Genomic DNA, 57671 nt, shown 5'->3' with positions numbered 1-57671 from the left:
TGTCAGCTTGCGCCGATACAGGCTCCGACAACGAAAGCGCCAGGGATTTCCAGATCAACTTATCCGCAGGATTACGTCCGTTAAACACCTCTTTGAGCGATAGCTGGAATGCATGCGCTTGCCGGATCTGCAGATAGGTGTCGCGAGCAAGCGAGCGCATGTCCGTTTCCGGAAGCGTGCGAAACTCCCGCTGCGGAACCTTTTCCTCGGGCGGCGCCGGAAGAAAAAAAACTGCAAGCGGTCTCTTGAATACCTGATACGCGAGCTTCTCGAGTTGAGCGTATGTCGGCGCCCCGGCGCCCGTTTCCCAATCAGCCACTTCGCTCGGCGCTGCGCGAAGCATGGTCGCGACCTCGTCGATCGACAGTCCGACCGTTTCCCTCGCCCAACGCAACACCTCAGGCTGCACGCCTTCAACCGGTTCCCGTTTCATCCTTGTATCTCTATCGACTCAAGAGGCCCCAACCACCAGCATGATAGATGGGTGTCCCGCCCACGGCCGATGCGCTCAACGTCGGCGAAACGCAGGGGCCAGCGGCAATCCGGAGCGCCGCCATAGGCCCGTTCACGATTCCATTCTAAATCATGGAGTTACATGAATGGGGCGCAGTCGTCCAATGCCGTCGGACGGCCTCTGACCTTGGACTTTGCGTCCGAGCAAAATTCAGATTGTCGCAAATCGTGAAGTGCAGCCCAGCAGACCCCCAGTGATTTTGCGAATCGAATGACATCGCGAGTATCCTAATAACAAGCCGCACGGCGGCAGCTCGCGGTATTCGCTCCGACCACGATGTCGGCTCGCAACCTATATCAACCTCTCTCCCGTCATCGATGGATTTCGACGTCATCGTTCTCGGCGCCGGCATCGTCGGCGTCTCCGCCGCGCTGCACCTGCAGGATCGCGGGCGCAAGGTTGCGCTCGTCGATCGCGGCGCACCCGGCGAAGGCACGAGCTTCGGCAATGCCGGGCTGATCGAGCGCTCGTCGGTCGAACCGTACCCGTTCCCGCGCAGTCCGTTCACGCTGATGCGCTATGCGCTGAATCGCTCGACCGACCTCTACTGGCACAGCGCGTCGCTGCCCGCGTTCGCGCCGTGGCTCGCGCGGTTCTGGTGGGAATCGGCGCCGCTGCGTCACGCGGCGGCCTCGCGCGACATGCTGCCGCTGATCGAACGCTGCATCGTCGAACACGACGCGCTGATCGCCCGGGCCGGCGCCGGCGAACTGATTCGCGCGAACGGCTGGCTGGAAGCGTTCCGCACGCCGGCCGCATTCGAACGCGGCGTGGCCGAGGCCGGCCTCACCGCGCGCCGCCACGGGCTCGGCATCACGCCGCTCGACGCGGCCGCGCTGCTCGCGCATGAACCGAGCCTCGCGGCGGGCTTCTGCGGCGCGCTGCACTGGCTCGACCCGAAAAGCGTCGTCGATCCGTCCGCGCTCGTCAAAGCGTATGCGCAGCTGTTCGCGCAGGGCGGCGGCACGCTGCTGACGGGCGACGCCGCGAGCCTCGACGCGCTGTCACCCGGCTGGCAGGTGAAGACCGACGACGGCCCGGCGGCCGCGCCGGCCGTCGTCGTCGCGCTCGGCCCGTGGTCCGACACGGTGTTCGGCAAGTTCGGCTACAAGATTCCGCTGCGCGAGAAGCGCGGCTATCACATGCACTACGCGCCGTCCGCGCGCGGCGTGCCGTCGGCGCCGATCGTCGATCGCGAATACGGTTATGTGATCGCGCCGATGCGGCGCGGGTTGCGGCTGACGACCGGCGTCGAGATTGCGCGGCGCGGGCTTCCGCCAACGGGCGTGCAGCTCGAACGCGCGGAACGCGTCGCGCGGCCGGTGTTCGGGTTCGGCGAGCGGCTCGACCCGCATCCGTGGCTCGGCTTCCGGCCGTGCACGCCCGACATGCGCCCGGTGATCGGCCCCGCGCCCGCGCATCGCGGGCTGTGGTTCGCGTTCGGCCACAACCATCACGGCCTGACGCTCGGCCCCGTCACCGGCCGCCTGCTCGCCGAGATGATGACCGGCGAGGCGCCGTTCACCGATCCGGCGCCGTATCGCGCGGATCGCTTCTGAGCAGGCGATCCCCCGACGCGCCGCCCCGAATGGCGTCGAATCCGGCGTCGTCAGCGAAAGCGCAGCTGATCTCGCCCGAGCTGCGCAACGGACGCGCAGCCCATCAGCCGCATGTCCCGTTCGATCTCCGCCCGCATCAGTTGCAACGCGCGCTCGACGCCGGGCTGCCCGGCGGCGGCGAGCGGGAACAGGTAATAGCGTCCCAGCCCGACGGCCTTCGCCCCCAACGCCAGCGCCTTCAGTACGTGCGAACCGCGCTGCACGCCGCCATCCATCATCACGTCGATCCGGTCGCCCACCGCGTCGACGATCTCGGCAAGCTGATCGAACGCCGCGCGCGAACCGTCCAGCTGCCGTCCGCCGTGGTTCGACAACACGATGCCGGTACAGCCGATGTCCACCGCCCGGCGGGCATCGTCGACCGACATCACGCCTTTCAGGCAAAACTGCCCGTTCCACTCCCGCACCATCGCGGCGACGTCGTCCCATGACATCGACGGATCCAGCATGTCCGTGAAGTAGCGGCTGATCGACATCGCGCCGCCGCCCATGTCGACATGCCGGTCGAGTTGCGGCAAACGGAACCGCTCGTGGGTCAGATAGTTGATGGCCCAGGCCGGCTTCAACGCGAACTCGGTCAGCCCCGCGAGAGTCAGCCGGAATGGAATCGAAAAACCGGTGCGCTTGTCGCGCTCGCGATTGCCGCCGGTAATGCTGTCCACCGTCAGCATCATCACGTTCACGCCGGCGTCCCTCGAGCGGTTCATCATCTCGCGATTGAGGCCGCGATCCTTGTGAAAGTAGAACTGGTAGACCTGCGGGCCCTGGCTGATCGCACGCGCTTCTTCCAGGCTCACGGTGCCGAGCGACGACACGCCGAACATCGTGTCGAATTTCGCGGCCGCGGCGGCGACCGCGCGCTCGCCGTCATGATGAAACAGGCGTTGCAGCGCCGTCGGCGAACAATAGACCGGCATGCCGAGCTTCTGCCCCATGACCGTCACCGACAGGTCGACATCACGCACGCCGCGCAACACGTTCGGCACCAGATCGCAGCGTTCGAACGCACGCGTGTTGCGTCGATACGTGGCTTCATCGTCGGCCGCACCGTCGATGTAGTTGAAGATCGGTCCCGGCAACCGCCGCCTGGCGAGTTCGCGGAAGTCGTGGAAATTGTGGCAATCGTTCACGCGCATTCGTCACACTCCATTCGGCGCGCGAGCGGCGTGCCGGTCGACCGGCGCGCGTCGCTCGCAGCGCAGCGTTCGTTCTGTCCCGACGGCCGGTGCGCTCGCACGGTGCGGACGCCGCATCGACACCCGGAAGGGTCCGCGTCGCGTGCGCCGCTTCCCGACATGCAGGAAATCGATTCGTGCGCTCAGTCGAGCGCGCGGCCGAAGATGCGGATCACTTCGTCGAGATGCTCGGCCATCGCGCGGCGCGCGGCGTCCGGGTCGCGCGCGCGGATCGCGTCGAGGATCGCGCGATGCTCGAGCTCGGACCGGTGCGGCATGTCGTTCGGCATGTACAGCGACTGCAGCCGCTGGAACATCAGATCGTACTTGTGCGCGAGCAACTGCTTGATCATCAGCGCATACGCGGGGTTGTCGCTCGCTTCCGCGATGCGGATGTGGAACAGCCGGTCGCCCGGGTGCGTGAGCGAGCCGCTGCGGTTGTCGTCCTGGTTGCGCAGGAACGCTTCGTGAATCCCTTCGATCTGCGCGTCCGAGCCATGCTTCGCGGCCAGCGACGCGGCTTCCGGCTCGATCAGCCGGCGCGCCTGCAGCAGCGCGAACGGCGGGATTTCGGTATCGAGGTCGAGCGCGATGCCGAGTTCGGGATCGATCTCGACGATCGAGAACGGCGCGACCTTCGCGTCGGGCGCCGGCGCGGGTTCGGGCACGGCAGCCGCTTCCGGGTGGCGCACCTTCACGCCGTCGCCGACGCGCACGCTGACGAGCCCGTTCACTTCGAGCGCGATCAGTGCCTCGCGCACCGACGTGCGCGACACGCCGAAGCGTTCGGCCAGTTCGCGCTCGGGCGGCAGATAGCTGCCCGGCGGGAAATCGCCGGACTCGATCATCGCGCTGAGCTTGTCGGCGATCTGCTGGTAGAGGCGGCGGTTCTGAATCGGCTGGATGGACATACGTTGACGCTGGTAATCGGTTTCGTTCCGGACGGTCTGACGAATCGGCAGACCGCTCGCGCCTATTTTATATGCCGCGCTTCATGTCGCCCGGCACCGCGTAGCAACGCGCGGCCGTGCCGCCCCACAACGCGTCGCGCTCGGCCGCCGACAGCCGCGATTCGGCCCACCGCTCGACGAGCGACGCCACTTCGTCATACGACGCCGCGAGCAGGCACACGGGCCAGTCCGAGCCGAACATCAGCCGCTGCGGGCCGAACGCGTCGAGCGCCGCGTCGAGGCACTGTTCGACATGCCGGATATCCTGTCCGCGCAGACCGCGCCGCCAGTCGGCCTCGGTCACGAGCCCCGACAGCTTGCACACGACGTGCGGCAGCGCGCCCAGCTCGCGCAGCGCCGCACGCCAGCGCGGAAATGCCGTGTCGTCGCGCTCGAACGCGGCGAGCGCCGGCTTGCCGCAATGATCGAGCACGAGCCAGTGCGCGTCGTGCCGCGCGCAGAACGCACGCACGTCCGGCAACTGGCGCTCGAACACGAGCACGTCGTACACGTAACCGTTCGCCTGCAGCCACGCGACACCGCGATTGAAGCCGGGATCGGCGACGAACGCGCCGACGTCGGCTTCGTCCTGCACCTGGTGACGAAAGCCGCGCAGCTTCGGGCTGCGCCACTCGGCGACACGGTCGGCCAGCGCCGGCGCGCCGAGATCCTCCCAGCCGACCACCGCCGCGATGCGTGCGTCGTCGCGCGCGAGGTCGAGCAGGAATGCCGTCTCGTCGCGCCCGGCGCGCGCCTGCACCGCGATCGACGCGCCGAGCGCCTGCGCATGCATCTGCGGCCACAGCGCGTCGGGCAGGTAGTCGCGCGCGAGCACGCCCATGCCGGGGCCGATCCACGGATAGTCGGCCGCGCGATAACGCCAGAAGTGCTGATGCGAATCGATACGCACTGCGCCCATGATGCCCTCGTGTTCAATCGCCGCGGCGGCGACGGCCCGCATCGTCGCCACCATTCGCCACGTTCAGTCGTACAACACCGCCGTGATCTTCGGATCGTCGATATTGGTCTTGTCGTACCAGTAGAACCCGGTATCGATGACCTTCGGCAGCTTCTCGCCCTTGATCGCCTTCACGGCCGCCTCGACGGTCTTGTAGCCGATCCCGATCGGGTTCTGCGTGATCGCGCCGGCCATCAGCCCGCTGCGGATCGCGTCCTTCTGCTGCTTGCCGGAATCGTAGCCGATGATCACGACCTTGCGCTTCATCTCGCGCACGCCGTTGACCACGCCGATCGCCGAGCCTTCGTTGGTGCCGAACAGGCCCTTGAGCTTCGGATACGCCTGCAGGATCGACTTCGTCACCTCGGTCGACTTAAGCTGGTCGCCCTCGCCGTACTGCACGGTCACGACCTGTACCTTCGGATGCGCGGACTTCATCCGTTCGAGGAAGCCGTCGCGGCGGTCGATGCCGGTGCGGCTCGTCTGGTCGTGCGCGACCACGGCCACCTCGCCTTCGTCGCCGATCAGCGCGGCGAGCTTGTCGGCGGCGAGCGCGGCGGCCGCCTTGTTGTTGGTCGCGGCCGTCGTCACCGGAATGTCGCTGTCCACGCCCGAGTCGAACGCGATCACCGGAATCTTCTCGGCCTGCGCCTTCTTCAGGAGCGGCAGCGCGGCCTTGCTGTCGAGCGCCGCGAAGCCGAGCGCGGCCGGTTTCTTCGCGATCGCGGCCGACAGCATGTCGATCTGCTTGTCGACCATCGCCTCGGTTTCCGGCCCTTCGAACGTCACCTTCACCTTGTAGTCCTTCGCCGCCTGCATCGCGCCCGATTTCACGGCCTGCCAGAACTGATGCTGGAAGCCTTTCGAGATCAGCGGGATGTAGGTTTCCTGCGCCTGCGCGCCGGCCGTGACGCCGACGGCGAACGTCAGCCCGACGATCGCGTTCAACACCTTGCTCCTGATCACTTCGCGTCTCCTTGGTTGGTATCGACTGAAATGCCGGCCCGGCCGGCGGTGAAGCCCGTTCGTGCTTGCGCCCGTACCTGCGTCAGCGGCGCCGCCGGCGCAGGATGTCCACGTAGACGGCGAGGATGATGATCACGCCCGTCACGACCGTCTGCCATTCCTGCGCGACCGACATGATGCGCAGGCCGTTGGTCAGCACGCTCATGATGAACGCGCCGATGATGGTGCCGACGATGCTGCCCGCGCCGCCCGACAGCGACGTGCCGCCGATCACGACGGCCGCGATCGCATCGAGCTCGTAGCCCTGCCCGAGCGCCGGCTGCGCGGAGTTCAGCCGCGACGCGATCAGCAGGCCGGCGATCCCGCACACCGCGCCGCTGAACGTGTAGACGGCGATCTTCCACGCGTCGACGTTCACGCCGGACAGCCTGAGCGCCTCCTCGTTGCTGCCGAGCGCGAACGTGTAGCGGCCGAAGATGGTGCGGTTCAGCACGATCGACGCGCCGATCGCGACGAGGAACAGGATCAGCACCGCGTTCGGGATCGGCAGCGCGGGAATCAGGTTGCCGATCAGCGAATCCTGCGCGATCGACGTGAAGCCCGGCGTGTCGTTGAAGTAGATCGGCCGCGTGCCGGAGATCACGAGCGACAACCCCTTGAGCAACATCATCATGCCGAGCGTCGCGATGAACGGCGGCACCTTCATCTTCGCGATCACGATGCCCGACACGCAGCCCGACAGCGCGCCGAAGCCCAGCGCCGCCAGAATCCCGAGCGGCAGCGGCATGCCCCATTTCGTCAGCACGACGCCGGCCATCACCGCGCAGAACGTCATCAGCGTGCCGACCGACAGGTCGATGCCGGACGTGATGATCACGTACGTACAGGCGACGGCCAGCACGCCGTTCACGGCGGTGGCTTGCAGGATCGACACGAGGTTGTCGACTTCGAGGAAGTTCGACGACGCGAAGCTGAAGAACACGATCAGCAGCACGAGGCTCGCGAACGCGAGCAGCTTCTGCCGCGCGGCCGGGTTGAAGAAGCGCGATTTCAGGCTCGCTGCAGCGGCCGGCGTGTCGCCGGTGGCCAGGGACGGAACGGGATGCGTATCGTTGGACATGATCGGGTAGGCGTCTGAGCGTCTGATTCAGGACAATACGGTCGACTCGCGCTGCGTCGCGAGCTGCATGATCTTTTCCTGCGTGGCGTCGGCCGCGCGCAATTCGCCGGTCACGCGGCCTTCGCACATCACGAGGATCCGGTGGCTCATGCGCAGCACCTCGGGCAGCTCCGACGAGATCATCACGATCGCCTTGCCGTCGGCGGCCAGCGCGTCGAGCAGCTTGTAGATCTCGCTTTTCGCGCCGACGTCGATGCCGCGCGTCGGTTCGTCGAAGAACAGGATGTCGCAGTCGCGCAGCAGCCACTTCGCGATCACGATCTTCTGCTGGTTGCCGCCCGACAAGAGCCGCGCGGGCTGCGCGACCGACGGCGTGCGGATCGCGAGCTGGCGCACATACGACTGCGCGGCCTCGCGCATCCCGCGCGCATCGAGGAACATGCCGCGGCGCACGAAGCGGCGCATGCTCGACAGCGCGATGTTGTTCTGCACGTCCATCCCGACCGCGAGCCCGAAGTGCTTGCGATCCTCGGACAGGTAGCCAATGCCGAACTTCACGGCGTCGGCCGGCGTGCGGATCGTCACGGCCCTGCCGTGCACGCGGATCTCGCCCGCATCGACCGGATCCGCGCCGAACACCGCGCGCGCGACCTCGGTGCGGCCCGCGCCCATCAGCCCGGCGAAGCCGAGGATCTCGCCGCGCCGCAGCGTGAAGCCGACGTCGCGGATCGCGCGGCCGCGCGACAGCCCGCGCACTTCGAGCGCGATCTCGTTCGCGGACGTATCGGGCGGCGTGCGGGTTTGCGCATCGAGCTGGCGGCCGACCATCATCGAGATGATCGTGTCCATCGACGTGTCCGCCATCGGCACGGTCGCGACGTACTTGCCGTCGCGCATCACGGTCACGCGATCGGCGATCTGGCGCAGCTCGTCCATCTTGTGCGAGATGTAGATGATGCCGACGCCGTTCGCGCGCAGGTCGCGGATGATGCGGAACAGCTCGGCGATCTCCGCGTTGTTCAGCGCGGCGGTCGGCTCGTCCATGATCAGCACGCGCGAGTCGAACGACAGCGCCTTCGCGATCTCGACCATCTGCTGCTTCGCGACCGTCAGCCGGCCGACCGGCGTGCGCGGATCGAGATCGAGCCGCATCCGCTGGAAGATCGCGGCAGCGTCCCGGTTCAGCCTGTCTTCGTCGACGAACACGCCGAAGCGGCCGCGCGGCTCGCGGCCGATGAAGATGTTCTGTGCGACGCTCAGGTGATTCATCAGGTTCAGTTCCTGATGGATGATGCCGATGCCGAGCGCCTGCGCGGCACGCGGGTCGGCGATCTCCACCGGGCGGCCGTCCATCCGGATCTCGCCCGCGTCGCGCTGGTAGACGCCCGCGAGTATCTTCATCAGCGTCGACTTGCCGGCGCCGTTCTCGCCCATCAGCGCATGCACTTCACCCGCATGCAGGTCGAAACGGCAATCGTCGAGCGCCTGCACGCCCGGAAAGCGCTTGCCGATGCCGGTCAGCGCGATCAGCGGCGGCGGGGTGTTCGGGGTCGGGTCGGGTTGCATGGAACGCGGCCCTCAACTGATCGCACGATCGAGATGCGTGTAGCCGCCATCGACGAACAGCCACTGGCCCGTCGTGTGCGATGCGCGATCCGACAGCAGGAACACGGCCGTATCGGCGATCTCGTCGGCCGTCGTGAAGCGCCGGCCGAGCGGCACCTTGCCGGCAATTTCCGCGACTTTCGCCTCCGGATCGTCGAAACCGGCGATCCAGTTCTGGTAGAGCGGCGTCATCACCTCGGCGGGAATCACCGCGTTCACGCGCACGCCGTCGTCGCGCAACGCGACCGCCCATTCACGTGTCAGCGCGAGCTGCGCGCCCTTCGACGCGCAATAGCCGCTCGTGTTGCCCTGCCCGGTCACGGCCGTCTTCGACGAAATATTGACGATCGCGCCGCGCGCCGCCTTCAGGTGCGGCACGCAGTAGTGCGCCATCACGTAGTAATGGATCAGGTTGCGTTCGAGCGACGCGACGAACGCATCGCGTCCGGCGTCGAGCCCGATGCTGTCGTTGACGCCCGCGTTGTTGACGAGGCCGTCGAGGCGGCCGAAGCGCGCGACGGTCTGCGCGACGGCGTCGCGGCACTGCGCGTCGTCCTGCAGTTCGACGCTCATGCACGCCGCGCGCGGCTGCTTGCGCGCGAGTTCGCGCCAGAATGCGTCGTCGGGCGCGTGGCGCGCGAACACCACCGGTATCGCGCCCTCGCCGGCCAGCCGCGTCGAGATCGCGGCGCCGATACCCGACGCGCCGCCGGTCACGATCACGACCTTGTCTTGCAGATTCAAATCCACTTCGCGTCTCCGTCGTTCATGTTGTCGCCGCGCACGACGCGCGCGGCGCGCCGTCGCGCGTCGCCCCGCGTCAGCCGCGGAACCGGTATTGCTCCAGCGATTCGGGCTTCATCTCGATCGAGAAACCGGGCGCCGTCGGCGGCATGTACGCCGCGCCGCGCACCACGCACGGTTCGACGAAATGCTCGTGCAGGTGGTCGACGTACTCGGTCACGCGCCCTTCCTTCGTGCCGGAAATGCACACGTAATCGATCATCGACAGGTGCTGCACGTACTCGCACAGCCCGACGCCGCCCGCATGCGGACACACCGGCAGCCCGTACTTCGCGGCCATCAGCATCACCGCGAGAATCTCGTTCACGCCGCCGAGCCGGCACGCGTCGATCTGCACGACGTCGATCGCGCCGCGCGCGATGAACTGCTTGAACAGCACGCGGTTCTGGCACATCTCGCCGGTCGCGACCTGCACCGGCGCGATCGCCTTGCGGATCTTGCGATGCCCTTCGACGTCGTCGGGGCTCGTCGGCTCCTCGATGAACCACGGCCGCGCGAACGCGAGCTCGCGCACCCAGTCGATCGCCTCGTCGACTTCCCACACCTGGTTCGCGTCGATCATCAGCTTGCGGTCGGGGCCGATCACCTCGCGCGCGATCGTCACGCGGCGGATGTCGTCCTCGAGGTTCCCGCCGACTTTCAGCTTCACGTGGTCGAAGCCTTCTTCCACCGCCTCGCGGCACAGCCGGCGCAGCTTGTCGTCGCTGTAGCCGAGCCAGCCGGCCGACGTCGTGTAGCACGGGTAGCCGTCGCGCTCGAGCGCGGCGATCCGCGCGGCCTTGCCGGGCGCCTGCCGGCGCAGCAGCTCGAGCGCTTCGTCCGGGCTCAGGCAGTCGGTCAGGTAGCGGAAGTCGATCGCCCGCACCAGCTCCTCCGGACTCATGTCGGCGACGAGCCGCCACAGCGGCTTGCCGACGGCCTTCGCCCACAAATCCCACACCGCATTGACGACGGCGCCCGTCGCCAGGTGGATCGCGCCCTTGTCGGGGCCGATCCAGCGCAACTGGCTGTCCGACGTGACGTGCCGCCAGAAACGGCCCATGTCCTCGCGGATCCAGTCGAGGTCCAGGCCGACGACGAGGTGACGCATCGCGTCGATCGCCGCACAGCAGATTTCGTTGCCGCGCCCGATGGTGAACGTGAGCCCGTGACCTTCGAGCCCGTCGTGGTCGGTTTCGAGCACGACGTAGGCCGCCGAATAATCGGGGTCCGGATTCATCGCGTCGGAGCCGTCGAGCTGGCGCGAGGTCGGAAAGCGCACGTCGAGGACGCGCATCGATCGAATGATAGGCATGACGAACCGTCCGTTAAAGGGAATCAGGCCTGCACGGTGCGCTGGCGTTGCTCGCCGAGCCCGTCGATGCCGAGCGTGATCACTTGTCCGGCGCGCAGGTAGACGGGCGGCTTCTGCCCGAGGCCGACGCCCGGCGGCGTGCCGGTCGAGATCACGTCGCCCGGCTGCAAGCTCATGAAGCGGCTCAGGTAGCTGATCAGGTGCGGCACGCGGAACACCATCGTCGCGGTCGAGCCGTTCTGGTAGCGGTGGCCGTCCACGTCCAGCCACAGCCGCAGCGCGTGCGGATCGGGCACTTCGTCGGCCGTCACGAGCCAGGGCCCGAGCGGGCCGAACGTGTCGTTGCCCTTGCCCTTGTCCCACGTGCCGCCGCGTTCGAGCTGGTATTCGCGCTCCGACACGTCGTTCACGACGCAGTAACCGGCGACGTGCGACAGCGCATCGGCTTCGTCGATATAGCGGCCGCCCTGGCCGATCACCACGCCGAGCTCGACTTCCCAGTCGGTCTTCTCGGAGCCGCGCGGGATTTCGACGTCGTCGTTCGGGCCGGAGATCGCGCTCGTCCACTTGCCGAACACGACGGGCTCCTTCGGCACCTCCATCCCCGATTCGGCCGCGTGATCCGAGTAGTTGAGCCCGATGCAGATGAACTTGCCGACGCGGCCGACGCACGCGCCGAGCCGCGGCGTGCCTTCGACGAGCGGCAGCGACGACGGCGGGATGTCGCGCAGCCGCGCGAGCGACGCGGGCGTCAGCGCGTCGCCGGCGATGTCGTCGATCACGCCGGACAGATCGCGAATGTGGCCCTGCGCATCCAGCAGGCCCGGTTTTTCATGGTGTTTGTCGCCAAATCTCAGCAGTTTCATATCGTCGTCCGAACGGAAACGGAAAGTGAATGGAAAGGGGCGGTCAGTTTGATACGGTCAGTTTGACCAGCCGCCGTCGATCAGGTGAATCGTGCCGGTGGTAAACGACGCTTCGTCGGACGCCAGGTACAGCGCGAGCGCGGCCACTTCGTCCGCGGTGCCGATGCGGCCGATCGGCTGGCGCGCGACGAACGCCTGGCGCACCTCGTCGGTCGACACGTGGCGCGTGCGCGCCTGGTCGGCGATCCGCTGCTCGAGCGACGGCGATTCGATCGTGCCCGGGCAGATCGCGTTGCAGCGGATGCCCCGCTCGACGAAATCGGCGGCCACCGCCTTGGTCAGCCCGATCACGGCCGCCTTGGTGGTGCCGTACACGAAGCGGTTCGGCACGCCCTTCACGCTCGACGCGGCCGACGCCATGTTGACGATCGACGCGCCGCCGGCTTCGAGCATCGCGGGCAGCAGCGCGCGGATCAGCCGGTACATCGACGTGACGTTCAGGTTCAGCGAGAACGCCCACGCGTCGTCGTCGCAGTCGAGGATCGAGCCGTGGTGCACGTAGCCCGCGCAGTTGAACAGCACGTCGAATGCGCGTTCGCTCGCGGCGAGCGCGGCCACCTCGTTCGCGTCGGTGACGTCGAGCCGCCGCGTGACCAGCCGTCCGCCCGCGCGCTCGGCGTCGGCTTCGAGCCGCACCAGCGCGGCTTCGTTGATGTCGGTCGCCAGCACGTCGGCGCCCTCGCGCGCGAACCGCAGCGCGGTCGCACGGCCGATGCCCTGCCCGGCCGCCGTCACCAGCGCGCGTTTGCCCTGCAATCTCATGAGCACTCTCCGAAAAAGCCGGCCGCCAGTCGGCCGATTGGCACAAAGGACTAAAGGTCCAACCAATCATAGGAACGGATCCCGCGTTTGTCACGAAATCGGAATTCAGTATTTACCCGGGGCTGGCGAACCCGTCCGGCGGATAAGGATTCGGCGTGAGAGGCGCGTCGAGGCCTCGCTTGGGCGATCCGCGCAAAGCCAATACGGGCGGGCCTTTGCGCCGATTCTTCGGCGCCGTTCGGCACGGCGAGCGGCGCAACCTGACAAAAAAGTCATGTTCGCGTCAGGGTGTCAACGGGTGGCGCACGCCATCATGGCGTTGCCGGACCGCGCTTCCGGTACATCGCCTCCCCGCCCGCGCAGGATCCCTGCGGGCACCCTCCGTCCTCCGGCGATGTATCCCGTGACTGGGCGAGCAGACACGGCGCGCGGGCCGATTTTCCGCCCCGGACGTCCCCGTCCGGGGCTTTTTGTCCTTGGTTTTTCAAGAAAATAAGCGTGGATTGTTTCTAAATCGGCAAAAGGTAATTTGAGCCAGACAGGATGTTTTTTCCGGTCACAGACGCTTACATTTAGCGCACCACTCATGGAAACCCCTACGGATTCCCCCTTGGGTAGTGACACCCCACTGCCATGGCCGAACCCGCACGGGCTTTAGGAAACGGCAAAATGAAGGCCTCCAAATCCCTGCCTGCGCTCGATCCCGCCGACGTCCACGTCGAAATCCTCGAACGTTCCGATACGCTGCTCGTCGTCCGCTGGGTCGAACCCGGCCGCTGTCACTACGGCGAACAGCGCTGGCGCCGCCGCTTCGCGCAGCGCACCGGCACCTGCGCGCTGTCGCGCCAGGTCATCCATCGCGGCGACGAAGTGTTCCGCCCGGCCGAGCGCCCGGCCCCCGCGAACGCCGCCGCCATGATCTCCGCCGCCGAAGTGCTCGCGCTGGCCGGCAGCAGGTAACACCTGCCGGCCGCGCGCCGGGCTCGCGGCGCCACGCGCCAGCCCTAGAAGCGCCGGTCTAGTTCCCCCGCTTGTCTGCTCCGTCCGCCCGCACTATCGTTACACCACTCAATGTAACGATTACGTGCCGCGGCCGACCGGCTGCGCCAATGGAGGCAGACATGCATGCATGGAGCGCGCGCCACGTCCCGGCGCAAGGCGGCAAGATCGCGGTCGTGACCGGCGCCAACAGCGGTCTCGGCTGGCAGCTCGCGGAAACGCTGGCCGCGAAAGGCGCGACGGTCGTGATGGGCTGCCGCGACGCCGCACGCGGCGCGCAGGCGGCCGACGCGATCCGCCGGCTTCATCCTCATGCCCGCGTCGAAGTCGATCCGCTCGATCTCGCCGATCTCGCGTCGATCGCCCGCTTCGCCGCCGACGTCGGCGAACGCCACGGCCGCGTCGACATCCTCTGCAACAACGCCGGTGTGATGTTCCTGCCGCTGCGGCACACGCGCGACGGCTTCGAGATGCAATTCGGCACCAACCACCTCGGCCATTTCGCGCTGACCGGCCAGTTGCTGCCGGCGCTACGCGCCGCGCGCCGGGCGCGCGTCGTCACGATGTCGAGCGGCTTCAACCGCGGCGGCCGGATTCGTGTCGACGACCTGCGCGCCACGCAGCGCTACAACCGTTATCTCGCCTACTGCGACAGCAAGCTCGCGAACCTCGTGTTCGCGATCGAGTTGCAGCGCCGTTTCGAGCGCGCGGCGTTCGCCGGCATCAGCGTCGCCGCACACCCCGGCTACGCGGCGACCAACCTGCAGTTCGCGGGCCCGGCGATGGACAGTTCCCCGGCCCGCGCCGCGCTGATGCGTGCCGCGAACCGTTATCTCGCGCAGCCGGCCGACCAAGGCGCGCTGCCCGCGATCCATGCGGCAACGTCGCCCGATCTGGCGGGCGGCGCGTACATCGGCCCGTCCGGCTGGTTCGAGTCGCGCGGGCTGCCGGCGCCGGCGAGCGTACCGCGCGCGGCACGCAACGTGGCGTCGGCGGCATTGCTGTGGGAGGCCTCGGAAGCCGCGACGGGCGTGCGCTTCCTCAGCGCCGGGGCGCCCGCCGCACGCGCGCCGGGCCGGCCGTTCGATGCGGCGGCCGAAGCACGCTGAACCGCCCGCGCGCGATCTCGATATTCTTCATACTTATTACGGCAACCGAAAAGAAAGCCCGTTGAAAGACTGATTCGGCGCTCCACTGTTACCAGACAGGAAACAATCTATCGTCAAAATCAGCGTTTACCCTGAACCGCCCGGTGACTAAGATTTGATCAATCGCTCAAGACATGGTGTCGAGAGCGAACTCAATAAAACACCGGAGGTCACCATGAAATCGCTCGTTTCCGCAGTCGTTGCCGCTGCCGCCCTGTCCGCTTCGTTCGGCGCATTCGCCCAAAGCACCGTGACGCGCGCTCAAGTGCGCAACGAACTGGTCCAGCTCGAAAAGGCCGGCTACAAGCCGGGTCTGTCGAGCCCGTACTACCCGAACGACATCCAGAGCGCCGAAGCGCGCGTTCATGGCGCCGACACCAGCGGCTACGGCGCGCAACCGGCTCCGCTCGTCCACTCGGGCGCACCGGCTGCCGCGTCGTCGAACGCACGCGACTCGATCTTCTTCGGCCAGTAAGCCGACGCGCCCCCGGCGGGCGCCGCGCGTCGCGCGCTGAAGTCAAGCAGTCCGGACGAGCCCCCTTCGCGGGGCTCGTCTTTTTTGTGAAACGCATACCTCCGCCGCCCGGCAGCGGGTGGCTTCGCCCGGACGCCTGGCGTCCGGGTGCTTTTTCCCGAACAGGTGTGCGAGAAGGCGCCGTGCGTGTCAGTCAGCGCGCCGCGGCCGCAGCCCCGGCCGGCGCCGATCGCGACAGCACGCGCCACCGCGACAGCAACTCGTCGCGATCGACGTAACAGCCCTGCAAGTGCCGGCGGCCCGTCGACGGGTCGAACTCGGTGCGCGCGTGCAGCACGCGCCGGTTGTCGAACGCCCACATGTCGCCTGCCCGCAACCGGCGCTGCACGCGAAAACGCGGCTCGCGCGCCAGCGCGAGGAACCGCCGATACGCACGATAGACGGCCGTCACCGCGCCGGCCGGCGCATCGAGCGGGCCGCGCAGGAAATTCGCGACACGCACTTCCGTCACATGGCCGCGCGCGTCGAGCCCGATCACCGGCGCCGAACAGCGGTAGTCGCTGTTCGCGCTCTTGTTCCAGAACTCGAACGGCGTCGATGCGAGCCGCTCGAAATCGTCCGGATGTTCGCGCCGCAACGCATCCGCGAGCGCGAAGCCATCGAGGAAAATGCTGTCGCCGCCCGTCGCGTCGTTCGCGAGGCAGTGCAGGAACTGCACGCCCGGCTGCAATTCGCGCGTCGGCAGATCGGTGTGCGGCGGAAGATTCAGCGACGTATACGCATTGCTGTCCGGGCGCGGCTTCGATTCGACGTCGAACAGCACGCCGAAATTGCTTTCGCGGATCAGGCCGACGCGGCGCGCGATCTCGTCGACACGGCCGCGCTCGGCCGGCACGCCTTCGACGAGCGTCAACCCCGTGCGCTGCAACGCGCCGAGCCATGCCAGCAACGCGCGGTCGTCCTCCATCACGTCGCGCCACGCGAACACGCCGATCGCCGTCGCATCGTCGCCGGTCCATACGTGCCGCCGATGCGCGGCCAGACGCTCCGCGCGCGATGCGTCGTCGTACGCGTGCGCACGCAACCAGCCCGGCGACCACGCACTGCGGTGCCCGTCGTTCCATTCCACATGCAGCGCGCCATCGGTTTCGACGTGCACGGTGAGCGCGGACAGATCCTCGCGCGCATCGGCGATCTCGAACACCTGTTCGCGCGTGATCGCGTGCACGCACGCGGAACACGCGCAGTTGTCGCGCAGCCAGTCGAAATGGAACGGCGAGCGTCGCGCGTCGCTCCACTCGACGTCCACCGCGCCATCGCCGATCGTCGCCGCCGCGATGGCCGCGTCGGCCGAAAACGTCCGCCAGTCCTCGATACGGTGTTGCACCGCTGCCTGCATCGTTGCCTCCCCGAAAACGCCCGCTACGCGTGTGGTGCGAGCAAGAACCCGCCGACCATCCGGTGCATCCGTGCGGCCTGCGGGCTCGTTCCGAGCGCGCGCCAGCAGCCATGCACCAGCCCCTCTCCCATCCAGCCGTGCGCGACCCCGCCGGCCGCGCGAATCCGCTCGACGTACACGCGCGCATCGTCGCGCAGCGGATCGTGCTCGGCGCCGATCGCGAGCACCGGCGGCAAGCCGTCGAAGCGTGTGGCTTCGAGCGGCACCGACGCGCGCAGCAGCGGGTCATCGTTCAGCAGCACGGCCGACAGGTCGCCGTTCCAGTACAGCGCGCGGTAGCGATGCACGTCGTCGAGCGTCAGCATCGGCGCGTGCGCTTCCGTTTCGCGCGCGGGCGATTGCGGTTCGAAACCGAGCATCGGATAGACGAGCGCGATGCCGTCCACGTTGCGTTCGCCCGCATCGCGCAGCGCGGTCGCCACCGCCGCCGCGAGCATCCCGCCCGCGCTGTCGCCCGCGAGCGTCAGCGGATGCGCGCACGGCCCGAACGGCCAGCGCGCATCGCGTGCGGCGCGCGTGACTTCCATGCAATCGTCGAGCGCGGCCGGCGCGCGGTGTTCGGGCGCCAGCCGATAGTCGACGGCGATCACGTCGAGGCCGGTATCGGCCGCCAGTTGCGCGGTGATCAGCGCATGACTGTCGAGCGAGCCGACGACGAAACCGCCGCCATGAAAAAACAACACCGTGCCGCGTGGCGTGCCGTGCGCGGACGTATAGCGCCGCAGCGCGATCGGGCGGCCGTCCGGCGCGTGCCACACGGCGTCCCGCCGCACGATGCCGGCCGGCAGCGCGGCCGGCGTCCATTCGGCCGCGAAGCGGTCGTAGAGGCGGCGCTGCTCGTCGGGCGAGCGCGCCGCCGCATCGGCCGGATACCACGCGTCGACGGCCGCGACGAACGCCGCGATTTCCGGTTCGAGCATCGTGTGCGCTCCGCGATCGAGGATGACGATGGAAAAGATGACGCGCGTTGCTAGCGCCGCGGCGGCAACCCGATCACGCGGCCCGCATAAGCAGGCGCCGCGCAATCGCGCTGCAATGCGTGCAGTTCGGCCACGCGCGCGGCCACGTCGTCGTCGAACGGCGCCGACTTCGCACCGCCGCGCGTATCGACGTGCAGCAGCATCTGCTCGCTCGCCGATACCGCGTCGTCATGCCCGTCGGCGAACAGTTCGAGATACAGATGCAGCCGCTTCGCGTCGTGCGCCAGCACGCGCGCATCGACGCGCACCGGCGTGCCTTCCTTGATCTCGTGCAGGTAGTTCACGTGCGCTTCGAGCGTATAGACCGAGCGGCCCCGCTCGCGACGCGCGGCGTCGTCGAGGCCGATGCGATCCAGCAGCGCATCGGTCGCGAAGCTGAAGATCAGCAGATAGAACGCATCGCGCAGGTGGCCGTTGTAGTCGACCCATTCGGGCCGCACCACGTCGCGGTAAATCGTCAGCGGGGTATCGCCCGTCATCGTCTAGTCCTCGAATCGCATCCCGTGCCGCGCCTTCACCGCGGCGATCGATTTCAGCACCTCGGTGATGCACTCGTCACGATAGCGTTCGAGCTCCTTGATGCTGCGCGTGCCCTGCTGTTCGGTCGTGCCTTCGACGACGCTGTCGATCAGCGCGTCGGTCAACGTCGGCGCGACCAGCTTCGTCCACGGCAGTTCGAGCGCGGGGCCGAATTGCTGCATGAAGTGTCGCATGCCCGCGTCGCCGCCGGCCAGCGTGTAGGTGAGGAACGTGCCCATGAACGACCAGCGGATGCCCGCGCCGAAGCGGATCGCATCGTCGATCTCGCCGGTGGTCGCGACGCCTTCGTTGACGAGATGCAGCGCCTCGCGCCACAACGCTTCGAGCAAACGATCCGCGATGAAGCCCGGCACTTCCTTGCGCACGTGCAGCGGCCGCATGCCGAGCTTGCGATAGATCTCCATCGCGCCTTCGACCGCTTCCGGCGACGTGCGCGCGCCGCCGAGCACCTCGACGAGCGGCAGCAGGTACACGGGGTTGAACGGGTGGCCGACCACGCAGCGCTCCGGATGCGTCGCCCGCGCGTAGAAATCGGTCGGCAACAGCCCCGACGTCGACGACGCGATGATCGCGTCGGGCTTCGCCGCGCGGCTGATCTGCTCGTGCAGTTCGAGCTTCAGCGCTTCGCGCTCGGGCGCGCTTTCCTGGATGAAATCGGCATCGGCGACGCACGCCTCGATCGTCGACACGAACCGCAACCGCGCGGGATCGGCGCCCGGTGCGAGGCCGACGCGTTCGAGCGCGGGCCACGCGTTCGCGACGTTCGCGCGCAGCCGCGCTTCGGCGCCCGGCGCCGGGTCCCACACGACCACGTCGAGACCGTGCGCGAGCGCGCGGGAAATCCATCCGCTGCCGATCACGCCGGTGCCGATGGCGGCAAACGTCTTGATGTCGGTCTTCACAGCCATGTCAACGCATCCTTCAAATCAGGGGAAATCGGGGGGCGGCCGCGCGGGGACGCACGCCGCCATGTCATTCAGTCGGCGAGACGGTGAAACGGCTCACGCGAATTCGGCAACCGCACGGCGTTCGAGCAGTCGCTCGCCGCGCGCCGGCAGGCCGAGCTTGCGGCGGCCCTCGGCCGGCGTCAGCACGCGGCCGCCGAGGCGTTCGACGATCTCGCGGGCGCGTTCGACGAGCGTGCCGTTGGTCGCATGCACGCCGCGGTCGAGCCAGATGTTGTCTTCGAGGCCCACGCGCACGTGGCCGCCGAGCAGCATCGCCTGCGCGACCATCGGCATCTGCATGCGGCCGATCCCGAAGCCGGCCCAGTGCGCGCCCGGCGGCAGGTTGTCGACCATCGCCTTCATCGTGCCCGTGTCGGCCGGCGCGCCCCACGGAATGCCGAGGCACAGCTGGAACAGCGGCGGATCGTCGAGCAGCCCTTCCTTCAGCAGCTGCTTCGCGAACCACAGATGGCCCGTATCGAAGATCTCCAGTTCCGGCTTCACGCCGAGTTCCTGGATGCGTTTCGCGCCGGCGCGCAACTGCGCGGGCGTCGACACGTAGATGTAGTCGCCGTCGCCGAAATTCAGCGTGCCGCAGTCGAGCGTGCAGATCTCGGGCAGCAGCTCCTCGACGTGCGCCAGGCGCGTGAGGCCGCCGACCAGGTCGGTCCCCTTGCCGAAGCGCATCGGGTCCTCGCCCGGGCCGATCTCGAGATCGCCGCCCATCCCGGCCGTCAGGTTGATGATCACGTCGACGTCGGCCGAGCGGATGCGGTCGACCACCTCGCGATACAGGTTCGGGTCGCGGCTGCCGCGCCCCGTCTGCGGATCGCGCACGTGGCAGTGGGCGACCGTCGCGCCGGCCTTCGCGGCTTCGATCGCGGCGGCCGCGATCTCCTTCGGCGTGACCGGAATCGCCGGATGCTTGCCGACCGTATCGCCCGCGCCCGTGACGGCGCAGGTGATGATGACTTCGTGGTTCATGCTGGATGCCTCGCTTGATTCGGGTTGTGTCGCATTGCAGATAGCGCGTGGGCGCCGGCCGTTACAGGCCGAGATACGCCTTCACGGCAGGCAGGCCGTCCTTGCCGTCGAACGTCTTGACGCCCGCGAGCCACGGATCGAGCACCTGCGGGTTCTTCTTCAGGTATGCCTTCGCGGCCTCGGCCGGCTTGGTCTTGTTCATCACCGACTGCATCAGCTGGTTCTCGAGCTGCGTCGAGAAGCGCAGGTTCGTCACGAGCTTGCCCGCGTTCGGGCAACGCGCGATGAAGTCGGGCGCGGTCAGCGTGTACACGCGCGCTTCGCCGTAGTTCGGGCCGAACGCCGCGTCGCCGCCGGACAGGTAGTTCATGCTGAACTGGATGTTCATCGGATGCGGCTCCCACCCGAGGAACACGACCCACTTCTTCTCGCGGATCGCGCGCTCGACCGTCACCAGCATCCCGGCCTCGCTCGATTCGACGAGCTTGAAGCCGCCGAGCCCGTACTGGTTCGTGTCGATCATCTTCTGGATCGTCGCGTTCGCGCTGCTGCCCGGCTCGATCCCGTAGATCTTGCCGTCGAGCTCCGCACGATGCTTCGCGATGTCGTCGAAGGTCTTCAGGCCGGCCTGGTATTCATAGCTCGGGACCGCGAGCGTCGCCTTCGCGCCGGACAGGTTCGGCGGTTCGACGACGTTGATCGACTTGCTGTCGAGGAACGGTTGCAGCTGCTTCTGCTGCACGGGCCACCAGTAGCCGAGCGACACGTCGAGCTGCTTGCTCTTGAGGCCGGCAAACGAGATCGGCACCGACGCGATCGTCGTGGTCGGCTTGTAGCCGAGCGCCTCGAACACGGTCGACGCGAGCGCGGTGGTCGACGTGATGTCGGTCCAGCCGATATCCGCGAAACGCACGGTGCGGCAGGTCGCGGCCTCCGTCTCGGCAAGCGCGGCGTGCGTGAACGCGCCGGTCGCCAGCACGGCCGCGGCGAGCGCGGCGATCTTCGTCGACTTCATGGTTCGATTCCTCCCGGTTGGTCTCGCGGCAGCCGGTGCGCGGAGTGTGCGCCGGCCTGCATCGTGGGAGTAAAAGTAACGAGCCATATTCGCCGCGAGAAGACCGGCGGCGACCTGTTCTTGCCTGTTTGCGACTATGAGTGGAAACCACTAGCTTGCGCTTGAGGCTTTCCTGACGGGGGTTTGGGGTTTTTTGGGGGATCGGCGGGATTGCCCGGAAGCGGCGCACGCCTTTCGATTCCGCCACGGCCTTGCTGACAGACTTCCGACACGTCGCCGGATGCCGTGGGCGGGCCCTATGCTGGAAGCCGCCGGGCGATCGCGCGCGGCCCGCCAGTTGCCGCGCCGCCCCGGGCCCGGGTACTGCGTATCACTGAAATGGACGGAGACGAACATGACCGGCCGTCGCGATGTCCGTCTCCGGTTTCTTCGGCCAGGAGCAATACGATGCTTGTCGCTTTCTTCGTCGTCGCCCTTTTTGCCATCATCGTGGCCATGCATCGCGGCGTGACGCGCGGTGCGAATGCGAAACTTGGCGCGCGATTCGACGCGGAAGGCCCGCGCGGCGAGCTATCGCGGCGGTTGATGCGCGACGCGGGGTACCGCGTCTGAGTCATGACGTCGGTTCGATCGAACCCGCGTGTCGATCAGGAAGCGCGCCGTTCAGCCCGCCGTCACCACCCGTGCGAACGCCTGCGCCAGCACCGTCGGCTGCGCCGGCAGCACCAGCGCGCATACCGACTTCGCGTCTTCATCGGAAATCGGCACGAACACGACGCCGTCGATCCCGACGCTCGCCATCCGCGCCGGCACGATCGCCACGCCCCGGCCGGCCGCGACGAGATTCAGCATCGACGTCTTCGGCGACACGATCCGCGCGGCCACCGGCACGAAGCCCCGCTTCAGGCACAGATCGATGACGACGCGCGCGAGGCCGCCCCGCTCGCGATACACGGCCGACACGAACGGCTCCCGCCGCAACCGCGCGATCGCGATGCGCTTGCGGCCCGCGAGCGCGTGATCGGCAGGCACCGCCACGCACAGGCGCTCGGCCGCCAGTTCGACGAAGCGCACGCGTGCATCGCGCCGCAGCACCGGCAGCCGAACGATCCCGATATCGGCATGGCCGTTCGCGATTTCGGTCACCTGATCCTCGGACGACGCGCGGTCGAGATCGATCCGCGCGCCCGGACAATCCCGCATGAAGCGGTCGAGATCCGGCATCAGGCTGCTGACGGGCACGGTACTGGAATGCAGCAGCCGCAGCACGCCGGCTTCCCCGCGCGACAATTGCGAGCCTTCGTCGGCAGCCGCCGTCAGCGTGGCCGGGATCGACGCCACGCGTTCGCGGTAGATCGCGCCGGCCGGCGTGAGCCGCACGCCCCTTGGCTCGCGGTCGAACAGCACGAAACCGAGTTCGTCCTCGAGCTGGCCGATCTGCCGGCTGAGCGCCGACTGCGCGACATGAAGCGCGCCCGCGGCCGGCGTGAAGCCGCCGAGGTCCGCCACGGTCAGGAAATACTGGATTTGCCGGAGTGATGGCATGCCGAAACGAGATGGATGAACGCCAGATTCGATATTTGCGTTATACCGGCGTGCTCCGCAGAATGAAAGCCTTCCGTGCCGGAATCACCGTTGCGGCCATCCTTGCGGAGCGTTCATCGTCGTGGCTACCCTCCTGTCTTACCTGCTGGTCGTGGCGGCCGGCATCAGCGTGGCGTTGCAGCAGGTGCTCAACGCGAACCTGCGTGCGCAGATCGGCTCACCGTGGTGGGCCGGCTCGGTCAGCTATCTCGTCGGCCTCGCCGCGATGCTGGCGGTCGCGTTGCTGTCGCCTCATCCGCGCCTGAGCGGCACGTTTTCCGGGGCGGGGTCGTGGTTCAGCTGGACGGGGGGAGTGTTCGGCGCGGTATTCGTCGGCGTCGCGATCCTGATGGTGCCGCGCCTAGGCGCGGCGACGACGCTCGCGCTGATCGTCGTCGGCCAGATGACCGGCGCGCTCGTGTTCGACCACTTCGGCATACTGGGCATCCAGCAGCATTCGGCGAGCCCGATCCGCGTCGCGGGCGCGGCGTGCCTCATCCTCGGGGTCGTGCTGATCCGCGCTTGACAGCGCGTGCGTGCGTTCCCGATCCGCCGGCCACGCACGCGCTCGCCGCGACGCTCACGCGTAGTTCATCATCACCGACTTGCTTTCCGTGTACTGGTCGATCACCGCGCGACCGAGTTCGCGGCCGAAGCCCGACTGCTTCATCCCGCCGAACGGCAGCGCGTTGTCGAGCAGCGAGTGGCAGTTGACCCACACGGTGCCCGCGGCAATACGCGGGACCAGCTTGTGGATCGCGGACAGATCGTTCGACCAGATGCTCGCGCCGAGGCCGTACGGCGTGTCGTTCGCGAGCTGCACGGCCGTATCGACGTCGTCGAACGGCATCGCGACGAGCACCGGCCCGAAGATCTCCTCGCGCACCACGCGCATCGCCTGCGTCGTATCCACCAGCACCGTCGGTTCGACGAAGAAGCCGGGGCCGTCGATCGCGCGGCCGCCCGCAGCGGCACGCGCGCCCTCGCCGAACCCCGAGTCGATGTAACCGCACACGCGCTCGCGCTGCTTCGCCGAGACGAGCGGGCCGATCTGCGTTGCCGGGTCCATCCCCGGGCCGATCTTCAGGCTCGCGGCGATCTTCGCGACGCGCTCGATCACGCCGTCGAACACCTTCGAATGGATGTAGGCGCGCGAGCCGGCCGTGCACACCTGCCCCTGGTTGAAGAAGATCGCGTTCGCGACGCCCTGGGCGGCCTTGTCGAGATCGACGTCGGGCAGCACGATCACCGGTGACTTGCCGCCGAGTTCCAGCGACATCCGCGTCATGTTGTCGAGCGCCGCGTGGCCGATCGTCTTGCCCGTCTGCGTCGATCCGGTGAACGCGATCTTGTCGATGCGCGGATCGCGCGACAACGCGGCGCCCGCCGTGTGACCGTAGCCGGTGACGATATTGACGACACCGTCCGGAAACCCGGCGGCCTGGATCAGCTCGCCCAGCCGCAGCGCGCTCAACGGCGTATCCTCGGCAGGCTTCAGCACGACGGTGCAGCCGGTCGCGAGCGCCGGCGCGATTTTCCACGCGGCCATCAGCAGCGGGAAATTCCACGGGATGATCGCGCCGACCACGCCCACGGGTTCCTTTCTCGTATAGGCGAAGATCTCGCTGTCCGGCAGGTACGGCATGCCGGCATCGATCACGCTGCCTTCGATCTTCGTCGCCCAGCCGGCCATGTAACGGAAGCACTGCGCGGCCATCGCGACGTCGAGCCCCTGCGCGACCATCACCGGCTTGCCGTTGTCGAGCGATTCGATCTCGGCCAGCTCGCGCGCGTTGGCTTCGATCAGGTCGGCCAGCACGAGCATCAGGCGCTCGCGGTCGGTGGTCTTCGCGGTGCGCCACGGGCCCGCATCGAAGGCGCGGCGCGCGGCGGCGACCGCCTGCTGCACGTCGCGCTCGTCCGCTTCGGGCACGCGCGCAATCACGGTGCCGTCGGCCGGGTTCACCACATCGAGCTGGCGGCCCGACGCGGCATCGCTCCATTCGGCGCCGATCAGCATCTGCTTCGGCTTCGCGAGAAACGCGCGCGTCGCGTCGAGCAGCGCAAAGGTTTCGTTCGTCTCCATGTTCACGTTTCCTTGATTCGTTGAGTGAGTCGGTCAGTAGCGATCCGTAACGCCGTCGATGCCGCGCGCCTGCAACGCGCGGACGAGACCGGCGCGCTCGGTCGCGACGTCGGACAGCGCGGGGCGGCGGTGCGCGGCGACTTCCGCGGCCGTATAAGGCTTGAAGTCGCGCGGCAATGCATCGCGGTTCATCGTCGTGAGCACCCAGTTCAGCACGTCGGCCAGTTCCCGATCCGACAGCGCCGAGTTCGACGCGCCGGGCACGCGCATCACGTACTCGCGCCCGGCCGGCACATGCGTGAAATAGCCGAGCGAATTCGCGAGCGGCGGCACCTTGCCGGGAATGCCGCCGCCCGTCGCCGTGTGGCAGCCCATGCAGTTGAGCACCCAGTGTTGCCGGGCGAGCGCGGCGTCGGCCGCGCCGTCGGCCCGCGCGGACGTGGCAAACGCGCACGCCGACGCGCCCGCCAGCAGCAGCCAGCCCGACACGCGACGCGCCACGCTGCCCAGCCGCGACGCCACCGCGCAGCACGTGCGCCGCGCCGGCGAGCACGCGCCGCTCACAGGCCGAGCCCCTTGATCACCACCGCGCGCTGCGCATGCACGGCCGCGCCGTCCATCGGCTTCGCGCGCGCCGCCCGGATATCGGCCGCGGTGAACGGTTTCGCATCGCCGTGCTGCGCATCGAGGTCGAACACGACGTAATTGAGCAAGTGCGCGATGTCGTCGTCGCTCGCGCTCGCGAACGACGGCATCTTGAAGTTGTAGCGCTTGTCGTGCACCTCGATCTCGCCGAACATCCCGTGCAGCAGCGTCGCGATCAGTTGGGCACGCCCGGCTTCCACCGTCGCGTACTTGCCCGGATACTCGGTCAGCGGCGGCGCGAGGCCGTCCTGCCCTTTCCCGCCCGCCTGGTGGCACACCGCGCACTGCGCGTCGAACAGGCCTTTCCCGGCCGGGTAACGCACGGTTTCCTGTGCGTTGCCCGCGCCGGGCAACGCGAAGGCCGTCGCGGCCGTCATGCATGCAACGATGCGCTTTCCTGCTTGCTTCACTTTCATTGCTTCGCCGCTCCCAGCAGAACCGAAACCGAACAGTGGTAATTCGAGTTACCGTTCGCCATGCACCAGTTGATGTCGTTGTTCAGCGACAGCTTGTACAGCGGCTTCTCGCGCTCGTTGCGGTTGCAGAAGCACTTGCCGCACGAGGTCTTGCCGCAGCAGTCGTTGTACGACACGATGTAGTCCGACCCGTCGTGCGGGTTGCGGCAGGTGCCGATCCACGTGATCGGCGAAGGCGTCGTGCCCGGCGGGCAACTGCTCGACGTGCCGCCGCAGCAGCTGCAGAGCCAGCCGTCGATCGCGCAGTATTTCCAGTAGTCGCAGCTCATCGGATCGTCGCTCGCACCCGCGGCGGCGGCGCCGGATGCGCCCGACGGACCCGACGCCGCATCGGCCGCATACGCGGTGCGATCGACGGGCAGCAACGGCAGCAGCGCCGAACCGACCAGCACCTTGCCGAGCCTTGCCATCGCGCTGCGCCGCGAACTGTGCTGCGCGACGCCGCGCGCCGACCGCTCGAACCATGAATCAAACACGCCCATGTCGTCGTTCTCCAATGACGTTGAAAAAGGTTCGGCCGGTCATGCGTGCTGCGCGTGCGCATCGTGGCTGTGATCGCCGTGCACGAACTGCTGCAGCGACGCGACGCCGCGCTCCTTCGCCTCGAACAGGCTCTCCAGGTGCTCGCGCGTGTTGACGAGCCCCTTCGCGCGCACGGTGCCGGTTTCGTCGAGCAGCACCGCGTACGGCAGCTTGCCGATCTGGTACGCGAGGCCGAGCTCCTGCGACAGCACGTACGGGAAGCGCCCGAGGTCGTGCTTTCGCGCGAAGCGCGTGTGTTCGTCGGCATCGCCGTCGCTCGCGAGCACGATGTTCACGGGCGTCGCTTCGCTGGCCTGCAGCGACGGCAGCAGCGGCAGCAGCTTCTTGCAGACGGGGCACGTCGGCGACAGGAAGAACAGCAGCGTGGCCTTGCCCGAGGCGTCGATGCCGCCGACCTTCACGTGCGCGCCGCGAATGTCGGTCAGTTCGAACGTCGGCGCGATCGCGCCGACGGCCGGCCCCTTGTCGATCATCAGCGCGCCGGCCGGCATGATGCGTTCGTACAGGATGCCGATCTGGCGCACCAGCGCGAGGCAGATCGCGCCGAGCGCGAGGACGGCCACCCACAGCAGGGCGGTGGAAACGGTGAGAGCGGTTTGCATCATGAATTCCTCAGGTGGGAAAGGCGCGGCACGTTGGCGAGCAGCACGTCGACGGTGAGCAGCGCGCAGACGATCAGCAGCACGGAGAAGAACAGCGTCAGGTAATCGAACCACACGACGGCGCGCGTGCCCGGCTCGACGAACGCGGTCGCGGCCAGCGCGACGAGCAGCAGCACGCGGCCGACATGCAGCCAGCCGATGCCGCGCGGTGCGTCCGCACGGGCGGCGGTGAAGCCGGAACAGCCGCAGTCGATGTCGGTGTGGCCGCGCAGCAGGTTGATCGCGAGCCCGGCCGCGAACGCCAGGAGCAGCGCGATCAGGCCGCTCGCGCCGGCCGTGCGCGTGTCGGGAAACAGCAGCGCCGCGGCGCCGAGCGCTTCCGCGAGCGGAAGCGCGAACGCGACGGGCGCGGTCAGCGCGTCGGGCAGCAGCCGGTAGCCGGCGAGTGCCTGGCGAAATGCGGCGGGCCGGCGCATCTTCGCGAAGGCGCCGAGCAGCACCACGACGGCCGCGCCGGCCTGCGCGCTGGTGGCGAGTACGGGATCGAGGGTCATCGCGGCCTCACGGGTTGACGAGCAGCGACGACGTGTTGCCGATCTGCTTCTCGACGTGCTGCAGCGCGCCGGTACGCGCATCCATCACGACGAGATCGGAGGTCGCCGTCAGCCCGTAGAACAGCGGCTTGTCGTCCTCGCTGACCTGGATCGACACGAGCGGCTCGACCTTCTGCTGCGCGAGATCCCAGCGCGCGACGCGCTGCTTCGACTTCAGGTCGTACACCCACACCTGCGTGCCGGGATCCTTGTGCGACCCGTCGGTGCCCTTGTGCATCAGCACGTAGTAACGGTTCTGCTTCGCCTGCACGGCCGTCTGCTGCATGCCGCCCGGCCGCCAGCCTTCGGCGCGCTCGGCGTCCGTCAGCAGCGACCACGGCTTGCCGAATGCCGGCTTGTCGCCGCTGAAATCGGCGCTGCGCACGTTGCCGCCGTAGGTGGTGAACAGGTAGTCGCCCTTGTACCGCGACGCGTTCACGAACGCCGGATCCTTGTCGACGTCGATGAACGCGTCCGACATCGTGCGCTTCGCCTCCTTGCCGTTCGCGTCGAGCGTGACGGTCAGCGCCTTGCCGCTTTCGCACAGCGCGGTGAAGCGGTCGTCGCCGGCCGGATACGCGAGCACGCATGCGGCCGTGTCGATCTCCGACAGCATCTTCTTCGATACGGCGTCGATCACGGTCACCGAGGCGGCCGGCGTGATGTTCGCGACGTACAACCGCTTGCCGTCGGCGCTGAACGCGGTGTTGTACGGCGACGGCACGTGCTGCGCATGCTTCGCCGGAATCACGATCTCGCCCGCATGATCGAGCGTCGTGTTGTCGATGATTTCGACGACGTCGGTGCGCGTGCCGTGCGAGCCGCGCGAGAAGTAGGTCGTCGCGACGACACTCGCTTTGCGGTCGGGCGCGATCGCGAAGCCGGGACCGAAGCCGCCGTCGATCTGGCCGAGCAGCTTCTTCGCGTCGGCGTCGTAGACATAGATGCGCCCGTCCGTCATCGACGGCATCGAGATGTCGACGATATAGATCTCGTGCGGATGCCACGGCGGCATCTTCTGCACGACCAGTTCCTCGGGTTTTTCCGTCGCGTTCGCGCTGCCGGCCCATGCCGCCACCAACGCCAGCGTCGCCGCGAGCGCCGCGGTTCGTCGCCTTGTCCTCATGCCGCCTCCAGTGGGAATTCACGTTATGTGGGGCGACTGTAGTTCGACAATAAATGCCGTCAGCACCCGGACCGGCAACGTGTGCGTGCCGATTCGGGATATTGGAAATGCGTGTGAAAGCCGCGCGGCCGCGTGCCTTCCGACCCTCTGAAACACCCGCGCGGAATAGCGCTCGCCCTGATTGCGCCGACCGCTCGGTCGGTTTAATCTTGCGCGGTCCGAACGATCGCCGGAGGCACCGTGCTCGTGTTACATCAGAGGTTCGACGACGCAGACCGGCATGCCGAGGCGCTGCGCGGCTGGAACCAGCGTTACGACCAGATCGGTTCCGGCGCGTATCGCAGCGCGGTCAAACACGCGGTGCTCGACGGCGTGCAGCTGTTCCAGGAAACGGCAAACGTGCGCATCATCCAGCGCGGATGTCTGCCACACGGCCATACGGTGTTCGGGATGCCGCTCACCGGCTCGGGCGCCTTCGCGTTCGGCGGCGCGCGCGTCGAGCGCGGCACGATCGTGATGGCGCGTGGCGGCACACCGTTCGAACTCCATTCACCGGACGAGATGTCGCTGATCGGGGTGGTCGTCCACCCCGAACTGATGCAGCAGATCGAAGATGCCGCCGACGTCCGGCTGGACGCACGCACGCTGCGGCACGGCGTCGTGGAGGTGCCGGTCGCCGCGCGCGAACGTGCGAGCATGCAACTCGCGACGCTGCTCGAGCGCGTGCTGTCGGCGCCCGATACGTTCGACGCGGCACGCGCGCAGTGCGCGATCCGCGCCGAGGTCGGCAATGTGCTGGTCGATCTCCTCACGTACCGGATGCCCGAGCCGCCGAACCGGCTCACGCACGCATGCCACGCCGACATCGTGCGCCGCGTGCATGACTACGTGATCGAGCACCCGGAAGCGCCCGTCGACATCCTGAGCCTGTGCACGCAACTGCGCGTCAGCCGGCGCACGATGCAGAACAGCTTCCAGTCGGTCGTGCAGACGGGCCCGCTCAACTACACACGCTCGCTGCGCCTCGCGCAAGTCCGACGCCTGCTGCTCGACACGCGGCAATCCGACCTGCCGATCAGCGAGGCGGCCGCACGCTGGGGCTTCATTCATCTCGGGCATTTCGCGAAAGCGTACAAGGCCCAGTTCGGCGAACTGCCGTCGGCAACGGCGCGCCGCACGATGCGCGACGCAAAAACGCGCTGAGCACCGGCAAAACCCGCGATAATCCCGGCTTGACCGTTCTGCGCCTGCGAACCGGGCGCGGCCCGCGCGGGCTCGCTCGGCGCGTCGCGCGATACGCGACGACCACCGGATTCGATCCCCTGCCCCGATGCCCGAGGATTTCCATTTCCTGCTACTGCCCGGCTTTTCCGCGCTCGGCTTCATGTCCGCGGTCGAGCCGCTGCGCGTCGCGAACCGCTTTCGCACCGAACTGTATCGCTGGCACGTGATCAGCGCGGACGGCGCGCCCGTCACCGCGAGCAACGGCATTCCGGTCGCCGCCGAGGCCGCGTGCGCGGACGTCCCGCAGGTCGATACGGTATTCGTCGTCGCGGGCTTCGATCCGCTCGTGTGCTACACGCGCACGCTCGGCGACTGGCTGCGCCGCCAGCACCGGCATGGTGCAACGCTCGGCGGCATCGATACGGGCAGCTTCGTGCTCGCGGAAGCCGGGCTGTTCGACGCGTCGCAGCCGCTCACGCTGCACTGGGAAGCGCTGGCCGCATTCCGCGAGCGCTATCCCGGCCTGAATGCGACGCAGGAGCTGTTCGAGATCGACGACCGGCGCATCACCTGTGCGGGCGGCACCGCGTCGATCGACATGATGCTCGACCTGATCGGTCGCCGGCACGGCGCCGACCTCGCGGCGGCGATCTCCGAGCAGTTCGTCGTGAGCCGCATCCGGCAGCGCTCGGACAGCCAGCGGCTCGAGATCGCCGCGCGCTACGGCGTGCACAACCGCAAACTGATCCAGGTGATCGGCACGATGCAGCGGCACATGGACAACCCGCTCGGCTCCGACGCGCTCGCGCGGGAAGTCTCGATCACGCGGCGCCAGCTCGAGCGGCTGTTCAGCGCGACGCTGAACGACACGCCGACGCACTTCTACCTGAACCTGCGTCTCGATCGCGCCCGCGAACTGCTGCAGCAGACCGACATGAGCATCACGTCGGTGTGCGTCGCGTGCGGCTTCGAATCGCCGTCGCATTTTTCGCGTACCTATCGCGCGCGATTCGGGATGAGCCCGCGCAGCGACCGGCGGGCGACACGCTGATCGTCGCAGCTTTTAATCACAATCCGGCGCGGTATTGCGCGTTCCGGCAGCGTTTCCCGCCGCCCGCTGAACAATGCCGGCGATTGATCGACCGACCGAAGCGATCGTCGAAAATAATTTGGAATGTCGCTGAAAATATTCTGTAACATACCAAAAAAAGTTAGATAGGCAGCCTAACGGACCGGCACGCCGCGTCTCGACGCGCATCGCGCCACGCAGGCTGCCAACCGATATCGATCCGATCCGAGGGGTATGACATGACGATGCTCGCTTCGCCGTCGCCGCACCTGCCTGCCGTTCGCATCCCTTCACGCGCGTCCCCCGCTTCGCCTGCCCGCTTCTTTTCGACCTGACATTTAGGTTTCCTTAGTCAGTCGAGACTCTCCACACCGCTTCGCCGCACCGGTTCCATCGAACCGGCGCGCGGGCCGTGTCGTGCCTGTTCGCCACGAGCGTGCGGGCGTGTCCAACCGTTGAGATGAGGATCACGTATGCAGACATCACGCAAAGCATTGCCGTTCGCCCTGGGTCTCGCGCTCGGTTTCGGCATCGTCGGCGGCACCGTGGCCGATACGAAAGTATCGAACCCGCAGGCCGCGAGCCTGCGCGAAAGCCTGACGCGCGGCGTCGCGCCGCCGGCCGCGAAGGCCGACACGGCCGCCGGGCAATTCCGCGCGGACGGCGTCGCCGTCACGCTGTACAACCCGGCCTACCGCGCCAGGAAGGCCGCCGCGACGCCTGCCGCCACCGCACGCGACTTCGTCGCGTCGCAGGCGGCGCAACTCGGGCTCGACGCGGCCGCGCTCGCGAGCCTCGTCGTCACGTCGGAACGCAACGACGCCGACTTCACCGTCGTGCGCCTGCAGCAGCAAGCCGCCGGATTGCCCGTGTACGGCAGCGAGATCGCGGTGACCGTCGCGAAGGACGGCCGCATCCTGTACGTCGCGAGCAACACGATCAACGGCGTGGTCGCGACGACGCGCAAGTCGCAGGCCGTCGACCAGCAGCAGGCGCTCGACCGCGCCCGTGCGTATCTCGGCGTGAGCGGCTTCACGCATCTCGATGCGCAACTCGTCGCGTTCGTCGACAAGGCCGGCACGCATACCGCGTGGAAGGTGCGCGGCCGCCCGCAGGACGGCCCGAAGGGCGATTGGGAACTGCTGATCGATTCGGGCAGCGGCGAAGTGCTGCGCGCCGAGGACAAGGCGTTCTACGCGACCGACGGCACCGGCTTCGTGTTCCGCCCCGATCCGCTGTCGCCGACGAAAAGCAGCTACGGCAGCACGGGCTACAAGGACAGCAACGACGCCGACTCGACGCAGCTCACGGCCGCACGCGTGCGCGTGACGCTGAAGGATCTCGCGCAGTCGGGCACCCGCTACACGCTGACGGGCCCGTACGCGGCGTGCGTCGATTTCGATGCGCCGCTCGACAAGGCGTGCCCGTCGCAGTCGACGCCCGCGTTCGAATTCACGCGCGGCAACCTGTATTTCGAGGCCGTGAACGTGTACTACCACATCGACACGTTCCTGCGCTACGTGAACCAGACCCTCGGCATCAAGGCGTTGCCGTACCAGTACACGGGCGGCGTGCAGTACGACCCGCACGGCGAATCGGGCGACGACAACTCGTCGTATTCGTCTAGCAGCGGCCGGCTGACCTTCGGGCAAGGCGGCGTCGACGACGCGGAAGACGCGGACGTCGTGATCCACGAGCTCGGCCACGGTATCCACGACTGGATCACCAACGGCGGCCTGTCGCAACAGGAAGGCTTGTCGGAAGGCACCGGCGACTATCTCGCCGCCGCGTACAGCCGCGACTTCATCCAGTGGAGCCCGTCGGATGCGCAGTATCACTGGGTCTACAACTGGGACGGCCACAACGAGTTCTGGGGCGGCCGCGTGACCAACTGGAACGTCGGGCGCACCTATGCGCAGGCGCGCGGCGCGGAGATCCACACGGCCGGCCAGTACTGGGCGTCGTGCAACCTCGTCGCGCGCGACGCGATCGGCGCGCAGGCGATGGACAAGGCGTTCCTGAAGGGGCTGTCGATGACCAACGGCTCGACCAACCAGAAGGCCGCCGCGCAGGCCGTGCTGACGGCCGCGTCCGCGCTCGGCTACAGCAGCGCGCAGCTCACCGCGATCGGCAACGCGTACAACAAGAGCTGCACGTACGGCGTGACCGTCCCGCAGAAGTCGTAATACCGCAGCAGGCGGGAGCGCCTCGCACGATCTGCGGCGCGCTCCCTTCATCGACATCGCCATCCTCACGAGATCGACCATGCCCACTCTGAAACCGACCCGCCTGAGCGCCGCGCTGGGCGGCATGCTGCTGACCGCCGCCGCGCACGCGACACCCGTCTGGATCACGCTCGGCGACACCGCGTTCCGCCAGCTTCAACGCATCGATGCGACCGCAACCGCGCAATACAGCACGACCGTCGACGCCGGCAAGGCGGCCGACGGCGCCGCGCGTCGCGAGACTGTTCACGTCGTCGAGATCGACGATTCCCGCCTCGGCGAACTGGCCCGCGCCGTCCAGCGCACGCGCGGCCACGGGCCCGGCTACGTCGTGCACGATTCGTTCGACGACGCACGCCAGGCGCTGCAACCGTTGCCGGCGACGCTCGCGAAACAGGCCGCCGCCGCGTACACGGTGTCGAACGTGCCGCAGATCGGTACGTGGGTCCAGCAACTGCAGGCCAGCAACATCGTCGGCACGATCACGTCGCTGTCCGGCTTCACGAACCGCTACTACACGACGTCGCACGGCGTCGCCGCGTCCGACTGGCTCGCGCTGCAGTGGAAGCAGCTGGCGGGGGCGCGCGCCGACATCACCGTCGAACAGGTCGCGCACACGGGCTTTCCGCAGAAATCCGTGATCCTGACGATCCGCGGCAGCGATCCGGCCGCGGGCACCGTCGTGCTCGGCGGCCACCTCGATTCGACCGTGGGCCGCACGACGGAGAACACGCGCTCGCCCGGCGCGGACGACGATGCGTCGGGCATCGCCAGCCTGACCGAGGCGCTGCGCGTGCTGCTCGCGAACAACTACCGGCCGAAACGGACGATCAAGTTCGTCGGGTATGCGGCCGAGGAAGCCGGGTTGCTTGGTTCGAAGGCGATCGCGAAGCAGTTCCGCACGCAGAATGCGAACGTGGTCGGCGTGCTGCAGCTCGACATGACGAACTACAAGGGCGATCCGAAGGATATCTACCTGATCACCGACTACACGAACGCGGCGCAGAACACCTACGTGAAGAACCTCGCGGCGACCTACCTGCCGGAGCTCGCGGTCGGCACGTCGCAATGCGGCTATGCGTGCTCGGATCACGCGTCGTGGAATGCGCAGGGGTATCCGGCGTCATTCCCGTTCGAGGCCGACCAGAACGACAGCCCGTACATTCACACGGTGAACGACACGCTGGAGAACTCGGATCGCCAGGCCAACCATGCGCTGAAGTTCGGCAAGCTGGCGCTCGCGTACGCGGTCGATCTCGGCGGCCTTGCCGGCGCGACGGTCAAGCGCTGAGCGCTCTTCATCGAGCGGTTGTCGCGTTCGGCGACGAAACGGGCGTTCACCCGCACGGGTGCGCCCGTTCGAATACGTCGTCTCCGGCCGGCTAGAATCGTCGTTCGACCACTCGCTACACGCTTTCGCACCATGACCGAATCCAACCGCTCCCTCGACGACCTGTCGCCCGCCCGCGTCACGACCGCATTCGACCTGCCCGGCCATACGACCGTCCGCTCGCTCGGCGTCGCCCAGGGCATCGTCGTGCGCTCGCGCTCGATCGTCGGTTCGTTCGGCGCGTCGCTGCAAACGATCTTCGGCGGCAACATCACGCTCTATACGTCGCTGTGCGAAAAGGCGCGCGAGCAGGCGTTCGACAAGATGCTCGCCGAGGCGTGCAAGCTCGGCGCGAATGCGATCGTCGCGATGCGCTACGACTCGACCGAGATCGGCTCGGGCGTGACCGAAGTCATCTGCTACGGCACGGCCGTGCAGGTCGCACACGCCGCCGGCGCCTGACCGTCCGCCGCGACGCGCTGGCCGCACACACTGCCATTCGACCGAACCGGGTGCCAAAAAACCGTTTTGTCGGATGATTGTCCGGCACGGCCGTCGTTTGGCATGTGACTGAAACGAGAAAGCAATTTGAAATGAACTGCAGTGAACGAGAAGCCGGCTTCACCTGAAGGCATCGGCCTCTCACGTCGGCTCAATGATCGCGCTCCAGCGACGCCATGTTCCGCAAGCTCGGGAACAGCCGCATCCACGTCAGCGCGACGGCGATCGTCGCCGCGCCGCCGACGACGATCGCCGCGGGCGCGCCCCACCACGCAGCCGTCACGCCCGATTCGAATTCGCCGAGTTGATTCGACGTGCCGATGAACAGGGAATTGACCGCGCTCACGCGACCGAGCATGTCGTCGGGCGTGCGCAGTTGCACGAGCGACAGTCGCACGACGACGCTCACGACATCCGACGCGCCGAGCGCCGCCAGCGCGACGAGCGACAGCGCGAAATGCGTCGACAGCCCGAACACGATCGTCGCGACGCCGAACGCGATCACGCCGCCGAACATCGCGCGGCCCGGCCGCCCCTTCAATGGAAAACGCGTGAGCCACAGCGTGCCCGCGAGCGCGCCGACTGCCGGCGCCGCGCGCAACGCACCGAGCCCCCGCGGGCCGACCTGCAGGATGTCGCGCGCATAGATCGGCAACAACGCGGTCGCGCCGCCGAACAGCACGGCGAACAGGTCGAGCGACAGCGCGCCGAGAATCGCCGGTTCGCGCCGGATGAACGCGATACCGGAAAACACCGAGCGCAGCGTGACCGGCTCGCGGGCGGGCGGCGCGCCGCGCAGCGGAATCGTGCCGCTCAGCATCGCCGCGATCGCGAATGCCGCGACGCTCGTGCCGAACGCGACGGGCGCGCCGACACCGTAGAGCAGCCCGCCGAACGCGGGCCCGAGAATCTGCGCGGCCTGGTTCGCGGACGTCGACAACGCGGTCGCGCGCGGCAGGTCGCTGCGCGGCACGACGGCCGGCAACAGCGACGACACCGACGGCGACTCGAACGCGCGGGCCGTGCCGACGATCGCCGCGAGTGCATACACGGCCGGCGCGGCGAGCCACCCTTGCATCGCGCCGAGCAGGAACACGCCGGCGGCCAGCGCCTCGACGCTCTGGCAGATCGTCGCGATGCGCCGACGGTCGTAGCGGTCGGCCACCTGCCCGACGACGAGCGTCAGCGCGAACATCGGCACGAACTGCGCGAGGCCGACGAGACCGAGCGCGAATGCGCTGTGCGTGAGCGCATACACGTACCAGCCGATGGCCACCGACAGGATCTGGAAGGCCAGCGACGACATCACGCGCGTGCCCCAGAAACGCTGGAACGGCGCGTGGCGGAACAGGTTGGCGGGTAACGGGGACAACGGACTGGAATCGGGCACGGGGGTAGTCATCGGGGTCTCGGCGGTTGGCGGTGCCCACTGCAACCGTTCGGGAAAAGCGACGCCGCACGCGAGTGGGCGTGCGGTAACGGTGCGGACGCGGCCAAATCGCGATGATATGCCAACGGCTGAAAACCGGCCGGCCGCCGGCACGCGCGCCGTCGAGCCGGCACACCGCACAAAAAAAAAGCGCGAACCGCGGTTCGCGCCAAAGAGAGACCTCGCTGAAGACGTCACACCACCCCACCACCCCGCTTAGAACGAATGCCGCATCCCGATCCGCACGTCGGCCTGCGTTTGCGTCGTCGACGGCGTGAAGCTGTAGCCGATCACCGCATCGACACCCTGCGACGCGCGCAGATAGTCGCCGGAGATGTACACGTCGGTGCGCTTCGACAGCAGGTAATGCAGGCCGGCCGTGCCCTGGTTCCAGTGATGGCCTTCGAAGCGCGTGTGCTGGTAGCCCGCGATGAAGCTCAACGCCGGCGTGAACTGGTACAGGCCGCCGCCTTCGTACACCTGCATGTGCGACGACTGGCCGAAGCCCTTGATCGTCGTATACGAGTAGTTGGCGTCGAGCGTCAGCTTGCCGATCGTGTAGCTCGTGCCGATGCCGAACGTGCCCTGGCTGTCGACGTCCATCGGCGTGTTCGCGAACAGGTCGGTGCGCGCGCCGGTCGCGGGATCGACTGTGACGGTCTGCTGGCCGAGGAACGTGTGCGTGCCGATCATCGCGTACGGATCGAACGCGTAGATGCCGTTCGGGTTGTTCAGGCGCGTGTACGCGGCGCCGATCGAGAAGTCGCCCTTCGTAAAGCTCGCGCCCGCGCTCCATGCGCTGTTGCGATGGAAGTTGCCCGCGACGTTGCCGAACGAGTACATCGCGCCGACCTTGAAGCCGCTCATGTCGTTCGACAGGAACTTCACCGAGTTCGGCAGGCGGTCGCCGTTGAAGCGGTCGAAGTCGCCCTGGTGGATCGCATAGCCGCTGCCCCACGCCGAGATGTTGTAGATCGACACCAGTTCGTTCGTGATGTCGAGCTGGTTACCGAACGACAGCGTGCCCCAGTCGTTCTGCAGGCCGACATACGCCTGCCGTCCGAATTCGGCGCCGCCGAAGCCGAGTTGCCCGTTGCCGAGACGGAAGCCGCTCTCGAGCGCGAACACGGCCTTCAGGCCGCCGCCCAGGTCTTCGGTGCCCTTGAGGCCGAAGCGGTTTCCGTATGCGACGCCGTCGTCGAACTTGACCACGTGCGAACCGCCCGTGTTGTTCACGTAGGTGATCCCGGCGTCGAGAATCCCGTACAGCGTCACGCTGCTTTGCGCATGCCCGATGGCGGGAATACAGGCCGCGCATGCAAGCGCGGCGGCTACGGCAACTTTCGTGTGCTTCATTGTCGACCACCCTCCCTGAACCGTTCGATGGATAGAATCGCTTCCCGACGCGTGCCGCGATGCGCCGGTGGATTCGAATTCAGACCGCCCCGCTGGCTTCGGCATTTCGTTTTCCGCAATAACGCAGCCATTGGCGAAAAATACAAACCCATATTTCGCGTCACCCGTCTGAAGGCGACACTAAATGGTCACGATGCGACGGATCGGGAAAACACGTAGACAGGCGGCACGGTGAAAACCGGCCGCCCGAAGAGAGGGAATCAGCGCGCGTCGAGGGCCGCGCGCACGGCCGGCAGGCCCGGTGCGCCGGCCGCCGTCGTCACGCCGTCGAGCCAGGCGGCAACCAGCGCGGGCTCGGCCTTCAGCGCATGCTGCGCCGCGAGCGCGGGCGACGTCTTGTTGTCGAGCATGTCGGCGATCATCCGGTTCTCGACGTCGACCGAGAACGTCATCTGCCGGAACAGCCGCGCGAGATTCGCGCACTGGCCGGCGAACCCGGAACGCGTGACCGTGTTGACCGTCGCGCCGCCGTAGTTCGGGCCGAAATACGCATCGCCGCCCGACAGATACGTCAGATGGAACTTCGTGTTCATCAGATGCGGCTCCCATGCGAGAAACACGATCCAGCGCTTGTCGCGCACCGCGCGCTCGACCTGCGTGAGCATGCCGGTCTCGCTCGATTCGACGAGCGACCAGTTCGCGGACCCGAGCGCGTGGTCGGACAGCATCCGCTTGATGTTCTGGTTCGCGGGCGCGCCGGGCTCGATCCCGTAGATCTTGCCGCCGAAGCGGTCCGCGTAGCGCGCGAGATCGGCGAACGTATGCACGCCGGCGGCGGCCACATAGTCGGGCACCGCGAGCGTGAACTTCGCGCCGCTCAGGTTCGCATGCAGCACGTCGATCGATTTCTCGTCGACGAACGGCTTCACGAGCGGCGCCTGGGCGGGCATCCAGTTGCCGAGGAACACGTCCACCTGCCCCTTCTTCAACCCCTGGTACGTGATCGGCACCGACAGGTTCGCCACGTCCTGCCGATAGCCGAGCGCCTTCAGCACGACGCCCGCCATCGCGTTCGTCGCGTCGATGTCGGTCCAGCCGGGCGCCGCCATCTTCACGTCGCTGCACGTCTGCGGATCGGCGGCAGACGCAGGCTGCATCGCCACCACGCACGCGGCGGCGGCGAACGCCGCGCCGATCCTTCGGATTGCTGCATTGCCTTGCCGTTTCATGGTTCGCTTCCTCCGTCGTTTTTCAATGACCGCGATGCCGGACGCTCAGCGCCCGACGCGCGGAAAACGCGCCATCGCCTCGAGCGTGTCGAGTTCGATGTGATTGCGCATGTAGCGCTGGCTCGCGTCGGTGAACGGCTGCCAGTCCCACGCCTGGATGCGGCCCTGCGTCGTCGCCGCGTAATGGAAACGCCGGCGCCGCTGGCTCGCGCGCACCTGCCTGTCCAGCTCGGGCAGGTTCCAGCGCTGCGCGGCGTGCGCGCGGAACGCGGCGAGCACGTCGGCGGCTTCCGGCCGGCCGGCCAGGTTCGTCAGTTCGCGCGGGTCGTCGGACAGGTTGTAGAGCTGATCGGGATCGGCCGGGCAATGCACGTATTTCCAGTCGCCGCGGCGGATCATCACGACCGGCGCGAGCGCGCCTTCCGCGAGGTATTCGCCGAGCGCGACATCGTGCGCGGGCGTGCCGTGCAGATGCGGCACGAGGCTCGCGCCGTCGACCGGGTCCGGCCAGCCGCCGGCGGGCGCGGCGCCGGCCAGCTCGACGAGCGTCGGCAGCAGGTCGACGTGCGACACGGGGCCGCGCACGCGCGCGGCGTCGAAGCGGCCCGGCGCATGCACGATCAGCGGCACGCGGCAGCCGCCTTCGAAGAACGTCATCTTGTACCAGAGGCCGCGCTCGCCGAGCATGTCGCCGTGGTCCGACGTGACGATCACGATCGTGTCGTCGGCGAACCCGCATTGCTCGAGCGCGGCCAGCACGCTGCCGAACTGCGTATCGACGTAGGACGTCGCGCCGTAATACGCGCGGCGTGCGGCGCGGATCTGCGCGTCGGTCGGCGGCGTGCGGTCGTTCTCGCAGACGAAGCGCAGCCGCTGCGAATGCGGATCGCTGTCGGCCGCATCGAGCCGCACGGCCGGCATGTCGATCTCGTCATCGTCGTAGCGATCCCAGTATTCGCGCGTGATCGCATACGGGTCGTGCGGATGGGTCAGCGACACGACCATGCAGAACGGCCGCGCATCGTGCCCGGCCGCGCGCTCGCGCGCGACGTCGTACAGCTTCTGCTTCGCGGCGAACGTGACCTCGTCGTCGAAGTCGAGCTGGTTCGTGCGCACGCACGGGCCGGCGTCGAGCACCGAACTCATGTTGTGATACCAGCTCGGCCGCTCGGTCGGGCTGTCCCAGTCGGGCACCCAGCCGAAATCGGCCGGATAGATGTCGGTCGTGAGGCGTTCCTCGAAGCCGTGCAACTGGTCGGGTCCGCAGAAATGCATCTTGCCGGACAGCATCGTCCGGTAGCCGCCCGCGCGCAGGTAGTGCGCGAACGTCAGCGTTTGCGCCGGCAATTCGGCGGCGTTATCGTAGGCGCCGATCCCCGACGGCAGCTTGCCGGTCAGCAGCGAGAAGCGCGACGGCGCGCACAGCGGGCTCGCGCAGTAAGCGGCGTCGAACACCACGCCTTCGGCGGCGAGCCGGTCGAGCGTCGGCGTGCGGGCGACGCGGTTGCCGTAGGCCGGCAGCGCGAACGGCGTGAGCTGGTCGGCCATCAGGATCAGGATGTTGGGTGTCGGGTTCGTCATCGGCGGTCGTGGGGAAAGCGGTGTTCGAATGGAACGGCTCGCCGTTCGGGCAGCGAGACGTCCGGCATGACGGAGGCGGCCTGAAGAAACTGCCGCGCGGGCGGGCCGCGCTGGCTAGAATCGCGGGAGGCCTGTCGGCCGCCACGGAGCGCGTGTGCCGCACCGTCCGCTGCACTATCGCCCGCCCGAATTCGCGCGGGTAGGCGTCCGGCCCTTATGGGGCCATTAGAGGGACTTATGTCGAAACCCGAACCGTTACCGTCGATGCAGGCGCTGCGCGCGTTCGAATCGGCCGCCCGGCTCGCGAGCTTCACGGCCGCCGCGCGCGAGCTCGGCTCGACGCAGCCGGCCGTGAGCCAGCAGGTGTATCAACTCGAAGCCGAACTCGGCGTGCCGCTGTTCGAACGCAGCCCGCGCGGCGTCACGCTGACCGCCGATGGCGAGTGCCTGTACGAAGCCGTGCGCCTGAGCCTCGACACGCTGCGCGGCGCGACCGCGACGCTGCGCGCGCGCCGCGAGCACGGCGCGCTCACGATCGTCACCGACTTCGGTTTCGCGACCTACTGGCTGATGCCGCGTCTGGCCGGGTTGAAGCGCGTGATGCCGGACGTCGACGTGCGCGTCGTCACGTCACAGGATTACGACGCGCAGCGTGACCACGGCGACATCGCGATCCTGTTCGGCGACGGCCACTGGCCGTCGTGCACGGCCGCGCGGCTGTTTCCGGAATCCGTGACGCCCGTCTGCGCGCCCGCGTTCCGCGACGCGCACCCGGGCGTCACGCGGCCCGACCATCTGCTCGCGCTACCGCTGCTGCACGTGCAGCCGACGCGCCCCGAGCGCTGGCTGTCGTGGTCGGGCTGGTTCGACGCGCACGGCCTGGAACCGCCACCCGCCGCCCGCGGCGTGACCTTCAACAGCTATGCGCTCGTGATCCATGCGGCGCTGCTCGGCGAAGGCGTGGCGCTCGGCTGGTCGCCGCTCGTCGACGAACTCGTCGCGTGCGGCCAGCTCGTGAAACTGGTCGATGCGCCCGTCGTCACGTCGCGCGGCTACTTCCTGGTGCGGCCGCCGCAGCGGCCCGAGCCGGACGCGACGCACGTGTTCCGGCGCTGGCTGCTCGACGCGTGCGCGGGGGCCTGACGCAGCGCCCGTCCCGCCGGCCCCGCTGGCCCCGCTGGCGCACCGATACCAGCCACACGGCGGGTTGGTTCTATCCCGCCCGAAATCGTCCTGATTTACTTGAGTCTCCCGCTACCCGCGCGGCGCGGCGCTGTCGTGCGCCGCCGCGCGGCCGTGCGCCCCTGCCATCCGAGGAGTCTCATGACCGCCGAGCACCGCCCCGATCAATTCGTCCTGACACTGTCGTGCCCGAGCGCGGCCGGCCAGGTCGCCGCCGTCGTCGGCTTTCTCGATCGCCATCGCTGCTATGTCGATGCGCTGAACGTGTTCGACGACGATCTCAGCAACCGCTTCTTCGTGCGCTGCGTCTTTCATCCGACGGATGAAACGCTGCAGATCGACGCGCTGCGCCAGGAATTCGCCCCGATCGCGGCCGGACTCGGCGGCCACGCCGGCGACATGCAATGGGCGATCCACGACGTCAATGCGCGGCCGAAGGTACTGATCATGGTGTCGAAGCTTGAGCACTGCCTCGCGGACCTGCTGTTCCGCTGGCGGATGGGCGAGCTGAAGATGGACATCGTCGGCATCGTGTCGAACCACCCGGACTTCGAGCCGCTCGCCGCGCAGCACGGACTGCCGTTCCGGCACTTCCCGATCACGGCCGAGACCAAGGCGCAGCAGGAAGCGCAATGGCTCGACTTCTTCGAATCGAGCGGCGCCGAGCTCGTGATCCTCGCGCGCTACATGCAGGTGCTGTCGCAGGAGACGAGCGCGAAGCTCGCGAATCGCGCGATCAACATCCACCACTCGTTCCTGCCCGGCTTCAAGGGCGCGAAGCCGTATCACCAGGCGCATGCGCGCGGCGTGAAGCTGATCGGCGCGACCGCGCACTTCGTCACCGACGATCTCGACGAAGGCCCGATCATCGAGCAGGTCGTCGAGCGTGTCGATCATGCATTGCGTCCCGAGCAACTGCTCGCGGTGGGACGTGACGTCGAAAGTCTCACGCTCGCGCGTGCGGTGAAGGCGTTCATCGAGCGGCGGGTGTTTTTGAACGGCGACCGGACGGTGGTGTTTCCGTAAGCAGACCGCCGTCGCGTTCGAAGGCGGCAGAAACGAACAAGGCCCGACCGGCGTGTTCCGTTCGGGCCTTTTTTTGCCGTCGTGTTGCGCCGGCGCTTCTCGCGATGGCCCCGTGTGCGGTTTCCGGAGCCATCGCGTGCTGCCACACGCACGCATCGGCATGCATTACCGCATCACTTCACCCACGCGAAGTAATACGACAGCCAGATCGTCAGCCCCGCACCGATCAGCGCCGCATACGGCATCAGGCTCAGCCACATCGCGCGCTGCGGCACTTCGAGCTCCATGTCGCGCTGCATCTGCGCGGGGAAACGGCCGCGATCCTGCCAGTAGTGGCGGAACAGGAACACCGGCACGATCAGCAGCATCGCGATCAGCCCGTTGCGCAGCGTGCCTTCACCCTGCAGGTTCGCGCCCGCGCCGACGTAGACGAGGTTCGCATAGCCGCAGATCGAGCCCGCGACGAGCAGCCAGGTCGGGCAGCGGAACGGCCGGTCCCAGTTGCCGCGATCCATCCGGTGGATCCAGCCGGACTGGAGATTCAGGAATACGAACAGCATGTAGCAGACGTTCGAGATCGACAGCACCGTCATGTAGTCCGACATCATCAGCAACACGAGGTTGAAGCCGAGATCGGTCCACATCGCGCGCGTGGGTGAGCCATGCTCGTTCACGTGCGACAGGTACTTCGGCAGCCAGCCGTCGACCGATGCCTGGTACAGCGTGCGCGACGAGCCCATCATCGACGTCATCACGATCAGCAGGATCGACAGCATCAGCATCACGACGACCGCGTTCGCGACCCACGCGCCGCCGCCGACGATCTTCGCCATCGCGGCCGCGACGCCGGTGCCGTCGCCAATCGCCGGATCGAGCATCGCCTGCGTGCCGAGCGCGCCCTGGAACGCCATCGGTACGAGCGTCATCACGACGAGACACAACGCACCCGACCAGAAAATCGCCTTGGCGGTATCGCGCCGCGGATCGCGGAATTCGCGCGTATAGCAGACGGCCGTCTCGAAGCCGTACGAGGCCCAGCCGGCCATGAACATCGCGCCGAGCGCCATCGTCACGCCCTGCCCGTTCCACGAGCCGAAGGTCGCGGCCGTGAGGTTGCCCTGCGCGTCGTGACCGAGCGGCAGCAACGGGAGCAGGTTCGACATCGGCACGTCGCCGGTGACGAACGGCACGATGCCGACGATCAGGAGCGGCGTGAGCGATGCAATCCCGAGAATGCGCTGCGTACGCGCAGCCTTCGATGCGCCGCTATGCTGAAGCTTGAACGTGATGAGAAGCAGAATCGTCGCGATGATGAACGTCGCGTTGATTCGCAGAGACAGACCCGGCTTGATGAAACCGAGATCCGCAACCTTGAGTTGCCAGTGCAGCACCGCCGCATCGGCGGGAAAGAGGCTCGTGAGCGCATAGCTCGCCGCGAGGCCACAGCCGAGCGCAAGCATCGGCGACCACGCGAGCCAGTTGCACCACACGGACACCGGGGCAATCAGCTTGCTGTAACGGACCCAGCCAATCGCGCCGTACACCGACGCGCCGCCCGATTTATGGGGAAATAGCCCCGATATTTCCGCATAAGTCGCGCTTTGAATCAGCCCCATCGTGATCGCGGCGATCCAGATCGCCCACGCGGGCTGGCCGATCGTCGCGCATACGCCGCCGATCGTGAACAGCACGCCTGCCGGCACGCCGCTCGTCACCCAAAAAGCGTCTTTCCAGGTCAGGCCACGATGCAGCGTGTGGCCCGTCGAATCATGTGAGATGGGTGTTCCAACATCACTGGTGCGGTTCGCACGCAGTCCTGCCTGACTCATCCAGTTCCTCCTGTGATGATTCTGCACAAGCGCCGTAGTGTAACAACTTACGGGCTTTTTTGCAGAATCTGAAAAAGAATTCCGGGATATGGCCGCATTACATCCTGATTGTTTCGGATTCCTGCATGCCATTCCCGGCGTGTTTTTATGATGATTCGTACGACGTATGTCGAGGTGCTTACTGCGCGCCTTCCGTCCACGAATTCACGCGGTCCGCATGGGCTGCGATCCACGCGTCGGCGGCTGCTTCCGGCTTCGAGCCGTTCTGGATCGCCAGCATCACGCTGTCGATTTCACCCGGCTTCCACTGGAATTTCTTCAGGAATGCGACGACCGGCTTCGCCTTGGTTTCGAGGCCCGGATTCACGACGCTGTCGACGTGCTCGGCGCCGCCGAACACCTTCTTCGGATCCTCGAGGAAGCGCAGCTTCCATTTCGCGAACATCCAGTGCGGCGCCCAGCCCGTCACGATCACCGGCTTGTTCGCGCCCACCGAACGCGACAACTCGGCCGTCATCGCGCTGCCCGAGCTCGGCATCAGCGTGTAGTTCAGCCCGTAGCTCTTGATCGCGTCGTCGGTCTTGCGCATCACGCCGGCGCCCGCATCGATGCCGACGATCCGGCCGCCGAAGCTGCCCTTCTCGGCGTTCAGGTCGTCGATGCTCTTCGCCTTCACGTACGCGGGCACGATCAGGCCGATCTTCGCATCGGGGAAATTCGCGCCGAGGTCGACGACCTTGGCCTTGTACTCGTCCCAGTACGAGCCGTGCGTGACCGGCAGCCACGCGGACAGCGTCGCATCGAGATCGCCGCGCGCAACGCCCTGCCACATGATGCCGGCCGCGACCGGCACGAGCTTCACTTCGTAGCCGAGCTTCTTCTCGATCACGCGGGCCGCGACGTTCGACGTCGCGACGCTGTCGTCCCAGCCTTCGACGTAGCCGATTTTCAGCGTCGGCTTCGTATCGGCGAGCGCCGATGCGCTCAATGCCACCATTGCCGACAGAGCGCCGGTCCACAACAGCTTTCCGAACAGTTTCATGGTCGATCTCCTTGGTCTGCGCACCGTGCGCGTTGTCTCTCTAGGTTCTTCAACCACAAATCCGCGGTATCGTTGTTTTCCGACGGAAGCTTGTCCGGACGCGACGCGCCCGGACAGCCGATGGCCTGTTTCGACTACTTGTCGATCACGAGATCCGACAGCGGCTTGCTGCAGCACAGCAGCACCATCCCCTGATCGATCTCGCGCTGGCGGATGCCGCCGTTGTGCTTCATCTCGACCTGCCCCGACACCAGCTTCACCTTGCAGGTGCCGCACATGCCCTGCGTGCACGAGGCCGGCAGCCGCACGCCCGACTGGCGCGCCGCGTCGAGCACGTGCTGCTCCGAGCCGCACGCGATCTCGCGGTTGCTCTTCGCGAAGCTGACCGTGTACTGCTTCGTCGTGGCGTCGACACCTTCGGCGGCCGGCACGAGTTCGGCGAGCACTTCGTCGCTCGCGGTCTGCGCGAGCGTCTCGAACGAGAAGCTTTCTTCGTGATACTGCTTGCGATCGAAGCCGGCTTCGTCGAGCAGGTCGCGCACCGCCTTCATGTACGGCGCGGGGCCGCACGTGAAGATCTCGCGCTCCATGAAATCCGGCGCGATCAGCTTCAGCAGCGGCAGCGTCAGGAAGCCCGTGACGCCCGGCCAGTTGGTACGTGCGCCGACGCGCTCGACGACGAACGACGTGCGGAAATTCGTGTGGTTCGACGCGATCAGGTCGAGCTCGCGCGCGAAGATGATGTCGTCCGGCGTACGTGCGCTGTGCACGAACAGGATGTCGCGATCCTCGGCGAGATCATGGTGCGCGCGGCTCATCGACATCAGCGGCGTGACGCCCGAGCCGGCCGACAGGAACAGGTACTTGCGCGCCGGATGCCGTGCGCACGTGAATTCGCCGGCCGGGCCGAGCACGCGTACCGCCGCGCCCGGCTGCAGGTTGTCGTGCAACCAGTTCGACACCTTGCCGCCCGGCACGCGCTTGACCGTGATCGAGATCGTGTGCGGCCGCGCCGGCGACGACGAGATCGTGTAGCAGCGATTGATCGTCTCGCCGTCGATGTCGAGCTCGAGCGTGATGAACTGCCCGGGCTCGAACGAAAACGTGCGGCCCTGCGGCGAACGGAAGAAGAAGCTCTTCACGTCGTGGGTTTCCTGCCGCACGTGGCAGCACACCAGCGTTTCCTCGACGTCGCTCGTCCAGCGCTCGGGCAGCGCGTTCCAGAACGCCGGGTGCGTCACCCGGCTGTCCGCCGGCTCGAAATTGGCCGCATCTCGCATCATGTCTTGCTCCGCATATACGCTGCTAAGTACTACGCGCCGGTTTTTTCGGCGAGCCGGCCGATGTACCAGGCCGAGAATTTTTCGACGAGACCTTCCGTGTACGGCGAATACGGGCCCGGCTCGTACGCGCTGCTGGTCGCGCCGCGCTGCGAGAATTCGACGAGCGCGCGATCCTGGTCGTTGGTCGCGTTCCACACGGCCGTGAGGTTCTTCACGTCGTAGTCGATGCCTTCCTTCGCGTCCTTGTGCACGAGCCACTTCGTGCGCACGAGCGTCTTGCCGGCCGACAGCGGGATCACCGAGAACGTCACGATGTGATCGCTCATGAAGTGGTGCCACGAGTTCGGCTGCGTCCAGAACGACAGCCCGCCGAGATCGGCCTTGTCGAAGCCGCCGAGCAGCTTCTTCGACGCGACCTTCGCATCGAGCGTCTGCGATTCGCCATGACGGTCGAGCGGCAGGCGCTGCGTGCGGAAACCCGTCACGTCGAGCAGCTTTTCGATTTCGGCGGACGGCAGGCCCATCTCGGCCCACTCCTTGCCGCGCCGCACGCACGTTTCGGCGAATGCGTCCATGCCTTCGGCGTTCGCGTCGGAACGCTGGTAGCCGAAGCCGTATTCGTACAGCGAGATCGTCAGCTCCGGATGGTTCGCGACGCAGTGATAGCACTCGCGGTTGTTCTCCATCGTGAGCTTCCAGTTGCCTTCCTCGATGATGTCGATCTGCGCGGCGATCTTCGTGTTCGGCAGGTCGTGCGGCAGCAGGTACGGCTCCATCTCGGCGCGCATCTGCGCGAAATCGACCGGTGGCTCGTCCGCGAGGCAGATGAAGATCAGGCCCGCGAGATTCTCGACGTGCACCGACTTCAGGCTGTGCTTGCAGCGATCGAACTTCTCGCCCATGTGCTCGGCGAACATCAGCTGGCCCGTCAGGTTGTAGGTCCAGCTGTGGTACGGGCACACGATGTTGCCGACCGAGCCTTTATCTTCGTTGCACAGGCGCGCGCCGCGGTGACGGCACACGTTGTGGAACGCGCGGATCGCCATGTCGTCGTCGCGCACGATCAGGATCGAATCGCTGCCCAGCTCCACGGTCACGTAGTCGCCCGGCTCGGGAATGTCCGGTTCGATCGCCACCTGGATCCAGTGCTGGCGGAAAATCGCCTCCATGTCGAGCGCGAAGATGTCCTCGCTCGTGTAGAACGGTGCGTCGAGGCTGTGCCCTTCCTTGCGCCGCTCGATCAATGCACGAATGTCTGCCGATACTTTCATCGTTTGCTCCGGATTCCTTGCATCCCTGGGTTCTTGCCGACAGGCATCAAAATCAGTAGTCGATGAGCTGATGCTCGCGCAAATACGCGAGGATCACTTGTGCTTTTTCGACCGAACTCCCTTCATTTACGACGTTGCCGCCACGGCTTTCGGTCGTCGTCGCGGACAGCATCCGCGCATGCCCGGAGCGCTTCTCGGCGGCGACCAGCTTTACGGGTTTACGCTCGACCGGGCCGACCGTCCACGCGGCCGCATCGGCGTCCGCGCCGGGCGCCGCGAGCGCGGGCCGGATCGCGCCGGCGCGCAGCCGTGCATACGCATAGCGCGGCTCCACGCTCGCAAGCGGATGCACGGCGACGACGGCCGGCAGCGCCGCGTCGACACGCCGCCGCAGCCCTTTCGGCAAAAATTGCCGAACCGCCGCGCGGCCGCCGTCGACCGTCACGTCGACGGCCGAGCCCACGAGCGGATAGCCGAGCGCCGCGGCGATGCGATACGGCAGCATCCCGGTGTCGTACGCGCCCTCGGCGCGCGTACCGGTCAGCACGAGGTCGTAGCCGTCGAGGCGCGCGGCGAGTGCGTGCACGGCATCGTCGCCGTCGCGGCAGGCCAGCACTTCGACCTCTCGCGCACCGAGCGCCAGATACTCGGCGAGCGCCGCATTCGCGGGGTCGCCGGCATGAATCACATCGAGCGTCGCGCGATGCTTGTCGGCGAGCTGCCGGCCGGTTTCGAGCGCGGCCGCATCGTTGCGGCTGTAGCGCGCGACGCCGCTGACCGGATGCCGGCCGACGGACACGAGCACCGCGATGCGTTGCAAGGGACGAGGGGCGTTCATGCGGCGACTCCTTCGGGTTCACGGGTACCGACCGCGGCCGGCGATTCGCCGCGCGCGGCCCGCGCGGCCTGGACCTGTTCGATCAGCGCGGCGATCGTCGCCTGCGCGTCGCCGACCACCGTCAGGTTCGCGCGCTTCGCGATCGGCGCGCTGCCGTCGAGGTTGACCGCGATCACGTGGCGGCAGTCCTTGATCCCCTGCAGGTGCTGCACCGCGCCCGAGATGCCGAACGCGATGTACACGCTCGCCTCGACCGTCTTGCCGGTCGCGCCGACCTGCTTGTCGCGCGTGAAGTGGCCGTTGTCGACCGCGACGCGGCTCGCGCCGATCGCCGCGCCGAACACGCCGGCCAGCCGCTCGAACGCGCCGATGTCGGACACGCCGTTGCCGGCCGACACGATGAAATCGGCTTCCTCGAGCGCGACCTGGGCTGCGTCGATTTCGTCGAGGCCGAGATCGCGGTACGGCTGCGCGGCATCCCGCGCCGGGCGGATGAAGTCGGCGGCGACGCGCTCACCCGCACCGACGAACGGCAGCTTCGCGTCCACCGCGTTCTGCGCGAGCAGGATCACGTCGGGCAGCGCCCGGGTGGCAAACGCACGCCCGGCCTGCGCATACGCGCCCACATGCTTCGCGTCGATTTCGACGACGTGGGTCGCGACGCTCGCGCCGGCGGCCGCCGCGTAACGCCGGCCGAGATCGCCATCGCCTGTCGCGTTGTCGGGCACGAACACGTGCTTCGGTGCGAGCGCGGCCACGCAGGCCTGCAATGCTTGCAGTTCGCTTTCGGGATCGAACGCACGGCGCTCGAAGCCGGCCAGCTCGATCAGCTTGTCGACGCCGAGTTCGGCGACGTCATCCTTCAGTTCGCCGAACGCGAGCAGCGCGACTTCCGTCTGCGCATCGGCGAGCACGGCGGCAGCGGCAATCGCCTGCCGCGAATGGTCGTCGAGCGCGCCGCGTTCGCTGTGCGCGACCACCAGCATCACGTGCTTCGGGTCCTGCAGCGCGCGGCGCGGCTTCGCGGCCGCGCCGCCATGACCGTGCGCGGACCACTGCGCGGCGTTCGCATCGGCGCTGCCTTCCTCGCCGAGCGTGATGCGCTTCAGGCCGGCGGCCGTGATGATGAACGGCCGGCGCGGATCGATTCGTTTGATCGTATTCATCGATTCACTCCAGCGAGGCAGCGACGAGTTCGGCGACGTCGAGCACGTCGGGGCGCGGGCCCACGACACCTTCGAGCATGGCCGTGCAGTTCGGGCACGCAACCGCGACCACGTCCGCGCCGATCGTGCGCGCGTCGGCGATGCGGATGTCCGGAATGCGCTGCTTGCCGGGGATGTCGGTCAGCGGCGCACCGCCGCCACCGCCGCAGCAGCGGCCGCGCATGCCATTGCGCTCCATCTCGACGACCTGGATGCCGATCGTCTTCAACAGCTTGCGCGGTGCTTCGATCTCGCCGTTGTAGCGGCCGAGGTAGCACGGATCGTGATACGTGGTGCGCTTCTCCTGCAGCGCCTCGACCGCCTTCGGCGCGATCTTGCCGCTGTCGGCGAGTTCGGCCAGATAGGTCGTGTGATGCTTGACCGTCACGCGCAGCCCGAGCGCACGGTATTCGTTGCGCAGGCTGTGCATCACGTGCGGGTCGGCCGTCACGATCTGCTGGTACGACAGCGTGCCGAGCGTGCCGATCAGGCGCTTCGCCATCTGCTGGAACGTCGCTTCGTCGCCGAGCCGGCGGGCGACGTCGCCCGTGTCGGTCTCGGTCGGGCCAAGCACCGCGTAATCGACGCCCGCCTTGTTCAGCACCTTGACGAACGCGCGCAGCGTACGCTGGTAGCGCATGTCGAACGCGCCTTCGCCCGCGACGAACAGCACGTCGACCGGCTTGCCCGGCTGCGCGACCGGCGCGCTCAGGTCGACCGACCAGTCGTAGCGCGCGGCCGTGTCGTAGCCGCCCATCGTGCCCGTCTCGCGCAGGTTCGCGAGCACTTCCTGGCCCTTGCCCGGCACCGTGCCGTGCACGAGCGTGCGGTTGCGGCGCATGTCGACGATCGCGTCGACGTGCTCGATCAGCATCGGGCATTCCTGCACGCATGCGCGACAGGTCGTGCACGACCACAGCGTCTGCTCCTCGATCAGGCCCGACACGATCGGGCCGTTCGGCTCGCCGCGATGCTGGCCGACCGCGAGGCCCGGCGTCGGGCTGCCCGCGTACGCCGCATCGGTGCCGCCGGCCATCCCGACCACGAGATCCTGGATCAGCTTCTTCGGATTCAGCGGCTGGCCCGACGCGAACGCGGGGCACGCGGCTTCGCACTTGCCGCACTGCACGCATGCGTCGAAGCTCAGCAACTGGTTCCAGCGGAATTCGACCGGCTTCGCGACGCCGTACTCCTGATGCTCGATGTCCGGCAGCTTCAGTGCGGTCGGCGGCGTGGCCGTGCCGTTGCCGGTGAACGATTCACGGGTGGCCGCGAAACGCTCCTGGCGCGGGTGGAACGCGAGATGCAGCAGGCCGGCGATCGCGTGCTTCATCGGGCCGCCCTTCGCGGCGCCGACCGTCATCGTGAACGCGCCGATGCCGATCAGCAGCGCGCAGAGCACCGCGAACGCGCCCGACATCGCGCCGGTCGGCACCAGCATGAACAGCACGAGGCCGAGCGCGAACGAACCGAGCAGCCAGGGCAGCGTGTTCCACGGGCCGCGCGACAGGCGCGCCGGCACGTCCTTCGCCGCGCGGCGGCGCCACACGAACACCGCGCCGACCAGCATCGCGAGCGCCGCGACGAAGATCAGCTTGTCGAGCCACGGCGAGTAGATCGCGAGGCCGTAGTTGACGAACACCAGCGCGAGCGCGCCGATCGCGCCGCCGGCGGTCGCGACGTGAGTCTTCGCGATGTACGGATCGCGGGCGACCACGTGGTGCAGGTCGACGAAATAACGCTTCGGAATCGCGAACAGGTTCGCGACGCCGAACGAGCCGGGCGCCGTCGCGCGGCCCAGACGCCAGTAGGACGAGCGCTTCGCGACCGCGAACGCGAGCCCCGCCACCGACAGCCACAACAGGGCGGTAATGAGGAAGGACGGGTTCATCTTTTAGAAATCCTTCACGAGACGCAGCGAGTCGTAGATCGCACCGTGGACGTTGTGCATCGAGATGCAGTCGCCGACACGGAACAGCAGGAAACGGCCGTTGCCGAGCTCTTCCGACAGGCACGGTTGCGGCTCGGCCGCGAACAGCGTGTGCGGATCGATCTGGCCGCGGTTCACCGATTCCGGCTTGAGCTTCCAGTACAGCTCGTCGTTCGGCGACGAACCGTTCTCGATCACCACCTGGTCGACCGCGCGCTCTTCCAGCTCCTCGGTGTACTCGTTGCGCAGCACGGCGATCATCTTGCCGTTCTCTTCATAGACGCGATCGAGCATCGTGTTCGGCGTCGGAATCACGCCGAACGCGTACAGGCGACGGTAGAAAATCGGGAACGTCGTGCCGCCGCAGTCGTCGGCCACCTTCACGTCGGGCGTCACCACCTCGACCTTCGAGCCACGGCTCGCCATGAAGTCGGCCACGCCCGCGCCGGCATGCGTGCTCACGCCGTCGAACAGCAGCACGTTCTGCTTCGGCTCGACCTTGCCGGTCAGGATGTCCCACGAGCTGACCGCGAGGCCTTCGGCCACGCCCCACGCCGGCACCTGCCACGTGAAGCTCGACCCGCCCGTCGCGAGCACGACGATGTCCGGCTTCTCGGCCATGATCATCTTCTCGTCGGCGGCCACGCCGAGGCGCCGGTCGACGCCCAGACGCTTCGTTTCCATGTCGAACCAGCGGATGATCCCCGACATCTGTTCGCGCTGCGGCGCCTTCGCGGCGATCATCACCTGGCCGCCCACTTCCGCGTTCTTCTCGAACAGCACGACGTCGTGGCCGCGCAGCTTCGCGACACGCGCCGCCTCCAGGCCCGCGGGACCCGCGCCGACCACCACGACCTTGCGCTTCGGGCCACGCGACTTCTCGATGATGTGCGGCATCGTCGCTTCGCGCGACGTCGCCGCGTTCTGGATGCACAGCACGTCGAGGCCGTTGTACTGACGGTCGATACAGTAGTTCGCGCCGACGCACTGCTTGATTTCGTCCTCGCGGCCGTCGCGGATCTTGATCACCATGTGCGGATCGGCGATCTGCGCGCGCGTCATGCCGACCAGGTCGATCATCCCGTTTGCGAGCAGGCGCTCGGCCTGGCCCGCATCGCGGATGCTCTGCGCGTGCATCACCGGAATCTTCACGACCGACTTGATGCCGGCCGCGAGGTGCACGAACGGCTCCGGCGGCAACGCCATCGGCGGCATGCAGTTGGCGATCGTGTTGTGCGTGTCGCCGCCCGAGCCGACCACGCTCAGGTAGTCGATCAGGCCCGTCTCCGACATCGCCTGCGCGATTTCCTTCAGCGCCTCGTGATCGAGGCCGTCCTCGTGGAATTCGTCGCCGCACATGCGCAGGCCGACGCAGAAATCCTTGCCGACCGCCTCGCGCACGGCCGTCAGCACTTCGATGCCGAAGCGCAGGCGGTTTTCGAGGCTGCCGCCCCATTCGTCGGTGCGATGGTTCGAACGCTTGCTCCAGAACTGGTCGATCAGGTGCTGGTGCGCGGCGGAGATTTCGATGCCGTCCATGCCGGCCGCCTTCACGCGCTTCGCGGCCGCCGCGAAATCACCGATGATGCGGCGGATTTCCTCGATCTCGATGATCTTCGCATTGCCGCGGTGCACGGGTTCGCGCACGCCCGACGGCGACATCAGGTGCGGCCAGTGCTCGCCGTGAAACGACGAGCGGCGTCCCATGTGCGTCGCCTGGATCATGATCTTCGCGCCGTGCTTGTGCATCGTGTCGGCCAGGCGCGTGAGCGGGTCGATGATCTTGTCGGTCGACAGGTTCACCGATTTCCACCAGCCCTGCGGGCTGTCGATCGACACCGGGCTCGAACCGCCGCAGATGGCCAGGCCGACGCCCCCCTTCGCCTTTTCTTCGTAGTAGCGGATATAGCGGTCGCCCGGCAGGCCGCCCGGCTCGGCGTACACCTCCGCGTGCGCGGTGCTGACGATCCGGTTGCGCAGCGTCAGCTGGTTCAGCTGCATGGGTTTGAACAGGTGGGGATAACGCATCGCTGGCGACCTCTGGCGTTCGAATGTCTCGTGTTGCGGGTGTTGTTCTGTTTCAGTGAATCAATGCGTCAGTGCGCGATCGGCGACACTTCGAAGACGCAGTGGTCGTGATGCTCGGCCGCACACTGCACTTCCTTCGATTGCGCGCGCGGCGCGCCCTTGCCTTCCGGCGTCGTGTCGTTGACCCAGTCCATCGCACCGGCGAACCAGCCCGCGAACATGTAGCAGAGCTTGCCTTCCTTGCCCGGCTGCTGGAGCACGAACGACGAGTGGCGCAGTTCGATCTTCGCGCGGGCGCTCGCCGGATCGGCCTCGATGATCGAGAACAGGCCCCAGCCGCGTTGCGACAGGCGCTTCAGGTAGTGCTCGAACACGGCCATGCCGGTCAGGCCGTGCAGCTTCGCTTCCTTGTCGCACCAGTGGTACGCGGACTTGTAGCCGGCCTTGTAGAGGATTTCGGCATACGCTTCGACGCCGAGCGCTTCCTCGACGGCGACGTGGTTGTTCGTGAAGAAGTGGCGCGGCACGTACAGCATCGGCAGCGCGTCGGTGGTCCAGACGCCGGTATCGGGATCGACGTTGATCGGCAGTTGCGGTTGCATCGTGGTGACTCCGTGAGGAAAGTGGCCGCGCGGTTCAGTGCGCAGGCGCGACATCGTCCGCGCGCCAACGCGGCAAGCGTTGGCACGTCCCGATTTTTTTATGTTGAAACGCGAGTAGCGGGTTCGGCGGGGGTGGCGCTTACGCGCCCCACACGTCCTTGAACACGCGCACCCAGTTCTCGCCCATGATCTTGCGGATACGCGACTCCTTCCAGCCGTGGCGTTCCATCGCCGCGGTCAGGTTCGGGAATTCGCCGATCGTGCGGATGCCGTCCGGGTTGATCACCTTGCCGAAGTTCGTCAGCTGGCGATAGCGGCCCTTGTCATGCGTCAGCATGTCGAAGAATTCCTTCGCGAAATCCTGCGTGAAGTCCGTGCCGATGCCGACCGCGTCCTCGCCGATCAGGTTCACGACGTAGTCGATCGCCTCGATGTAGTCGTCGATGTTCGCTTCGATCCCGCGCTTCAGGAACGGCGCGAACATCGTCACGCCGACGAAGCCGCCCGCATCGGCGATCTCCTTCAGCTGCGCGTCGCTCTTGTTGCGCGGATGCTCCTTCAGGCCCGACGGCAGGCAGTGCGAATAGCACACCGGCTTCTTCGAGAACGCGATCGCTTCCGACGACGTGTTGCCGCCCACGTGAGACAGGTCGACCATGATGCCGACGCGGTTCATCTCGGTGATCACTTCGCGGCCGAAGTCCGACAGGCCGCCGTCGCGCTCGTAGCAACCGGTGCCGACCAGGTTCTGCGTGTTGTAGCAAAGCTGCACGACGCGCACGCCCATGTCGGCGAACGCTTCGATGTAGCCGAGGTTGTCCTCGAACGCATGCGCGTTCTGGAAGCCCAGGATGATCCCGGTCTTGCCTTCCTTCTTCGCGCGGAAGATGTCGTCCGTCGTGCGCACGAGCGTCAGCAGCTCGCCGTTGTCGCGGATCTTCTTCTTCATCACGCCGATGTTGTCGACGGTCTTGGTGAAGTTCTCCCACACCGACACCGTGCAGTTCGCGGCCGTGATGCCGCCACGGCGCATGTCCTCGAACACCGGCTTCTCGAACTTCGAGATGTTCAGTCCGTCGATGATGATGCTGTCCTGATGCAGCGTGCTCATATCTGCTCTCGCTCGTGTGACTGTTCTTGTGGGGGTCGATCAGTAGATCGGGAAGCGCTCGCACAGCGCGAAGATCTCGCGGCGCACGCGCTGTTCGGTTGCGTGGTCCCCTTCCGGGTTCGCGCGCAGCGCGTCGAACACTTCGAGGATCAGGCGGCCGATCTCGCGGAACTCCGCGACGCCGAAACCGCGCGTCGTCCCCGCCGGCGTGCCGAGGCGAATGCCCGACGTGACGGTCGGCTTCTCGGTGTCGAACGGGATGCCGTTCTTGTTGCAGGTGATGCCCGCGCGTTCCAGCGCCTGCTCGACCGGCGCACCTTTCAGGCCCTTCGGGCGCAGGTCGACCAGCAGCAGATGGTTGTCGGTGCCGCCCGTGACGAGATCGACGCCGCCGGCCTTCAGCACTTCGCCGAGCGCCTGCGCGTTCGCGAGCACGTTGTCGATGTAGGTCTTGAAGTCCGCGTGCAGCACCTCGCCGAACGCCACCGCCTTGCCGGCGATCACGTGCATCAGCGGGCCGCCTTGCAGGCCGGGGAACACGGCCGAGTTGATCTTCTTCGCGATCTCCTCGTCGTTGGTCAGCACGAAGCCGCCGCGCGGGCCGCGCAGCGTCTTGTGCGTGGTCGACGTGACGACGTGCGCGTGCTCGACCGGGTTCGCGTGGCGGCCCGCGGCGATCACGCCCGCGATGTGCGCCATGTCGACCATCAACTTCGCGCCGACGCTGTCGGCGATCGCGCGAAAGCGTGCGAAGTCGAGCGCGCGCGGGTACGCCGAAAAGCCGGCGATGATGAGGTTCGGCTTGTGCTCGTGCGCGAGCGCCTCGACCTGGTCGTAATCGATCCGCATCGTGTCGCGGTTCACGCCGTACTGGACCGCGTTGAACCACTTGCCCGACAGCGCCGGCTTCGCGCCGTGCGTCAGGTGGCCACCCGCGTCGAGCGACATGCCGAGCACCGTGTCGCCCGGCTTCGCCAGCGCGAGCATCACCGAGCCGTTCGCCTGCGCACCCGAGTGCGGCTGCACGTTCGCATAGCCGGCGTTGAAGATCTGCTTCACGCGGTCGATCGCGAGCGCCTCGACTTCATCGGCGAATTCGCAGCCGCCGTAATAGCGCTTGCCGGGATAGCCTTCCGCGTACTTGTTGGTCAGTACCGAGCCCTGCGCCTCGAGCACGGCGCGCGACACGATGTTTTCCGACGCGATCAGCTCGACCTGCGACTGCTGACGCTCGAGTTCCTTCAGGATGGCGCTGCGCACCGGCGCGTCGCGCTCGGCAAGGGGCTGCGAGAAGAAAGGCTGGGTGTTCGACATAGTGCGTCCGTGACGAAGAATAAAGGGCTGTAACCGAAGCTCAAGGCCCGCCGTGCCTGGGTTTCCCGCTCGTCCAGTGCAAGGCTGCCGACGGCTCTATTCTTGTCGTTCGGATTTTCGGCGGATTGATGAATTTAGACGCGTTCTTTGCCTTTTCCGCCATGCACGTCC

At 67.3% G+C, this 57671-nt stretch carries 53 protein-coding genes (1 of these 53 running past the window's edge); 13 read left to right on the top strand and 40 right to left on the bottom strand.

Going from position 1 to position 57671, the window contains the following annotated elements; all coding sequences use genetic code 11:
* On the bottom strand, positions 1-433 hold the 5' portion of the coding sequence (locus DTA15_RS15560; protein WP_006484766.1) for an XRE family transcriptional regulator. Its footprint begins 740 nt before the window's first position; the window shows 433 of its 1173 coding nt (coding positions 1-433); it begins with the start codon at positions 431-433; its stop codon lies beyond the left edge, outside the window.
* Between the two features lie 398 nt (positions 434-831).
* Here DTA15_RS15560 and DTA15_RS15555 point away from each other — a divergent pair, with 398 nt between their 5' ends.
* Entirely contained in the window at positions 832-2073 is a 1242-nt protein-coding gene (locus tag DTA15_RS15555; protein WP_006484725.1) for an NAD(P)/FAD-dependent oxidoreductase, read from the top strand.
* A 50-nt stretch (positions 2074-2123) separates the two neighbouring features.
* On the opposite strand, the gene DTA15_RS15550 is transcribed toward DTA15_RS15555, so the two are convergent.
* The 10 genes from DTA15_RS15550 to DTA15_RS15505 form a co-directional block, all read right to left on the bottom strand.
* On the bottom strand, positions 2124-3269 hold the full coding sequence (locus DTA15_RS15550; protein ID WP_006484756.1) for an alpha-hydroxy acid oxidase: 1146 nt from the start codon (positions 3267-3269) through the stop codon (positions 2124-2126).
* A 182-nt stretch (positions 3270-3451) separates the two neighbouring features.
* A complete protein-coding gene (locus DTA15_RS15545) occupies positions 3452-4219 on the bottom strand; it encodes a FadR/GntR family transcriptional regulator (RefSeq protein WP_006484716.1) in 768 nt (255 codons plus the stop codon).
* A 67-nt stretch (positions 4220-4286) separates the two neighbouring features.
* Positions 4287-5177 (bottom strand): L-fucono-1,5-lactonase, encoded by an 891-nt coding sequence (locus DTA15_RS15540; RefSeq protein WP_012493519.1) that lies wholly within the window; start codon positions 5175-5177, stop codon positions 4287-4289.
* A 63-nt stretch (positions 5178-5240) separates the two neighbouring features.
* The gene (locus tag DTA15_RS15535; RefSeq protein WP_006484743.1) at positions 5241-6182 is read right to left on the bottom strand and encodes an ABC transporter substrate-binding protein; all 942 of its coding nucleotides are present in this window, start codon (positions 6180-6182) and stop codon (positions 5241-5243) included.
* An 82-nt stretch (positions 6183-6264) separates the two neighbouring features.
* Entirely contained in the window at positions 6265-7302 is a 1038-nt protein-coding gene (locus DTA15_RS15530; protein WP_006484738.1) for an ABC transporter permease, read from the bottom strand.
* Positions 7303-7329: 27 nt separating this feature from the next.
* Complete coding sequence (locus DTA15_RS15525) at positions 7330-8868, bottom strand: sugar ABC transporter ATP-binding protein (RefSeq protein ID WP_006484748.1); 1539 nt, start codon at positions 8866-8868, stop codon at positions 7330-7332.
* Between the two features lie 12 nt (positions 8869-8880).
* On the bottom strand, positions 8881-9657 hold the full coding sequence (locus tag DTA15_RS15520) for an SDR family oxidoreductase (RefSeq protein ID WP_006484722.1): 777 nt from the start codon (positions 9655-9657) through the stop codon (positions 8881-8883).
* A 70-nt stretch (positions 9658-9727) separates the two neighbouring features.
* Entirely contained in the window at positions 9728-11005 is a 1278-nt protein-coding gene (locus DTA15_RS15515; RefSeq protein ID WP_006484705.1) for an L-fuconate dehydratase, read from the bottom strand.
* Positions 11006-11028: 23 nt separating this feature from the next.
* Positions 11029-11871 carry an ureidoglycolate lyase gene (locus DTA15_RS15510; RefSeq protein WP_006484749.1) on the bottom strand — a complete coding sequence of 281 codons (843 nt, stop codon included), beginning with the start codon at positions 11869-11871 and terminating at the stop codon, positions 11029-11031.
* A 57-nt stretch (positions 11872-11928) separates the two neighbouring features.
* The gene (locus tag DTA15_RS15505; RefSeq protein ID WP_006484753.1) at positions 11929-12693 is read right to left on the bottom strand and encodes an SDR family oxidoreductase; all 765 of its coding nucleotides are present in this window, start codon (positions 12691-12693) and stop codon (positions 11929-11931) included.
* Positions 12694-13362: 669 nt separating this feature from the next.
* On the opposite strand from DTA15_RS15505, the gene DTA15_RS15500 reads away from it, so the two are divergent.
* The 3 genes from DTA15_RS15500 to DTA15_RS15490 all read left to right on the top strand — a co-directional run bounded on the left by DTA15_RS15500 (position 13363) and on the right by DTA15_RS15490 (position 15315).
* Positions 13363-13653, top strand: coding sequence for a DUF3331 domain-containing protein (locus DTA15_RS15500; RefSeq protein ID WP_006484717.1), 291 nt, complete (start codon positions 13363-13365; stop codon positions 13651-13653).
* 161 nt (positions 13654-13814) lie between these two features.
* Positions 13815-14801 (top strand): oxidoreductase, encoded by a 987-nt coding sequence (locus tag DTA15_RS15495; RefSeq protein WP_006484712.1) that lies wholly within the window; start codon positions 13815-13817, stop codon positions 14799-14801.
* Between the two features lie 214 nt (positions 14802-15015).
* Entirely contained in the window at positions 15016-15315 is a 300-nt protein-coding gene (locus DTA15_RS15490) for a DUF4148 domain-containing protein (RefSeq protein WP_006484704.1), read from the top strand.
* Between the two features lie 193 nt (positions 15316-15508).
* Here the strand turns inward: DTA15_RS15490 and DTA15_RS15485 are convergent, their stop codons facing one another.
* From DTA15_RS15485 to DTA15_RS15460, 6 genes are all read right to left on the bottom strand, one after another.
* Positions 15509-16714: a TauD/TfdA family dioxygenase gene (locus DTA15_RS15485; RefSeq protein WP_012493523.1), complete on the bottom strand. Its 1206-nt coding sequence runs from the start codon at positions 16712-16714 to the stop codon at positions 15509-15511.
* A gap of 23 nt (positions 16715-16737) precedes the next feature.
* Positions 16738-17694 carry an alpha/beta hydrolase gene (locus DTA15_RS15480; RefSeq protein WP_006484746.1) on the bottom strand — a complete coding sequence of 319 codons (957 nt, stop codon included), beginning with the start codon at positions 17692-17694 and terminating at the stop codon, positions 16738-16740.
* A 50-nt stretch (positions 17695-17744) separates the two neighbouring features.
* Positions 17745-18233 carry a thioesterase family protein gene (locus DTA15_RS15475; RefSeq protein ID WP_006484742.1) on the bottom strand — a complete coding sequence of 163 codons (489 nt, stop codon included), beginning with the start codon at positions 18231-18233 and terminating at the stop codon, positions 17745-17747.
* 3 nt (positions 18234-18236) lie between these two features.
* The gene (locus DTA15_RS15470) at positions 18237-19202 is read right to left on the bottom strand and encodes an L-carnitine dehydrogenase (protein ID WP_006484739.1); all 966 of its coding nucleotides are present in this window, start codon (positions 19200-19202) and stop codon (positions 18237-18239) included.
* A 93-nt stretch (positions 19203-19295) separates the two neighbouring features.
* On the bottom strand, positions 19296-20225 hold the full coding sequence (gene cdhC, locus DTA15_RS15465; protein ID WP_006484708.1) for a 3-dehydrocarnitine:acetyl-CoA trimethylamine transferase CdhC: 930 nt from the start codon (positions 20223-20225) through the stop codon (positions 19296-19298).
* 61 nt (positions 20226-20286) lie between these two features.
* A complete protein-coding gene (locus tag DTA15_RS15460) occupies positions 20287-21240 on the bottom strand; it encodes a choline ABC transporter substrate-binding protein (protein ID WP_006484774.1) in 954 nt (317 codons plus the stop codon).
* A 378-nt stretch (positions 21241-21618) separates the two neighbouring features.
* Here DTA15_RS15460 and DTA15_RS38270 point away from each other — a divergent pair, with 378 nt between their 5' ends.
* Complete coding sequence (locus DTA15_RS38270; RefSeq protein WP_124550714.1) at positions 21619-21852, top strand: hypothetical protein; 234 nt, start codon at positions 21619-21621, stop codon at positions 21850-21852.
* A 51-nt stretch (positions 21853-21903) separates the two neighbouring features.
* Here the strand turns inward: DTA15_RS38270 and DTA15_RS15455 are convergent, their stop codons facing one another.
* A complete protein-coding gene (locus DTA15_RS15455; RefSeq protein ID WP_006484721.1) occupies positions 21904-22785 on the bottom strand; it encodes a LysR family transcriptional regulator in 882 nt (293 codons plus the stop codon).
* 121 nt (positions 22786-22906) lie between these two features.
* Between DTA15_RS15455 and DTA15_RS15450 the strand changes: the two genes are divergently transcribed.
* Complete coding sequence (locus DTA15_RS15450) at positions 22907-23350, top strand: DMT family transporter (protein WP_006484755.1); 444 nt, start codon at positions 22907-22909, stop codon at positions 23348-23350.
* Positions 23351-23404: 54 nt separating this feature from the next.
* Here the strand turns inward: DTA15_RS15450 and DTA15_RS15445 are convergent, their stop codons facing one another.
* Genes DTA15_RS15445 through DTA15_RS15415 form a run of 7 tightly spaced genes read right to left on the bottom strand, consistent with a single transcriptional unit; the run spans position 23405 to position 28895 of the window.
* A complete protein-coding gene (locus tag DTA15_RS15445) occupies positions 23405-24910 on the bottom strand; it encodes an aldehyde dehydrogenase family protein (protein WP_006484740.1) in 1506 nt (501 codons plus the stop codon).
* Positions 24911-24943: 33 nt separating this feature from the next.
* On the bottom strand, positions 24944-25432 hold the full coding sequence (locus tag DTA15_RS15440) for a c-type cytochrome (protein ID WP_012493526.1): 489 nt from the start codon (positions 25430-25432) through the stop codon (positions 24944-24946).
* Positions 25433-25470: 38 nt separating this feature from the next.
* Positions 25471-25971 (bottom strand): c-type cytochrome, encoded by a 501-nt coding sequence (locus DTA15_RS15435; protein ID WP_006483796.1) that lies wholly within the window; start codon positions 25969-25971, stop codon positions 25471-25473.
* Complete coding sequence (locus DTA15_RS15430) at positions 25968-26513, bottom strand: methylamine dehydrogenase light chain (RefSeq protein WP_006483798.1); 546 nt, start codon at positions 26511-26513, stop codon at positions 25968-25970. Before DTA15_RS15430 ends, DTA15_RS15435 begins: the two co-directional genes overlap by 4 nt.
* Before the next feature lie 39 nt (positions 26514-26552).
* Positions 26553-27179: a methylamine dehydrogenase accessory protein MauD gene (mauD, locus tag DTA15_RS15425; protein WP_034178328.1), complete on the bottom strand. Its 627-nt coding sequence runs from the start codon at positions 27177-27179 to the stop codon at positions 26553-26555.
* On the bottom strand, positions 27176-27730 hold the full coding sequence (locus tag DTA15_RS15420) for a MauE/DoxX family redox-associated membrane protein (protein WP_006483800.1): 555 nt from the start codon (positions 27728-27730) through the stop codon (positions 27176-27178). Before DTA15_RS15420 ends, mauD begins: the two co-directional genes overlap by 4 nt.
* A 7-nt stretch (positions 27731-27737) precedes the next feature.
* The gene (locus tag DTA15_RS15415; protein WP_006483797.1) at positions 27738-28895 is read right to left on the bottom strand and encodes an amine dehydrogenase large subunit; all 1158 of its coding nucleotides are present in this window, start codon (positions 28893-28895) and stop codon (positions 27738-27740) included.
* Between the two features lie 240 nt (positions 28896-29135).
* Between DTA15_RS15415 and DTA15_RS15410 the strand changes: the two genes are divergently transcribed.
* The 5 genes from DTA15_RS15410 (at position 29136) to DTA15_RS15390 (ending at position 35205) form a co-directional block, all read left to right on the top strand.
* Positions 29136-30098 carry a helix-turn-helix domain-containing protein gene (locus tag DTA15_RS15410; protein WP_006483804.1) on the top strand — a complete coding sequence of 321 codons (963 nt, stop codon included), beginning with the start codon at positions 29136-29138 and terminating at the stop codon, positions 30096-30098.
* Positions 30099-30225: 127 nt separating this feature from the next.
* Positions 30226-31170, top strand: a complete 945-nt coding sequence (locus DTA15_RS15405; protein ID WP_006483802.1) for a GlxA family transcriptional regulator — start codon at positions 30226-30228, stop codon at positions 31168-31170.
* Between the two features lie 491 nt (positions 31171-31661).
* Positions 31662-33374, top strand: coding sequence for a M36 family metallopeptidase (locus tag DTA15_RS15400; RefSeq protein WP_006483806.1), 1713 nt, complete (start codon positions 31662-31664; stop codon positions 33372-33374).
* 79 nt (positions 33375-33453) lie between these two features.
* A complete protein-coding gene (locus tag DTA15_RS15395) occupies positions 33454-34704 on the top strand; it encodes a M20/M25/M40 family metallo-hydrolase (RefSeq protein ID WP_006483792.1) in 1251 nt (416 codons plus the stop codon).
* 132 nt (positions 34705-34836) lie between these two features.
* On the top strand, positions 34837-35205 hold the full coding sequence (locus DTA15_RS15390) for a YbjQ family protein (protein WP_006483793.1): 369 nt from the start codon (positions 34837-34839) through the stop codon (positions 35203-35205).
* 190 nt (positions 35206-35395) lie between these two features.
* On the opposite strand, the gene DTA15_RS15380 is transcribed toward DTA15_RS15390, so the two are convergent.
* The 4 genes from DTA15_RS15380 to betC form a co-directional block, all read right to left on the bottom strand.
* The gene (locus DTA15_RS15380) at positions 35396-36646 is read right to left on the bottom strand and encodes an MFS transporter (protein WP_012493528.1); all 1251 of its coding nucleotides are present in this window, start codon (positions 36644-36646) and stop codon (positions 35396-35398) included.
* A 243-nt stretch (positions 36647-36889) separates the two neighbouring features.
* On the bottom strand, positions 36890-38029 hold the full coding sequence (locus DTA15_RS15375) for a porin (protein WP_006483801.1): 1140 nt from the start codon (positions 38027-38029) through the stop codon (positions 36890-36892).
* A 260-nt stretch (positions 38030-38289) separates the two neighbouring features.
* Positions 38290-39258: a choline ABC transporter substrate-binding protein gene (gene choX, locus DTA15_RS15370; protein ID WP_006483794.1), complete on the bottom strand. Its 969-nt coding sequence runs from the start codon at positions 39256-39258 to the stop codon at positions 38290-38292.
* Between the two features lie 45 nt (positions 39259-39303).
* On the bottom strand, positions 39304-40839 hold the full coding sequence (betC, locus tag DTA15_RS15365; RefSeq protein WP_006491381.1) for a choline-sulfatase: 1536 nt from the start codon (positions 40837-40839) through the stop codon (positions 39304-39306).
* 237 nt (positions 40840-41076) lie between these two features.
* Between betC and DTA15_RS15355 the strand changes: the two genes are divergently transcribed.
* Positions 41077-41982, top strand: coding sequence for a choline sulfate utilization transcriptional regulator (locus tag DTA15_RS15355; protein WP_006486273.1), 906 nt, complete (start codon positions 41077-41079; stop codon positions 41980-41982).
* A gap of 180 nt (positions 41983-42162) precedes the next feature.
* Complete coding sequence (gene purU, locus DTA15_RS15350; protein WP_006486276.1) at positions 42163-43047, top strand: formyltetrahydrofolate deformylase; 885 nt, start codon at positions 42163-42165, stop codon at positions 43045-43047.
* Positions 43048-43220: 173 nt separating this feature from the next.
* On the opposite strand, the gene DTA15_RS15345 is transcribed toward purU, so the two are convergent.
* The 11 genes from DTA15_RS15345 to DTA15_RS15295 form a co-directional block, all read right to left on the bottom strand.
* On the bottom strand, positions 43221-44876 hold the full coding sequence (locus DTA15_RS15345) for a trimethylamine N-oxide permease (RefSeq protein ID WP_006486278.1): 1656 nt from the start codon (positions 44874-44876) through the stop codon (positions 43221-43223).
* Between the two features lie 178 nt (positions 44877-45054).
* A complete protein-coding gene (locus DTA15_RS15340) occupies positions 45055-45918 on the bottom strand; it encodes a glycine betaine ABC transporter substrate-binding protein (protein WP_006486270.1) in 864 nt (287 codons plus the stop codon).
* 134 nt (positions 45919-46052) lie between these two features.
* Positions 46053-47201 (bottom strand): FAD-binding oxidoreductase, encoded by a 1149-nt coding sequence (locus DTA15_RS15335; protein ID WP_006486271.1) that lies wholly within the window; start codon positions 47199-47201, stop codon positions 46053-46055.
* A 29-nt stretch (positions 47202-47230) separates the two neighbouring features.
* Positions 47231-48472: an aromatic ring-hydroxylating oxygenase subunit alpha gene (locus tag DTA15_RS15330; protein WP_006486272.1), complete on the bottom strand. Its 1242-nt coding sequence runs from the start codon at positions 48470-48472 to the stop codon at positions 47231-47233.
* A 52-nt stretch (positions 48473-48524) separates the two neighbouring features.
* Positions 48525-49310: an electron transfer flavoprotein subunit beta/FixA family protein gene (locus tag DTA15_RS15325; protein ID WP_006491387.1), complete on the bottom strand. Its 786-nt coding sequence runs from the start codon at positions 49308-49310 to the stop codon at positions 48525-48527.
* Positions 49307-50476: an electron transfer flavoprotein subunit alpha/FixB family protein gene (locus DTA15_RS15320; RefSeq protein ID WP_006488991.1), complete on the bottom strand. Its 1170-nt coding sequence runs from the start codon at positions 50474-50476 to the stop codon at positions 49307-49309. The genes DTA15_RS15325 and DTA15_RS15320 overlap by 4 nt, the downstream gene beginning before the upstream one ends.
* A 4-nt stretch (positions 50477-50480) precedes the next feature.
* A complete protein-coding gene (locus DTA15_RS15315; RefSeq protein WP_006488989.1) occupies positions 50481-52406 on the bottom strand; it encodes a (Fe-S)-binding protein in 1926 nt (641 codons plus the stop codon).
* Between the two features lie 3 nt (positions 52407-52409).
* A complete protein-coding gene (locus DTA15_RS15310; RefSeq protein WP_006488987.1) occupies positions 52410-54473 on the bottom strand; it encodes an NADH:flavin oxidoreductase in 2064 nt (687 codons plus the stop codon).
* Positions 54474-54541: 68 nt separating this feature from the next.
* Complete coding sequence (locus DTA15_RS15305; protein WP_006488993.1) at positions 54542-55075, bottom strand: DUF5943 domain-containing protein; 534 nt, start codon at positions 55073-55075, stop codon at positions 54542-54544.
* A gap of 139 nt (positions 55076-55214) precedes the next feature.
* A complete protein-coding gene (locus DTA15_RS15300) occupies positions 55215-56186 on the bottom strand; it encodes a dipeptidase (protein WP_006488981.1) in 972 nt (323 codons plus the stop codon).
* Between the two features lie 39 nt (positions 56187-56225).
* Complete coding sequence (locus DTA15_RS15295; protein ID WP_006488995.1) at positions 56226-57500, bottom strand: serine hydroxymethyltransferase; 1275 nt, start codon at positions 57498-57500, stop codon at positions 56226-56228.
* Between the last annotated feature and the right edge of the window lie 171 nt (positions 57501-57671).

Source organism: Burkholderia cenocepacia, assembly GCF_900446215.1.
GTDB lineage: Bacteria > Pseudomonadota > Gammaproteobacteria > Burkholderiales > Burkholderiaceae > Burkholderia > Burkholderia cenocepacia.
Note: the sequence above shows the minus strand (reverse complement) of the source record. Positions and strands in the feature narration are given on the sequence as shown.

Bases quoted from the DNA above. Each gene is read 5' to 3' on its own strand.
- DTA15_RS15555 (WP_006484725.1), top strand. From the start codon at position 832: ATGGATTTCGACGTCATCGTTCTCGGCGCCGGCATCGTCGGCGTCTCC.
- DTA15_RS15550 (WP_006484756.1), bottom strand. From the start codon at position 3,269: ATGCGCGTGAACGATTGCCACAATTTCCACGACTTCCGCGAACTCGCC.
- DTA15_RS15545 (WP_006484716.1), bottom strand. From the start codon at position 4,219: ATGTCCATCCAGCCGATTCAGAACCGCCGCCTCTACCAGCAGATCGCC.
- DTA15_RS15540 (WP_012493519.1), bottom strand. From the start codon at position 5,177: ATGGGCGCAGTGCGTATCGATTCGCATCAGCACTTCTGGCGTTATCGC.
- DTA15_RS15530 (WP_006484738.1), bottom strand. From the start codon at position 7,302: ATGTCCAACGATACGCATCCCGTTCCGTCCCTGGCCACCGGCGACACG.
- DTA15_RS15525 (WP_006484748.1), bottom strand. From the start codon at position 8,868: ATGCAACCCGACCCGACCCCGAACACCCCGCCGCCGCTGATCGCGCTG.
- DTA15_RS15515 (WP_006484705.1), bottom strand. From the start codon at position 11,005: ATGCCTATCATTCGATCGATGCGCGTCCTCGACGTGCGCTTTCCGACC.
- DTA15_RS15510 (WP_006484749.1), bottom strand. From the start codon at position 11,871: ATGAAACTGCTGAGATTTGGCGACAAACACCATGAAAAACCGGGCCTG.
- DTA15_RS15505 (WP_006484753.1), bottom strand. From the start codon at position 12,693: ATGAGATTGCAGGGCAAACGCGCGCTGGTGACGGCGGCCGGGCAGGGC.
- DTA15_RS15500 (WP_006484717.1), top strand. From the start codon at position 13,363: ATGAAGGCCTCCAAATCCCTGCCTGCGCTCGATCCCGCCGACGTCCAC.
- DTA15_RS15495 (WP_006484712.1), top strand. From the start codon at position 13,815: ATGCATGCATGGAGCGCGCGCCACGTCCCGGCGCAAGGCGGCAAGATC.
- DTA15_RS15490 (WP_006484704.1), top strand. From the start codon at position 15,016: ATGAAATCGCTCGTTTCCGCAGTCGTTGCCGCTGCCGCCCTGTCCGCT.
- DTA15_RS15485 (WP_012493523.1), bottom strand. From the start codon at position 16,714: ATGCAGGCAGCGGTGCAACACCGTATCGAGGACTGGCGGACGTTTTCG.
- DTA15_RS15480 (WP_006484746.1), bottom strand. From the start codon at position 17,694: ATGCTCGAACCGGAAATCGCGGCGTTCGTCGCGGCCGTCGACGCGTGG.
- DTA15_RS15475 (WP_006484742.1), bottom strand. From the start codon at position 18,233: ATGACGGGCGATACCCCGCTGACGATTTACCGCGACGTGGTGCGGCCC.
- DTA15_RS15470 (WP_006484739.1), bottom strand. From the start codon at position 19,202: ATGGCTGTGAAGACCGACATCAAGACGTTTGCCGCCATCGGCACCGGC.
- cdhC (WP_006484708.1), bottom strand. From the start codon at position 20,225: ATGAACCACGAAGTCATCATCACCTGCGCCGTCACGGGCGCGGGCGAT.
- DTA15_RS15460 (WP_006484774.1), bottom strand. From the start codon at position 21,240: ATGAAGTCGACGAAGATCGCCGCGCTCGCCGCGGCCGTGCTGGCGACC.
- DTA15_RS38270 (WP_124550714.1), top strand. From the start codon at position 21,619: ATGGACGGAGACGAACATGACCGGCCGTCGCGATGTCCGTCTCCGGTT.
- DTA15_RS15455 (WP_006484721.1), bottom strand. From the start codon at position 22,785: ATGCCATCACTCCGGCAAATCCAGTATTTCCTGACCGTGGCGGACCTC.
- DTA15_RS15445 (WP_006484740.1), bottom strand. From the start codon at position 24,910: ATGGAGACGAACGAAACCTTTGCGCTGCTCGACGCGACGCGCGCGTTT.
- DTA15_RS15435 (WP_006483796.1), bottom strand. From the start codon at position 25,971: ATGAAAGTGAAGCAAGCAGGAAAGCGCATCGTTGCATGCATGACGGCC.
- DTA15_RS15430 (WP_006483798.1), bottom strand. From the start codon at position 26,513: ATGGGCGTGTTTGATTCATGGTTCGAGCGGTCGGCGCGCGGCGTCGCG.
- mauD (WP_034178328.1), bottom strand. From the start codon at position 27,179: ATGATGCAAACCGCTCTCACCGTTTCCACCGCCCTGCTGTGGGTGGCC.
- DTA15_RS15420 (WP_006483800.1), bottom strand. From the start codon at position 27,730: ATGACCCTCGATCCCGTACTCGCCACCAGCGCGCAGGCCGGCGCGGCC.
- DTA15_RS15415 (WP_006483797.1), bottom strand. From the start codon at position 28,895: ATGAGGACAAGGCGACGAACCGCGGCGCTCGCGGCGACGCTGGCGTTG.
- DTA15_RS15405 (WP_006483802.1), top strand. From the start codon at position 30,226: ATGCCCGAGGATTTCCATTTCCTGCTACTGCCCGGCTTTTCCGCGCTC.
- DTA15_RS15400 (WP_006483806.1), top strand. From the start codon at position 31,662: ATGCAGACATCACGCAAAGCATTGCCGTTCGCCCTGGGTCTCGCGCTC.
- DTA15_RS15395 (WP_006483792.1), top strand. From the start codon at position 33,454: ATGCCCACTCTGAAACCGACCCGCCTGAGCGCCGCGCTGGGCGGCATG.
- DTA15_RS15390 (WP_006483793.1), top strand. From the start codon at position 34,837: ATGACCGAATCCAACCGCTCCCTCGACGACCTGTCGCCCGCCCGCGTC.
- DTA15_RS15380 (WP_012493528.1), bottom strand. From the start codon at position 36,646: ATGACTACCCCCGTGCCCGATTCCAGTCCGTTGTCCCCGTTACCCGCC.
- DTA15_RS15375 (WP_006483801.1), bottom strand. From the start codon at position 38,029: ATGAAGCACACGAAAGTTGCCGTAGCCGCCGCGCTTGCATGCGCGGCC.
- choX (WP_006483794.1), bottom strand. From the start codon at position 39,258: ATGAAACGGCAAGGCAATGCAGCAATCCGAAGGATCGGCGCGGCGTTC.
- betC (WP_006491381.1), bottom strand. From the start codon at position 40,839: ATGACGAACCCGACACCCAACATCCTGATCCTGATGGCCGACCAGCTC.
- DTA15_RS15355 (WP_006486273.1), top strand. From the start codon at position 41,077: ATGTCGAAACCCGAACCGTTACCGTCGATGCAGGCGCTGCGCGCGTTC.
- purU (WP_006486276.1), top strand. From the start codon at position 42,163: ATGACCGCCGAGCACCGCCCCGATCAATTCGTCCTGACACTGTCGTGC.
- DTA15_RS15345 (WP_006486278.1), bottom strand. From the start codon at position 44,876: ATGAGTCAGGCAGGACTGCGTGCGAACCGCACCAGTGATGTTGGAACA.
- DTA15_RS15340 (WP_006486270.1), bottom strand. From the start codon at position 45,918: ATGAAACTGTTCGGAAAGCTGTTGTGGACCGGCGCTCTGTCGGCAATG.
- DTA15_RS15335 (WP_006486271.1), bottom strand. From the start codon at position 47,201: ATGATGCGAGATGCGGCCAATTTCGAGCCGGCGGACAGCCGGGTGACG.
- DTA15_RS15330 (WP_006486272.1), bottom strand. From the start codon at position 48,472: ATGAAAGTATCGGCAGACATTCGTGCATTGATCGAGCGGCGCAAGGAA.
- DTA15_RS15325 (WP_006491387.1), bottom strand. From the start codon at position 49,310: ATGAACGCCCCTCGTCCCTTGCAACGCATCGCGGTGCTCGTGTCCGTC.
- DTA15_RS15320 (WP_006488991.1), bottom strand. From the start codon at position 50,476: ATGAATACGATCAAACGAATCGATCCGCGCCGGCCGTTCATCATCACG.
- DTA15_RS15315 (WP_006488989.1), bottom strand. From the start codon at position 52,406: ATGAACCCGTCCTTCCTCATTACCGCCCTGTTGTGGCTGTCGGTGGCG.
- DTA15_RS15310 (WP_006488987.1), bottom strand. From the start codon at position 54,473: ATGCGTTATCCCCACCTGTTCAAACCCATGCAGCTGAACCAGCTGACG.
- DTA15_RS15305 (WP_006488993.1), bottom strand. From the start codon at position 55,075: ATGCAACCGCAACTGCCGATCAACGTCGATCCCGATACCGGCGTCTGG.
- DTA15_RS15300 (WP_006488981.1), bottom strand. From the start codon at position 56,186: ATGAGCACGCTGCATCAGGACAGCATCATCATCGACGGACTGAACATC.
- DTA15_RS15295 (WP_006488995.1), bottom strand. From the start codon at position 57,500: ATGTCGAACACCCAGCCTTTCTTCTCGCAGCCCCTTGCCGAGCGCGAC.